We start from the raw sequence: 56,928 nt of genomic DNA, 5'->3' as shown, positions 1-56,928 counted from the left end.
TCACACATCAACGACACCTTCCCGGGCAACGGCGCCCAGGAGTGGCAGTGGACGCTCGGCCAGATCGTCACTGCCGTCTCCCGGGCCGGTCTGCAGGTCCAGGTCCTCGAGGAGTACGCCGAGCCGTTCTGGCGACCGCAGGACGACACCAGTGCCGCCGCCTGGTCCGGCCGACTCCCCAACTCCTACGCGCTCCTGGCCCGCAGACCCATATAGATAAGGCCCTTAGAGATAAGGCAGGAGCGCGGCCTCCTCGCGGTCCAGGTGGGCGTTGAGTTGGGCGATCAGTTCGTCGATCTGGTCGACGACTTCGGGAGCGCCGACGAGGCGCTCCAGTTCACCGAGCAGTACGGCGATCTTGTCGTGCTCCACCTGGAGCTCGTCGACCACGTCGGTCAGCTCCGGGTGTTGCTGGACGAGCGCCGGAAACAGCCCGGTCGACTCGCCGGTGTGGTGGAAGTGCAAACCCTGACAGACCGTCAGGCAGTTGATGCGCAGCTGCGCGCCGAGCGTCCCCGAGTTCGCAACCTCCTTGCGGATCAGGGAAAGCTCGCGCCGGAACGCAGCGTGGATGATCTTCAGCGCCTCGCCGAACCCACGCTCGGCTCCCGGCGGCGGGCCGGGGCGCTGCTCGAGCGCGACGACCGGAATCGTCCGGGTGGTCTTCTTCTGGTACTCGCCCCACCCCGAGTCGGCCTCGACGAGTCGCGCGAAGACCTCGTCGCGTTCCGAGCCGCGGAGTACGACGGCTGTTGCCGGGTAGCTGAAGAGACCTAGGTCCACTGTGACCTCGGGCTGGGCGAGCAGGTTGTGGTACCAGGCGGGGTGTTTCGGGCTGCCAGCGGCCGAGCCGACGACCAGGACCCGGGCGCCGTCGGGGTAATACGCGAGGATCGCGGTCCGCGATTGGCCGGTCCGCGCGCCGGTGGTTGTTAGGAGCAACAACCGTGAGTTCTCGAAGGGCCCGCCGACCTGGCCGGCGTTGGCCCGGAAATCGTCGATGAGTTGTGCGGTGAAATCGTTCAGGATTCGCTTCTCTCTGGGTCGTGGAAGAACGTACAGACGGGGAGAGAAGCGGCGGGCGGGGCCCGCGGGGCGCTCAGAGCGCAGCCGGGAACCCGACTCGTGAATGGCTGGAAGCCGACCCGGCAGTCACGTCGAAGATCGTACCCAAACCACCGGGCCAATCCAAGAACGGCAACAATGTCACCGTGCCCGATGTGCCGGAGGTGTCGCAGGTGCCGCAGTCCGATGCGGCGCTGCCCGATGCGGCGCTGCCCGAGCGGCTCGTGCAGGCCGGGGTCGAGCTTCTCGAGCAGGAGGGCCTCGGCAATCTGACCCTGCGCGCGATCGCCCGCCGTACCGGCGTCTCACACGGCGCGCCCCGGCGGTACTTCCCGACCCACAACGCGCTCCTCGCCGCGATCGCCGCCACCGGCCTCACCGACCTAGCCGCCCGACTGACGCCGTACCCCGACGGCTCGCCCGAGGACCAACTGGTGCAGGCAGCCCGCCGCTACCTGGAATTCGCCGCCGAACGCCCCGGAATGTTCGACCTGATCTTCCGCCACGACCTACTGTCCGGCGCCGGCGGCAACCTTCGCGTGACCTCGCTCCCGCTGTTCCAGACGTTCGTGGACCTGGTCGCCCGCCAACACCCCACCGACGCCGACCTCCGCGCCACCGCCCTGTGGACAAACATCCACGGCCTAGCCACCCTCCGAGCCACCAACGCCCTAACCCTCCTCGGCACCACAGACCTCGACCCCACCATCAGGTACGTCGTCCACGCCCACCTCACGTAGCCCGCAAAGCGTCGTACACGCCTAAGCCCTGCGGAATTCGGGTACCCGCTGTTGTCACGCGTCTGCGGTACGTCGTGGTTTGTGGGGTGTTGTGGAAAACGGGGTGGAACTAGCGAAAAAACCTCACGAACGCTGTAACGACCTGCACACTGGACCGATAAACGGGTGAGTGACCCAGCGGGGGGCCGAGTGGGGAGCTCCGGTGTTTCTTCGGGACCACCGCGCGTGTGGAGGGGGCCTCGCAGGTGCTCACCCGGGGCGGGGTGAGCACCTGCTCGAGGATCTAACCCTTGATGCCGACGTTCGCCATTCCTTCGACGAACCGCTTCTGGGCGAACACGAACAGCACGATCATCGGCAGCGTCGCGAGCGCCGTACCGGCCATCAGGTACGGCCACTGGATCTCGGCCGGGTTCTGGGAGAAGATCGCCAGCCCCAGCTGCAGCGGCCGCATCTCGTCCGACGTGGTGATCATCAGCGGCCAGAGGAACCCGTTCCAGGCGGCCTCGATCTGGAACACCGCGATCGTGATCAGGGCCGGCTTGATCAGCGGCGTCATGATCCGCCAGAAGATGCCGAACTCACCGAGCCCGTCGACCCGAGCCGCCTGCGCCAGCTGATCCGGCAGCGAGACGTAGAACTGCCGGGCCAAGAAGGTGAACAAAGGCGCTGCGCCGAGCGGGATGATCAGGCCCCACCACGAGTTCAGCCAGCCGATCCCGCCCTGGCCGAGGATGTTGTTGCCGCCGAACAGCGGGATCGACTTCACGATCAGGAACAGCGGCACCAGGATGATCTGGAACGGCACCATCAGCAGCACGATGAAGTAGCTGAGCAGTGCCTTGCCGCCGCGGATCGGCAGTTTCGCGAGCGCGTAGCCGGCCGTCGTACAGACCGCCAGCGTGAACGCCGTCTCGCCGACCGCGATGAACAGGCTGTTCCGGAAGTACCGCAGGAACGGCGCGGTCTGCATCGCCTCGACGAAGTTGTGCCAGCGCAGCTCCTGCGGCAGCCAGCCGAACTTCGCGATCTCCAGGTTGGACTTGAACGCGGTCAGCAGCATCCAGACGAATGGAACGATCATCAGGAGACCGCCGACCGTGAGGACGACGTACAACAGGATCCGGCCCGGCCGGACGGCCGGCCGCTTGGTACCGGCGACGGCCGGCAGCGTTGCGCTAGTCATTGGCATCCGCCTTCTGGAGCACGCGCCCGGCGCCGATGAAGAGCGCGATCACGATCATCATGATCACGGTCTCGGCGGAGGCGTAGCCGAGTTTCAGGTTCTGGAACGCGTTCTGGTAGATGTCCATCACCAGCACCCGCGTCGACGAGCCGGGGCCGCCCTGCGTCATCACGTACACCAGGTCGAACACCTGGAAGGTGCCGACGATCGACGTGATCAGTACGAAGAACTGGACCGGCCCGATCGCCGGCCAGGTGACGTTGACGAACCGCTGCCAGCGGCCGGCACCGTCCAACTCCGACGACTCGATCAGGTCGCGGGAGACGCCCTGCAACGCGGCGAGGTAGATGATGATCTTGGTGCCGAGCCCCTGCCAGATCCCGACCACCATCAGCGATCCCAGCGCGGTGCCCGGGTCGGCCAGCCAGCGGTTCGGCGCGAACCCGAACAGGCTGAGGAACCCGTTCGCCAGGCCGGAGCCCGGGTTGTAGATCCACAGCCAGATGGTGGCCACGGCAACGGTCGCGGTGACGGTCGGGATGTAGAACGCCGTCCGGAAGAAGCCGAGGCCGCGGATCTTCTGGTTCAGCCCCATCGCGACCGCGAGCGAGACCGCCATCGAGATCGGGATCACGATGATCGCGTACAGCACGGTGTGCCACAGCGACGCCAGGAAGTTGGCGTCCCGGAACAGGTCCGCGTAGTTGCCGAACCCGACCCAGGAGAAGGAGTCACCGAAGCTGTAGTCGGTCAGGCTGAGCACGAGGACGGCGATCACCGGAAGCACGATGAAGATGCCGGAGTGCAGCAGCGCGGGAGTGAGCAGTGTCCAGCCGGCCCGGACCTGGCTGCGGATCAGCGTTCGATCGGCCTTCGGCGGCGTCACCTTGCGAGGCGTGGAGACCGCCGGACGTTCAAGAGTTGTACTCATCGCGACTGTCCTGCCAGGTTGTGCAGCACCTTGGCGGGATCCTTCTGTCCGAGGACCGCCTGGGTGAGCTGGATGTCGAAGTTGCCGCGCATCTCGAGCCAGTTGGCCGGTACTTCGTTCTCGTTGACGGCGTACGGCAGGCCGTCGGCGACGAACTGGCTCAACGGGTTCGACTTCGCGGCCGGGGAGTTGCTGGAGTCCTTGTAGGCCGGGATCTTCTTGTTCAGCTTGGCGAGCGCGTCCAGAGTGGTCGGCTTTGTCAGCGTCTGGATGAACGACCAGGCCGCGTCCTTGTGCCGGCTGCGCGATCCGATCGAGGCCAGGTCGCCGCCGACGTACTCGATCTCCTTGCCGCTGTCGAAGCGGAAGAACTCCAGGTCGTCGCAGTTCTTCTGCCCGATCCCGTCCGCGGAGCAGTCCACGCCGCCGTTGACGATGCCCATCGCGGCCTCACCAGTGAGCACGAGTGGTTGCTGGGCGGCGTTGGTCTGGCCGTACGGCTGGACGTTGTTGATCATCGACTTGATCCACAGCAGGGTGTCGAGCCCCTCCTTGTTGTCGAAGTTCGGCTCACCCCCGATGTAGAGCGGCGTACCGGTCGAGGCCAGGAAGGTCACGAACGACTGCCGGAAACCACTCGCCGAGGCGAGGTCGAAACCGCTGCGGGTGATGTTGCCGTCCTTGTCCCGCTTGGTCAGCTTCTCGGCCGCGACCTTGAGCTCGGCGAGCGACTTCGGCGGCTTGGACGGGTCCAGGCCGGCCTCCACGAACGCGCTCTTGCGCAGCGCCACCGCGCGCGCGTCGGCGATCAGCGGGTACGCGTACAACTTCTTGTCGTACGTCACCGCCGGGATCAGCGCCGGCGTGCTCTTCTCCTTGATCACGTCCGGCGTCACGCCGTAGTTGCCGAGATCCTCGAAGATCCGCTTCGACGCGAACGGCTGGACCCATCCGACGCCGGTCACCATCACGTCGTACGGGATGCCGGCCGCGATCGACGTCGACATCTTCTCGTTCAGGTTCTTGTACGTCGCGAAGTCCGGCTCGACCTTCATCTTCGGATAGGTCTTGTGGAAGTCGTCGACGACCTTCTGGAACTCGGCCTTGCCCTTGGCACTCGGCGGGAAGGACGGCAGCAGTACCCGCAACGTCCCGGTCGCCTCGGCCGGCGGCACGCCGTCGGTGCTCTTGTCGATCACCCCGTTGCCACAACTACTGACCACCACGCTGAGCGCAGCGGCCAGCAGGGTCAGTCCCACTCCACGTCTCACAGGGGAACTCCTTCGCTGACTTGTTCAGCCGGGGCCCAAGACCCCACCCAAGTGCAGCGAAAGTATGGGAAAGGGCTTTCCTCGTCAATACCCAATCGCTCGAACGATCACATTCGATCACGATCGAGATCTGCCGAGCGGGGTCAGCCGATGGTGATGGCCTGGCGGTGCGTGTCCGCGCTCGCGCCGCAGGAGGTTCGGATGTTGAGGGTGGGGAGGAGGCTGAGGTGCTGGACGGGGGTGGTGGGGGTCTGGATCTTGCGGAGCAGGAGGTCGCACGCGGTTTCGCCGAGGGCCTGGCGGGGTGGGCAGACGGCGGTCAGGGGTACGACGGCGAGCGCGGCGGTCACGTCGTTGTACGCGATCACCGACAGGTCCTCGGGGACTCGGAGACCGCGCTCCATGGCGCGCTCGACCAGGCGGGCGCCATGCTCGTCGGAGTGCACGAGTACGGCGCGGCTCCCGAAGGACTCGCACTCGGCCAGGAACGCGTCCAGCTGTGCGACCGCGTTGCGGTCGTCGCCGCGCATCGGGAGGTCGACGGGCGACAGGAAGACCTCGACCCCGAGCGCCTTCGCGGCGGTCTCGAGCCCGAGACGCAGCCAGTACGCCGTCACCGTCGCCTGCAGGTTCACCGCGATCCGGCGGTGGCCGAGCGCCACGAAATGCCGGAGCGCGAGCATCGCGCCGTACGCGTGGTCGGTGCGAACGTGGTCGTACTCGCGGGCCACGTGCGGGAACCCGAACGCCCGCTCCATCAGCACCACGGGTACGTCGAGCTCGTCCAGGCGGGCGTCGAGCCGGTCGGCCGCGCCGTCACCGAGCGCGGTGCTGATCAGCAGTCCGGCGATCCCGATCCCGAGCACCTTGTCGATCCGCTCGCGCTCCGTCGCCGCGTCGTACCCGGAGACGCCGAGCACGAGACGGGCGCCGTACCGGTCGGCCATCGCCTCGGCGCCGCGGATCACGTCCGAGTAGTACGGCGCCGCGGCCGGGACAACGATGCCGATGGTGAGCTGACTGCCGCGGGCCGGCAGTTCGGCGGTGCCGGTGCCGATCGCGCCACCGTGTACGCGGCGGAGCAGGCCGGCCTTGTCCAGTTCGGCCAGGTCCCGGCGTACTGTGATCGCGGACACGCCCAGCTCGGCCACCAGGTCCGCCACCCGGAGCCGGCCGTGTCTGCGCAGGCTGCGCAGGATCAGCTCGTGGCGCTCCTGTGCAAGCATGCTGTCCCCTGGCGGTCCCGGTGAGGTGGCTGCGTGATTGTTCGTGATCATACGATCAAGACACGCTCGGACGGAACGAGGAGGCGATCGGTGGAGAAGGCCGGCCGGACGAACACCGTGTTGGCGAAGCTGTCGGTCGTCGGCGACCTGTTGATGCTGCAGCTGGTGTTCCTGGTGATCAGCCTGCCCATCCTGACGTTCTTCCCGGCGGCGTTCGCGCTCCAGCGGGTGCTGCCGGAGGCGATCAGTCAGGACAAGCCGAAGCTGCTGCGCCAGTTCTTCCGCGAGTTCCGCTGGGCGATGAAGAACTTCTGGATGTCGGGGCTCGCGCTGTACGTCGGTGGGCTGATGCTGGCGTTCGGCATCTCGTTCTGGGCGTACGCCAACGGGCCGGCCCGGATCTTCGCGCTGGCGATCCTGATCCCGCTCACCGGGATGATCCTCGGGCTCTACCTGAGCGGACTGGCGATTCTGCCCGAGGCTCCGGTCACGGCGACCATGAAGTCGCTGTTCCGGTCCGCCAACCTGTTCCTGCTCCGTCGACCGCTCCCGGTGGCCGGTGGGGTCGTCGTACTGCTCACCTGGTTCGCTCTGGCCACGCAGGTACCCACGCTGTTGGTCGTGGGGTCCGGACTAGTCCCGGCACTCACCGCGTACGCGATGTCACGCACCCGTCGCGAAAAAACTTCTGAAGACGTGTCAATCTGAGTCCTCCCCGTCCGACGTAGAGGTGAAAGGCCAAAACGACGGACGAAGGAGACCGGAATGTACGCGACGACCGACACCCTGGCGACTGCGCCGGCCGCGCAGGGCGGCCGCTCGCGCTGGCTGGCCCTCTACACGCTGTGCGCGGGCATGTTGATGATCGTGCTCGACGTCACCGTGGTGAACGTGGCCCTACCGGCCATCCAGGACGACCTCGGCTTCACCAGCTCCTCCCTCGCGTGGGTGGTGAACGCCTACCTGATCGCCTTCGGCGGTCTGCTCCTGCTGGCCGGCCGGCTCGGCGACCTCCTCGGCCGCCGGAACGTCTTCACCGCCGGACTGGTCGTTTTCACCGCCGCGTCCGTGCTGTGTGGTCTGGCCAGGTCGCAGGAGGTGCTGGTGATCGCCCGGTTCATCCAGGGCGTCGGCGGCGCGCTGACCTCCGCTGTCATCCTCGGCATGATCGTGACGCTGTTCCCCGAGCCGCGGGAGCAGGCCAAGGCGATCGGCATGTACGCGTTCGTCGCGTCGGCCGGTGGGTCGATCGGTCTGCTGGCCGGCGGTGTACTGACGCAGGCGATCAGCTGGCACTGGATCTTCTTCGTGAACCTGCCGATCGGCGTGCTGACGACCGCACTGGCCGTCAAACTCATCGAGAAGGACAAGGGCCTCGGTCTGGGCCGCGGAACCGACGTACCGGGTGCTGTGCTGATCACCGCGGCGCTGATGGTCGGTGTGTTCACCATCGTGAAGCCGGCGGCTGAGCTCGGCTGGACCGCTCCGCGGACGCTGGTGCTGGGTGCGGTGACGCTGGTGCTGCTGGGCGGGTTCATCGCTCGTGAGGCGACTGCCGCCAACCCACTGGTGCCGCTGCGGATCTTCCGCTCCCGCACGCTGACCGGCGCCAACCTGATCCAGGCGCTGTCCAGCTCCGGGATGTTCGGCATCTTCTTCCTCGGCTCGCTCTACCTGCAGCGAGTGCTCGGGTACGACGCTCTGGAGATCGGACTGTCCTTCCTGCCGACCACTCTGGTGATGGGGCTGCTGTCGGTGAAGTACTCCGAGAAGCTGGTGATGCGGTTCGGCCCGCGGCGCCCGCTGATCGCCGGACTGTCGCTCATCGTCGTCGGACTGGTCCTCTTCACGCAGGCTCCGGTCGGTGGCAACTACTTCGTCCACGTCCTGCCCGTACTAGCCCTGCTGGGCCTGGGCGGCGGCATCTGCTTCCCCGCACTGATGGGCCTGTCGATGTCAGACGTCAAGCCCGAAGACGCGGGCCTCGCCTCCGGTCTGATCGGCACCATGGGCGAGGTCGGCGCCGCCCTGGGCCTCGCGATCCTGGCCACCCTCTCCGCGACGCGCACCGCCGCGAGCTCCAAGCCGGCCCTGGAGGCCCTGACCGACGGCTACCGCTTCTCCTTCGCCATCGCCGCCGTCATCGTCGCCGCCTCGGTCGCCATCGCCATCACCGTGATGCGCCCCGCGAAGCAGCCGGCCGAAACCACCCCGGAGCCCGAAGAACTCCTCTGCGAAGCCGCCTGATCCAAGTACGCCGAACTCCCCGCGACCACGCCGGTCACGGGGAGTTCGCCGTACCCGCGGAGTACCACTCCCACCACGAAAGCCCCCGCCGCCTCGCACCAATGGTGAGCAGCACCATCGCGACCAGTACGACGACCGCTCCACCGGCGACGAGACCCCGACCAATCCGCGGTGTCCGCTTGTCATCGACCCATTGACGCACGTCGACATAGGCCAGGGCTGTCGACGGTTCTGAGGGTTGGTAGAGGATGCGAAGGGGCGGCGCGTAGCGGGTGCCGGGGGCCGGGGTCTGCAGTCCTTCCGGCATCCCCTGGCGATCGTCCTCGAAGTTGTCGAGTGCGGTGTGAACCTGCCGGCCATCAGCGGTGAAGACGATGCGCACCTCACCGATCAGGGGGCTGCCCTTCCCGGGATAGACGTCGACCTTCACGTCGCTCGCGACGGTGTCGACCCCGCCGGCCAGCAGCTCACGACTGAGATCGACTCGACCGGCCAACTCGAACAGCATCAACAAACCCGCCAACACAGCGACAAGCGCAGGAACCCCGAGCCACGTCGGCCCGCGCCCGGGCCAATCGACGTTTCCGCTCACCCGGCGGCGCGCTTTCGGCGGAGGAGGACGGACACAACGACCAGCACTACCGCGGTTGGGACGGCGATCTCGGCGCTGGGTGTACGGGAGAGGAACGGCCTCAGCAACAGGAACAGACCGCCACCGAACACGATGAGCATGACGAATGTGTCCGCGACCGGGTGGGCCCGCTCCCAGGAGCTGACGCGCTGAAGCGCCGCAGGGCCGATGAGCCCCGGCAGCATCACCGCAGTCATGAGAACAGCCGCGGCCACGGTCTCGAACGTGGGATTGTGCACGGCCCGGCCCGTAAAACTCACCACCATGACGGCGGCGAACACACGCGCCGCCGCGGGCGGCGGACCGAAATCGCGGTCGATGAATCTGTCGAACTGCCCCATGTGGTTCCTCCCCAGGAGGGGATGATCGCATGGGTTGTCCACAGCTGGCGATGGGACGGGTTTCGGGGTGGGGGGTGGGATGCGGAAGGATATGGGACCTGCCCAAGGCAGAATGCTTCGCGGTGTGTTGGTCGTAGAGGGGAACGGACAGTGGCAGTGCAGTCGGTCGAGCAGCGGATCGCCGAGGAACTCGAGGTCGGCGAGAACCAGGTGCGAGCAGCGGTGGCGCTGCTGGACGAGGGCTCGACGGTCCCGTTCATCGCGCGGTACCGCAAAGAGGTCACCGGGATGCTGGACGATGCCCAGCTACGGACGCTCGAGGAGCGGCTGCGGTACCTCCGGGAGCTGGAGGAACGCCGGCAGACGGTGCTCGAGTCGATCGAGAGCCAGGGCAAGCTGGACGACGCGCTGAAGGCGTCGATCCTGGCGGCGGACACGAAGTCCCGGCTGGAGGACATCTACCTCCCGTACAAGCCGAAGCGCCGGACCAAGGCGATGATCGCCCGGGAGAACGGCCTGGAGCCGCTCGCCGACGGCCTGATGGCCGACCCGGACGTCGAGCCGGTCGCCGCTGCGGCGGTGTTCGTGAACGCCGAAGTACCGGACCCGCAGGCCGCGCTGGACGGCGCCCGGGCGATCCTGGTCGAGCGGTTCGCCGAGGACGCCGACCTGATCGGTGGGCTGCGCGAGCGGCTCTGGGAGCAGGGCCGGCTGGCGTCCGCGGTGCGCGAGGGCAAGGAGACCGAGGGCGCGAAGTTCTCGGACTACTTCGAGTTCGACGAGCCGTTCACGAAGATGCCGTCGCACCGGATCCTCGCGCTGTTCCGCGGCGAGAAGGAGGACGTGCTGACGATCTCCGTCGAGCCGCTGCCGGCCGGCGTCGAGGTCGACGGACCGACGGAGTACGAGACGACCATCGCGCGCAAGGTCGGCATCGAGAACCAGGGCCGCGCGGCCGACAAGTGGCTGGTCGAGACGGTCCGCTGGGCGTGGCGGACGAAGATCCTGGTGCACCTCGGCATCGACCTGCGGATGCGCCTGCGGCAGGTCGCCGAGGACGAGGCGATCCGGGTGTTCGCGGCCAACCTGCGCGATCTGCTGCTGGCCGCCCCGGCCGGCACCCGCGCGACGATGGGCCTGGACCCGGGCTTCCGCACCGGCGTGAAGGTCGCCGTCGTGGACGCGACCGGCAAGGTCGTCAACACCGGCGTCATCTACCCGCACGTCCCGCAGAACCAGTGGGACAAGTCGATCGCCACCCTGGCCGCGCTGGCCGCCGCGCACGACGTCGACCTGATTGCCATCGGCAACGGTACGGCGTCCCGCGAGACCGACAAGCTCGCCGCGGAACTGATCGCCAAGCACCCCGAGCTCAAGCTCACCAAGGCGGTCGTCTCGGAGGCCGGCGCATCGGTGTACTCCGCGTCCGCGTTCGCCTCCCAGGAGCTGCCCGGGATGGACGTGTCGCTGCGCGGCGCGGTCTCGATCGCGCGCCGCCTGCAGGACCCGCTGGCCGAGCTGGTGAAGATCGACCCGAAGTCGATCGGCGTCGGCCAGTACCAGCACGACCTCGCGGAGAACTCGCTGTCCCGCTCGCTCGACGCGGTCGTCGAGGACTGTGTGAACGCGGTCGGCGTCGACCTGAACACCGCGTCCGCGCCGCTGCTGACCCGGGTCTCCGGGATCACGCCGGGCCTGGCCGACAACATCGTCCAGCACCGCGACGTGAACGGCCCGTTCACCTCCCGGACGGCGCTCAAGGACGTCGCGCGGCTCGGCCCGAAGGCGTTCGAGCAGGCGGCCGGGTTCCTCCGGATCCCCGACGGCGACGACCCGCTCGACGCGTCCAGCGTGCACCCCGAGGCGTACCCCGTCGTACGGCGGATCCTGGACGCGACCGGGTCGGACGTGAAGGCGCTGATCGGCTCGGCGGAGCTGAAGCGGCTGAAGGCGGCGGACTTCGTCGACGACATGTTCGGTCTGCCGACCGTCACCGACATCCTGGCCGAGCTGGAGAAACCGGGCCGAGACCCGCGGCCGGCGTTCAAGACCGCGGTGTTCGCCGAGGGTGTGGACAAGATCGCGGACCTGAAGCCGGGGATGCGGCTGGAGGGCCAGGTCACGAACGTGGCCGCGTTCGGGGCGTTCATCGACATCGGCGTCCACCAGGACGGGCTCGCGCACGTGTCGGCACTGTCGAAGAACTTCGTGAAGGACCCGAGCGAGGTCGTCAAGGTCGGCGACATCGTCACGGTCAAGGTCCTCGAGGTCGACATCCCGCGGCAGCGGATCTCGCTCACGCTGCGGCTGGACGACGAGGTCGGCTCCGGCGGACAGGGCGGTCAAGGCGGTCGCGGGCAGGGCCGTGGTCAAGGCGGCGGACAGGGCGGTCAGGGCCGCGGACCGGGCGGATCCGGCGGCGGTCAGGGTCGTGGACCCGGTGGCGGTCAGGGACGTGGGCCGGGTGGTTCCGGCGGACGCGGTGGCTCCGGCGGCCAGGGCGGTCGCGGCGGCAACCGTGGCCCGGGCGGCGGCCGCGGCAACCAGCAGGAGACGCCGATGGACGAGACCTCACTCGCCGACGCCTTCCGCAAGGCCGGCTTCACCGTCCGCTGACCCCGAGTCTTCCGGAGCGCACGCTTCACCGGCCGCTGGTCACTCGCCAGCGGCCGGTCTCATCCCTCGACCTGGTACCCGGCGGCCTCGACGGCCGTGCGGATCGCCGCCGGGTCGAGGGGCCGATCGCTGACCAGGGAAACCGTCCCGGTCGGCAGATCCACCGAGACCGATGCGACGCCAGGCAGCGTCTCGAGCTCCTCGGTCACGAACCCGACGCAGTGTCCGCAGGTCATCCCCAATACCCGGAACGTGGTCATGACGCGCTCACGTCGCGCGTGGCCTGCGTCGTACGGCGCATGCGTCCGTCCGGCGCCAGCTCGCCGAACAGGTACACCTCGGTGGAGATCGTCCGCCCACGCCGCGTCTCCGCGTGAATCGTGAACCGCGCCGCCACCCGATCGTCGGTGCGGATCGCCTCGTGGACGTCGTACCTGTAGGAGATCACGTTCTTCCGCACCGGGCGGATGTGGTCGAGCAGTCGCTGCCGGTCGATGGTGATGCCGTCGGCGATTTGCTCGATGTCGGGCGTGTAGTACCGGTCCACGACCGTGGCGGGGTCGTCGCTCTCGACGACCTCCCGGGTGAACGACTCGTAGAAGTCCGCGACGAACTCCCGTGCGCTTAAATCTGACATGCCGTCAAAGATAAGCACATCCGATAACCTTGACAAGGTGTCAGAGGACAATCCGGTACGGCGTCGGCGCCGCGCGGACGCGGACCGCAGCCGGACAGCGATCCTTGCCGCCGCGATCACGGTGCTGGACGAGCGCCCCGACGCGAGCCTGGAGCAGGTGGCCGAGGCAGCGCGGGTTACCCGGCAGACCGTGTACGCGCACTTCAAGTCCCGCGACGTACTGCTGAACGCGGTCGTCGACGAGCTCACCGCGGGAACCCTCGAGGAAATCGACAAACTCGACCTGGATCACGGGCCGGCCCTGGAGGGCGTGCTGCGTCTGGTCCAGGTGGCGTGGCGCATGTTCGAACTGCACCCGCTCCTGCTGCACCTACCGCAGACCGGCACCCAGGACGAACGCCACGACCCCGTAACAGCCCGCTTCGACCGCCTGATCCGCCGCGGCCAACGCGCCGGCGACATCACCCGCGACCTCCCCGCCCCCTGGCTCGTCACCACCCTCATAGCCCTAGGCCACGCCGCCGGCGAATCAGTCGCCAACAACACCCTCACCCCCCGAACAGCCACCAAAACCCTCCAAAAAACCCTCACCCGCCTCCTCCAACCCACCTAACCCCCGGCTCCCCCCACCCGGCGTCCAATCAGTGCAGGCAGGCACGCCAGCCCGCCGTTTGAGTCAGCACAGGCCGCGACACTCTCTGGGTTGGATCAGCACAGGTCGGCGCGCCAGCTCGGCGCGGGAGAGCTCAGGTCGGCCATCCGACCCGCCTGGATCAGCGTCGGCCGCCAACCCAGCCTGCCGTTGGATCGGCGCAGGTCGGCGCCCGGCCCGCGATTGGGTTGGGCAGGTCGCGACCTCGGCCTGGTGTTGGGGTTAGCGGAGGTCGGCGAGGTGGCCGCCGGGTTCGCCGACGTGTACTGCGGTGGCTTTGGGGGTGTAGGCGAGGCGGCGGTAGACGCGGTCTGCGCCGTCGTCGCCTGGGGTCAGCCAGGCGAGCGTGGCGCCGCCGAGTTCGAAGGACTTGAGGGTCGCGTACGCCGTTGCGATGCCACCGAGGCCGCGGCGTCGATGACTGTGGATGGTGCCGACTCCGGCGATCTCCGACACCTCGTCGGCGACCGCGGTCCACGCGGCGGTCGCCACCGGTACGTCGTCGGCGTACACCAGGACCGCACCGCCGTCGACCGGGTCCGATTTGTAGGCGAAGTCCGCGCCGTCCATCTCGTAGGCCTCGGCCGAGACGGCGTTCGCCACCTGCTGGTCGGCGTCCGACGCGACGACCTTCACCGTCACGCCGTCGGGGAGCTCGGGTACGACGAGGTCAGCGGGCTCGACGACGAGCAGCGGGAGATGGGAGACGATCGTCATCCCATTGGCCTCGAGGGCTTTGGCGAGGCCGGGGCTGGCTTCTTCGACGAGTTCGGCGCTCAACCAGCGGTCCTCGGCGGCGAACGCCTGACGGATGATCGCAAGGTTCGGCTGAACCTCCTCCGGGTCGAACGGTTGCCCAGGCTCCGACGCGACCATCGTCGAGAGGTACCACTCGTCCTGGTCGTGCAGCATCCCCGTCAACGGTCCCGCGACGATCTGCCGCCGCGACCTCGCCATCCCCACCACCTGCGCCCGCGCGATCCGCGCCCCGATCTCCATGCCGCGGACCCTACGACGCCCACCCCCACCCCGCGAGCACATAAACACCCCCGAGCCCATCTCGCGCCCGCCAAGGCGGGCCGTCAAGCGCGCCCGGCGGGCGCCCGGTCAGCGCCCGGTCAGCGCGTGGTGGGCGCGTGGTGGGCGCGTGGTGGGCGCGTGGTGGGCGCGTGGTGGGCGCGTGGTGGGCGCGTGGTGGGCGCGCGGCGAGCGCGTGGTGGGCGCGTGGTGGGCACCCGGTGGGGTGTGTAGCGGGTGGTGGGCGCACGTGGCGGGCACAGCGCGGCGGGTTAGCGCGGGGCAGCCCTCCGAGCAGCCGGCCCGGGCGCGTCGGTCGGTTGTCCGCTCACGTTCACTCACGCGCCCACATCGGCAGAGGAACGGATAACCCCTCGAAGTGGGGGTTCTTCCCTCTCACACCAGCAGAGAACCCCCAACACCAACGGTTATCCCCGCCTGCGCGGCGTGCGGTTCGGTGCCCGCCGCGCCGTTCAGGTGAGAGCGGCGGGCACGCGGCGAACGCGTGCGGAGTGCGCGCGGCGGGTGCGCGTGTTGCTCGGGTGCGTGTGCTGGGGCCCGCGGTGGTCGGCGTAGCGGGCGGTGGGCGGGAGTGATGGGCGGTGAGCGCGCGGTGGTGGACGCACCCGGTGGACGCGCGGCGGGTGCGAGTGGCGGGCGCACGTGGCGCGTACGTGTGGCGGTGCGTGCGTGTGGCGGTGCGTGCGCTGGGTGCGTCCGCTGGGCGCGCGGCGAGCGCGCGTGGTGGGTGAGGGTGGTGGGTGCGCGTTGAACGCGTGGTGGACGTGGTGGGTAAGGCGTGCTGGGCGCACGGTGGGGGCGGCCGGCGCGTAACGGGCGGTGGGCGAACGTGGTGGGCACATGCGGCGGGGCAGGCACACGCGGCGGGCGCGGGCGACAGGCACGTGTGGTGGACGGTGGGTGCTGGGCGTGCGTAGCGGGTGCGCGTGGTGGGTGCGCTGGTTGCAGCTGCGGGGGTGGGTGGTTAGGCGAGTTGTAGGAGGTCTAGGAGGCGGTTTAGGTCTGTGGGGGTTGGGGGGTGGCCTAGGAGGGTGGTTAGGGCGTCGAGGGTTGCGATGAGGTCGCGGCGGGTGGCGGCGCGGGATCTGCCGGCGGCGATGGTGGCGAGGACCTTGTCTGCGCGGTCGGAGCCGGCCACGAGCTCGGCTCCGGCTGACGGAGGTGGCATGGGTTCCTCGTCGCCGATTCGGACCTCCAGTCGGGCGCCTAGCGCCGTCGCCAGTCGGTCGAGGGCGGCGACGGTGGGGTTGCCGCGTCCGTTTTCCAGGTTTGCGATGTACGGGACGGAGAGTCCCGCATCGACCGCCACCGACGCGATTGTTCGTCCAGTCGCCTTGCGGCGTTCCCGCAGTACGTCGCCCAACTCCATGTGACCTATCTTCACAGAACACTCTTGCTCATGTCTATCCCGACAGGATAGATTCCGTCGCCGTGAGGAACCGAGACTTCCAGCGACTCTGGCTCAGCGGTGCGGTATCCGGCATCGGATCCTGGCTGCTCGTGGTCGCGATCCCGTTCCACGTCTACGCGCTGACCGGCTCCACCGTCACCACCGGCCTGACGCTCGCCCTCGAGGCACTCCCGGCGTTGCTTCTCGGCCCGTGGGCCGGCGTACTGCTCGATCGCTGGAACCTGGCCCGCGCGATGTGGATCGCCGACCTTGCCTCCGCGGCTGCCGTCAGCCTGATCCTGTTCGCCGACCGCGACCGCATCTGGCTGATCTACCTAGCGATCCTGCTCGAGAGCAGCGCGACCATCGTCTTCCGGCCGGCCTCCCGGGCCTTGCTGCCCGCAGTGGTCGGCACCGGCCCCGAACTCGCCAAGGCCAACGCGATCAACGCCACCACCGGCAGCGCCATCCGCCTCGCCGCCCCACCTCTCGGCGCCGTGCTGCTCGCCGGCCCCGGGATCGAGTTCGTCCTCGCGGTCGACATCATCAGCTATTTGTTGTCCGCAGCAACCATCGCGACGATCCGCACCCGTCGGCCGATCACCCACGACAGTACGACGGACCACCCGCTCGCCGGACTGCGCTACATCGCAAGGCATCGCGTACTGCGCGGCGTCCTCCTCGGTCAGACGATCTTCCTGACTGCGAACGCCGGCCTGACCGCACTCCTCGTCCCGTTCACCGTCCAGCGTCTGCACGCACCCGGGTACGTCGTCGGTTACCTGATCTCAGGCCTCGGCGCCGGTTACCTCATCGGCGCGGCATTGAGCACGAAAGCCCTAACCTGGTTGGGAATCCGCGATCTCCTGGCCGTCACCCAACTCGCCACCGCCGCCGCCTTCTTCGCCCTCTTCAACGCTCCGAACGTCCCGGTCGCGATCGGCGCCGCGGTCCTGATCGGCTTGCCCGGCAGCATCCTGCTGATCACCGCGCAGACCACGATCCAGCGGACCACACCGCAAGCCGTGCTCGGTCGCGTCGGCGCGCTCTTCTTCGCCGGCGACTCCCTGGCGCTGCTCCTCGGAGCGCTCACGGCACCCGCCATCACACACGTCCTCGACCTACCGCTGACACTCAACCTCGTGGCTGCTTCCGCCGTTCTCTCAGCAGTCGTGACGTTCGTCGCCGTACCGTCTCATCCGGCCGAGTTCACGAAGACACCGAGCCCAAGGTAGCCGCGTCGTACCGCGCACGGGCCGCGGCGATCTCGGTCTGGTGACTCTCGGTCCACGTGACGAGGGACTGGATGGTGGCGTGCAACGTCACCCCGAGCGGGGTGAGTTCGTAGTCGACCCGCGGCGGCACGACCGGGTACACGGTCCGGTTCACCAGACCGTCGCGCTCGAGCTGGCGCAAGGTGACGGTGAGCATCCGTTGGCTGATCCCGTCGATCGTCTTCTTCAGCTCGGTGAAGCGCATCGACCGGTTGTCGAGCAGCGCGACCACCAGCAGGGACCACTTGTCGCCGATCCGGTCGAGGATCTGCCGGACGTCGCAGTCCTCCCGGGTGTCCCACTGGAACGCGTCCTCGGTGCAGCAGGAGTGACTCGGTTCCTTTGAAGTGCCTTCTTCCACAGCTCCCGATAGTTCCTGATGATGGGGTCAGTTACAAGAGGTAACCATGGACGAAGGAGTTGTTCCGTGTCATCAACCGTCACCCCGGATCGGCTGACCGGCCGGGCCTGGGCCGTGCTGTTCGTGCTCTGCGGCGCGATCTTCCTGGAGGGCATCGACGTCTCGATGATGGGCGTCGCGCTGCCGTCCATCCGGGCCGAGCTGGGCCTCGCCACCGGCGAACTGCAGTGGATCGTCAGCGCCTACGCCCTCAGCTACGGCGGATTCGTACTGCTCGGCGGCCGGGCCGCGGACCTGCTCGGCCGGCGCCGGATGTTCGTCGGCTGGCTGACCGTGTTCCTGCTGTTCAGTGGCCTGGGCGGATTCGCGACCGAGGGCTGGGTACTGATCCTGGCCCGGTTCGCCACCGGCGTGGCGGCCGCCTTCATGACCCCGGCCGGCTTGTCGATCATCACCACGACGTACCCGGAAGGACCGCAACGCAACAAGGCACTTCTCGTGTACGCCGGGACCGCGGCCGGCGGATTCTCGCTGGGCATGGTCACTGGCGGACTGCTGACGTCCATCGACTGGCGCTGGGTCTTCTTCGCGCCAGTGATCGTGGCGGCCCTGATCCTCGCCTGCGCGCTGACCCTGATTCCGCGGGACGACCCAACGACCACTCAGCGACCCAGCTTCGACTTGGCCGGCGCACTGACGCTCACCGGCGCAATGCTGCTGCTCGTAGCAGCGGCCGGCCTGCTCCTGCTGGCGATCTTCGTCGTGATCGAACTCCGCGCTTCAGCCCCACTGATCCGGCTCGGTCTGCTCCGCAACACCGCCCTCATCCGCGCGAACCTCGGCGCGATCCTCTTGGTCGGGTCGTTCGTCGGATTCCAATTCGTCGCCGTCCTCTACCTGCAGGAACTACGCCACTGGACCGAACTCGAGACGGGTCTCGCCCTGATGGTGATCGGCATCGACGCGGTGCTGGCGCCGACGCTGACGCCGTGGCTGGTCAAGCGTTTCGGCAACGGGCGAGTGGTGTTCGGAGGATTCGTCCTGGCCGCGCTCGCCTACGCAGCATTCCTGCCGCTGGACACCGATTGGACGTACGCCGCCATGCTGCCGGCGTTCCTGCTGCTCGGACTGGCGTTCGCGCTGACCTACGGCCCGTTGACGATCGCGGCGACCGAACGCGTGGCCGAGGACGAGCAAGGGCTGGCCGGCGGCATCCTCACGACATCGTTCCAGTTCGGGTCGGCGCTCGGTCTCGCGATCGTGGCCGCCGTACTGAGCGCGGCGGACGAATTGACCCTCGACGCGTTCCGCACTGGCCTGTTGGTGCCACTCGCCGCCGCGGTGCTCGGGTTGCTGATAGCGGTCGGCGGTGTGCGTACACCAATGCGTGAGCGGCTGCGCGCAAAGGGTTAGCAGGACGTCATAGATTTCTCCGCGGATCGAATAACCTTCGCGTCTCCGAATCGTTATCTGCAAATAACTGCAAACATTCTTGACAGGGTTTCCAGGCCCGCCGGTGACTCGCCGGAGACGGCGTTGACCTGCGGGTTCGTGGGCCGCACCTACTCTGCGTTAGGCCTCTGTAAAGGTCCCTATCAAACTGTTCCGAAGGTGGCTGCAGGTGCGGTGTTCTTTATCTCAAGGCCGGACAAAGCCGTCCGGCCCTCGACCGAGACTGCCGAAGGAACCGCGATGACCGAGACGCTCGAAACCCCCGTAACGCACCGTCGGGTGCGGGTCTGGTTCGGCGCTCATCCGATCGCGGACCACACCGCCGCCGCGGAGCTGGCGGGGCAGTACGAGGAAGCCATGCGGCGCCGGTTCGCGTCCCTCCGGGTGACCAGCGAGCCGGTGCAGGACAGCGCGGCAGGACGATGACCACCCGGCCGACGTTGCTCGGGTACGTACGGGCCGACGCGCTGAGCTGCGCGGAGGAGCTGGCTGCGGCGACCGATTCACTGGTCGCTTTCGCCAGCGCCGAGGGGTTCACCCTCGGCACCGTCTACACCGAACGCGACGCGGCCGAGTCGGCAGCGTTCCACGCACTGCTCGACGAAGTGAAGCGGTCCGATGTCCGAGCGGTCGTCGTACCGACGATGAACCACCTCGGGATGGGGCGGCCGGGTGACACCCCGACGGCCCTGCGGCAGCACCTCGAGTTCCACCAGGCGCAGGTCTGGGCAGTGAGCTCACGCACAACTCCATAGACAAGCGGAGCCGACGTCTTGACCCCTGCATCGGCGTCGGTTCCGCTCTCCACCTCCACAGCTGCACCGGGGATGCCCGGGCGGTAGTGGACCAAACAAGACCCCACCGGCTGCTACCGGTGGGGCCTTGTCGTTGTTGAGGGATGTCAGGCGACGATCGTGTAGCCGTACCGCTTCATCTCGGTCGCCACCGCCGAGTTGAAGATCCCGGTGACCTCCAACTTGAAGTGCAGCTGCACCTTCCGGATCACCCGCTGGAAGTGCAGGTGCCACGGCACGCCGGCCGCCGGGACCGTCTCGGCCTTCGTGATCGCCCCCACCCGCGGGTGCGCCGCCCAGGCGATCACCCGGGCCCGGTCCGCGCCCCAGACACCGGTCATCGCGTCGTGCGTGCGCGCGTACGCCATCGCGGCCAGCGAGATCGTCGAGTCCGGCACCGGCTCCTTCGGCGGGTGTGCCTTCAGGTACAGCTCCCAGGTCATCCCGTAGTACCCGGGCGGGCCGTCGTCCTTGCCGCGGTTGGCCAGGCCGTTGCGTTTGCGGTGGTACTCCGCGACCTGGTGCGCGGCGCCGCGGGACAGGTCCTTGTCGCCGACCGCGATCGCGTGCACGTGGTACGGCCAGTTGCCCTGCGCGGGCGTCCGCAGCCAGGCGGCGAACCCGACCTGCCGGAGCGCCTTCACCACCGCGACCCGCTGCGCGGCGCTCTTCGTCCGGACGTCCACGTCGACCGCGCCACCGCCGTCGTGGGTGCCGGCCGAGGCGTCGACGCCACCGGCGTTGTACGAGCCCTGCAGGATCGCGAACTTTGAGTGGTACAGCTGCTCGGCGGCCTCGACCATCGCCACGGTGCGCCGGTTCATCGTGAAGCCGCGCCAGGCAATCCTTGCCTCAGGCATCTTTCTCCCCCGCGCCGGCACCGAGGATCCGCTCCGCGTCCTCGGCGGCGCCGAGCGCCTCCAGCTGGTCCAGCTCGTCCTCGGACAACTCGTCGTCGAACACTTCCGGCATCGCGTTCCTCCCCCTGAGGTCCCGCGCCCGGCGCGCGAAACCGGAACCACGGTAAGCGGGTGTCAGGTCACGTTCGGCGAGCGTTACACCGAAAAGTGTTCGAGGAACGTCAAGTTTTCCGTTCCCGATGCGTGCCGGGGTGTGTACAGAGGCGTGTCATGGGGTACCTCTAGGTGGTCCCGCGGTTCGGTCAGTGCCATTCGGGCATGGGTGGTGTTCACCGAGCCGCGAGTTCTCCCACTGAGGGGCGGGAGAACGACCGGCCCGGCGGGTGCGTCTCTCCCAGGATGCACCCGCCGAGGTACGGAACCGCACCGAACCGGACTCGTCCAGTACGGCGGCGGCGTCGCTGAGAAAAACCGGAAGCCGCGCCGGACGAGGCCGGTTACCGTGGCGCGGGTGATCGAGCTGCCCGAAGAGTTCCTGCGGATGCCGCGGTGGTGGACCGAGGGCGCCGACTGGCTGCGCGACCTGCCGATGGCGGTCGACCGGCAGTGCGCCCGGTGGGACCTGGAGATCGTGGGAGCGGTCGCGCACGGCTCGAACGCCCTCGTCGTACCGGTCGCTCGCGCCGGCGAGGAGTTCGTACTGCGGATGTCGCCACCGGGAGACGAGGTGGCGCACCAGGCCTGGGCGCTGCGCTGGTGGGACGGCCGTGGCATGGCCCAGCTGTACGACGCGGAGGTCGACGCCGGCGCGATGTTGCTGGAGCGGTTGTCCACACCGTTGACATCACGGCCTGTGGACGAGGCAGTCGCCGTACTCGGGCAGTTGATGCGCAGGCTCGCCGTACCCGCTCCCGCGGAGGCTAAGTCGACAGCGGACATCGTGACCAGGCGATCCGCTCAGTTGGAGTCGGAATGGGAGCGATTCGGCCGGCCGTTCGACGTCGGTGTCCTGCGGGAGGCACTCCGCGTCGCGCCGTACGAGACCAGCTCCACGCTCGCGGTGAACGGCGACCTCCACTCCGACCAGGTGCTCGCCGGAACGCGCGAACGCTGGCTCACCGTCGACCCCGTGCTGCTCCAGGGCGACATCGAGTACGACCTCGGCCGCGTCCTGTGGACCCGCCTCGACGAGATGACCGACATCGTCCGGTACTTCGACCTCGCGGTGGCCGCAGCGGGCCTGAACCGGGACCACGCCCGCGACTGGGTGATCTGGCGAACCGTCGACTACTGGCTCTGGGGACTGTCGGTCGGCCTCACCGAGGATCCGGTGCGGTGCGCCCGGCTGGTCAGCTCGCTCGCCGGATGAACCGGCTGCGCATCATCCGCGGCGCCTCAGCGGCGTTCGGCGCGATCGAGTGCAGGATCCACGGATGGGTCAGGTACACGTCGCCTGCCTGACCGGTGAGCTCGACGACGCGGACCGGCAGGCCGTCGAGGTCGGCGGGCGCCATCGGGTCCACTGAGCGCTGCTCCGCGGTCAGGTTGCGGAACCACGGGTCCGAGCGCAGTACCTGGTCGCGGACGGCCTTGAACTCGCGCTCGTCGGTCGTGGTCAGGAACCGCTCGATCACCTTGTGGGAGCCCGCGACCTGTGGAGTTCCGCCGCCACCTGGCTCGAGATCGCCGAGCAGCGCCCAGATCTTGACCGAGTCCGGAGCGGTCTCGAACCCGACATCGGTGTGCCACTGCCGATGCGGCACCGCCCACGGCACACCCTCCGGCATCGTGACGAGAACCTGCCCCTGGTTCTTCGGCTCCTCCCAGGCGCCGAGCAGCCCGTCGAGCGCGGAGCGCACCGTCGGACTGAGAATCGCGTGGGCGCGGCGATCGGACTTGGTGGTCTTCAGACCGGTCGGCCGCAGCGTCGTCCAGGTCGACCGGTCGCCAGGATCCATTCCGTGCCGCGCGGACAGCTCGCGCCAGAGCGCGTCCCGCATCCGCGCGGCATCGTCAGTGGCGAACGCGGACGGGAGCTTGACGATCCCGTCCCGCTCGAAGACATCCAGCTCGTCAGCGGTGAGCATGCTCCATCCTGCGCAGGCCCCTCAGCGATCCTCCACCGAATTAACAGCCGCTCACCGGCATCGTCCCCTTCAGCAGGTAGTCGGTGATCCGGTCGCGCGCGCAGGCCGAGTTGAAGTACGCCGTGTGTCCGTAGACGTCGGCGGTCAGCAGCCGGCTGTGGTCGATCTGGCGGGTCAGGCTGCGCGCGTTCGCGACCGGGGTCGACGGGTCGTGCAGCGTCGACGTGATCAGGATCGGCGCCGCGCCGTGCACCGGCGTCGGGCCCCACGCATTGCTCGGCGGGATCGGCCAGCCGGAGCACGCGGCCGTGATCGCCCAGCCCTCGACCGCCGCGCCGACACGGGGCGCGACCGCCTTGGCGAGTGCGAGTCGGGCGCGCGCATCGGCGTACCCGTGGAGTTCGCCGGGTAGGTCCATGCAGGACACGGCGGCGTACGCGGTCTCGGGATCGCCGAGGTAGCTGATGTTCGCGAAGTCGGTGCCGTCACCCTTCGCTGCCTTGGCGAGTGCGCTCGCCAGGGCGGTCCAGTTGTCCGACACCATCGATGTCAACGGCAACAAAGACGGCAGCGCCATCCGGAATACGTCGCCGGTCACCGGGCCGTACGGTCCCTTGAGCGGGGTCTTGTCGGCCTTGCTCACGGTCCTGTCCCAGACCTTGCCGACGTCCTGTCCGTGCAGAGCGCAGGACGTGTCCGTCGAGCACCACGTGGCGAACCGGTTGAACCCGTCCTCCATCGCCCGCGCCTCGTCGAGCATGAACTTCAACGAGCCCTGCTTGTGATCCACGATCCCGTCGAGCACAACCCGCCCGACCCGCTGCGGGAACTCCTGCGCGTAGATGGTCCCCAGATACGACCCGTAGGACAGCCCGAGGTAGTTGAACTTCTGCTCCCCGAGCGCGCCGCGGATCGCGTCCATGTCGTGCGCGACCGTGCGGGTGTCCAGGTTCCGCATCAAATCCCCGTGCTGCTTGAGGCATTGCTCCCCGGTCGCGCGACTCGACGCCACCATCGCGTCGTACTGCGCCTTGGACTTGGGGAACACCGGTACGCCGCGGCGCAGCACCGGACCGCAGTCCAGTTGGCTGCTGCTGCCCGTCCCTCGGGGGTCGAAGCTGACCAGGTCGTACTTGTCCCGGAACTGCGGGAGGATCGCGTCCGCGAGACCCGCCGCGAAGATCGACCCGCCGGCGCCGCCCGGGCCGCCGGGGTTGAAGAACAGGGCGCCGAGCTTGTGTGCCTGGTCCTTCGCCGGGACCTTCGCGACGAACACCTTCGTGGTCGGGCCGGACGGTTTCGACCAGTCCAGCGGCACGGTCAGCGTCGCGCACTGCTCCACGGCGCCTTCCTTGCAGGCCTTCCAGTCCAGCGTGTCCGCGGCGGCCGCCGTACCCAGGGGGACGGTGGCCGCCAGGACGGCTCCCGCTATCGATGCCGCTGTCAACGATTTCCACATGCCGCCAACCTAGGCGGCGGTCGGCGGCCAGCACATCCGCCGATCGGCGATGTCGGAATCAGCCGGAAGTCGTACGGATCAGTGTTCCGGGGCGAAGTCGTGGAAGCCGATCAGCTGCTGGATCTTGCCGTCGGCGTCCAGGACGACGATGTCGGTACCGCCGGCGACCGGCTCCTGCCCGTCGGCCTTCAGGTGCCAGGTCCAGCGCAGGTAGCGGTGGTGCTCGTCGATGGTGCCGACGCGGACGAACGACAGCCCCGGGAACATCTGCTGCGCCGCGCCGACCAATTTGTTCAGCTCGTCGTGGCCGGTGGTCTCGAAGCTCGGGTCCTGGAAGGTGGCGTCCGCGGTCCAGTTGGCCGCGATCAGCTCGGCCCGGCGGTCCGCGTCGGCGGCGTTCCACAGGGCGAAGTACTGGTCGGCGAGAGCGGTGGCGTTCATGGTGTTCCTCCTCGATCGGTTGCGATGGGCAGAACACTGCCGCCACGCCCGGCGGACGGTCGATGACGTCGCAGGTAATGGCGCTGTCTATGCCAGCCGCTACGGTCGGAGGATGGCAGCGACGATCGAGGAGACGTTCCAGCGCCCGGTGGGCGAGCTTCTGCGCGGCTGGCGGGAGCGCCGGCGGCTCAGTCAGCTGGAGCTGGCGAACCGGGTCGAGGTGTCCACGCGGCACGTCAGCTTCGTCGAGACCGGGCGGTCGAAGCCCAGCCGGGACATGGTGCTGCGGTTGGCCGAGCATCTCGACGTACCGCTGCGGGACCGGAACCAGCTGCTGCTGGCCGGTGGTTTCGCGCCGATCTTCAGTGAGGCGTCGCTGCACTCGCCGGCGATGCTCGCGGTGCGGACGACGCTGCGCCGGCTGCTGAAGGCGCACGAGCCGTATCCGGCGCTGGTCGTCGACCGCTGGTGGAACATCGTCGAGGCGAACTCCGGGATCGGGATCTTCACCGCCGGCGTCGACGAGAAGTTGCTCCAGGCACCGATCAACGCGCTCCGGCTGACCCTGCACCCGGACGGTCTGGCCCGGCGGATCGACAACATCGGCGACGTCCGCGCGGCCGCGCTCGCCAGCCTGCAACGGCACGTCGCAAGCACCGCCGATCCCGAACTCCAGGACCTGTACGACGAACTTCGCGGGTACGCCGTCGACGACAAGCCGGCGCCACCCGGTCCGGCGGACGTCGTCGTACCGTTCAAGCTGACCCACGACGGACGGGAGTTGTCGTTGCTCACCATGATCGCGACCTTCGGGACGCCGCTCGACGTCACGGTGTCGGAGCTGATGATCGAGTCGTTCTACCCGGCAGACGACGAGACCGCGGAGTACCTGCGGGGGCTGTCGTGAAGCCGACGCGGGACGTCTCCGACACGATCGAGCTGCACTTGCAGTACCTCGATCGCTATCGCGGCATCATCGAGGCGAAGCTCACCGGGCTGTCCGATGCAGAGCTGCGCACCAGCCGGCTGCCGTCCGGATGGACGCCGCTGGAGCTGCTGAAGCACCTGATCTTCATGGAACGGCGATGGCTGCGCTGGGGCTTCACCGCCGAACAGGTGGAGCACCCGTGGGGTGATTCGGCGGACAACCCGGACGGTCCCTGGACGCTCGAGCCCAGCGACACCTTGGCGGGGCTGTTGACGCAACTGCACGCGGGTGGCGAGTTCACCCGGCAGGTGGTGAGCGGCGCCGATCCGGCGGCGAGCGCGGCGGCCGGTGGTCGTTTCGGGACCGACGACCGGCCGACGCTGAACTGGATCCTGTTCCACGTTCTCCAGGAGTACGCCCGGCACGCAGGCCACCTGGACGTGGCCCGCGAGCTGGCGGATGGTGCCACCGGCGAGTAGGGCTGCGTGACCTACTCGCCGGTGGCGGGAATCCCTACCGGCCGGAGGAGGGGTGGCCGGTGGGGAACGTCGTCGGGAGGCTCGGCGTCGGGATGCTCGGCTTCGAGGACGGGGTCGGGAAGGTGGGCTTGGTGGTCGGCACCGGCGGCTTGTTCGGCAGCGTCGGCTTCTTGCCCGGGTCCACCGTGACCTCGGCGCCGGCGGAAACCGATGCGGTCGGCAGCGACGGCACGTTCGGCTTCGTGGTCGGGAGCGACGGCTTGCCCGGCAGTGACGGGGTCGGCGGCTTCGGGGCCGTCGGCTTCGTCGTCGGTACGCCGTGCACGCAGTCCGGCAGCGACAGGGTCGGCACCGGCTTGCCCGACGGAACCGTGGCCGGCACCGAAGGCGTCGGGAGCGACGGCTTGCTGGTCGGCACGGTCGGCAGGGTCGGCTTGGACGGCATGGTCGGCTTGGCCGGCAGCGTCGGGAGGCTCGGCTTGGTGGTCGGGATCGACGGCTTCCCCGGAAGTGAGGGCTTGCCAGACGGCACGGTCGGCTTACCGGGACGGGACGGCTTGGTGGTCGGCAGCGACGGCTTGCCGGACGGCCAGGTCGGCTTCGTGGTCGGGACCGTCGGCTCGCCCGGCAGCGAAGGCGTCGGGATCGACGGCTTCCCCGGGAGCGTCGGCTTCGTCGTCGGCAACGACGGCTTGCCCGGCAGCGACGGCTTGCCGGCCGGCACCGTCGGCAGGGTCGGCTTCGCCGGCGGCTGGTTCGGGTCGATGGTCTTGTTGACCGAGACCACGACCTTCGGCAGCCGCGGCTTCTGCGGCAGGCAGGTCGGGTCCACCGACGGCACCTTCGGGGTGTCGGTCGGGACGACCGCCGGCACCGGCGGCTTCCCGCCACCGGCCAGCATGTTCTTCACCGGCAGGGTCGGCCCGCCGACCGCCGCGGACACCGTCGCGACGGTTCCGGCCAGCGCCGTGACACCTGCCGCCGCCAGTCCGCGACGCAGCCAGGTCAGCCGCTTGCCGCGCCGCATCAGGTCACCGGCGTTCGGCTGCCACGGGTCCATGTCGTACGTGAGCGCGTTCCGTACCCGCTGCTCGTCACTCATCAGTTTCCTCCAACTCCGCTGTCGATCAGGTCGGGTGCCAGACGCAACTTGGCCAGCGCCCGGGAAGCCGTGCTCTTCACGGTCCCGGCCGCCATACCGAGCAGCTCGGCGGTCTCGGCCTCGGAGAGATCCTGCGAGTAGCGCAGCGCGACCACGGCTCTCTCCCGGACGGTCAGACCACCGAGGGCCGAGAGCACGGCCTCCCTGGTCTGAACCGCCCCGGCGAAGTCCGCCACCGCTCGCTGGTCCCAATCGTTCTGCACCGGATCACTGGGTACTTCGTTGTTCCAGCGCCGGCGGGCCTGGGAGAGGAATCGGTTGACCAGCACCCGCCGGACGTACCGCAACGGGTCGCCGTCCAGTCGGTGCCACTTCGGGTAGGACCGCATCAACGCTTGCTGCACCAGGTCCTCGGCGGTGTGCCGATCGCCGCACAACATCTCCGCGAAGCGGAGCAAAGGGGTCGACTGCGCCACGACGAAGCGCTCGAAGTCGGCGTCCGCGGTCCGGGTCATCGATTCTCCTCAACCTCTGTCACACCGGTCCAAACCCGGTGAGCGACCGATCGGGTTCTGTTTCGTCACCAACTCCTTCGAAGAAATTTATTGACGGGCTAGTCAGAGGAGATGTTCATGAGTCACATTGGGTGAACACACCTTCACCGCCCCGGAGGTTCCGCCCATGCGTATCACTCGTTCTGTCGCGCTCGCCGCCTGTCTGGCCGCGACCGCGGCGATCTTTACCGCAACCTTGCCGACCAATGCCGCCGTACCGGATCCGACGTCGGTGGCCGCGCGGCCGGTCGCCGGATCCAGCAACGTCACCGTCGAGGGCAGCCGGATCGTCCTCGGTAACGCCGCGGCCGCGCTCGGCGCCAGCGAGATCAAGCAACGAACCGGTCTGGCCGAGCTCGCGCCGGTCCGGTTCCCCGAATCCACGTCGGCCGTTGTCGTCGGCTACAAATCCGCTGCACCGGACGGTTCCTCGACCGAGGTCGACGTACGGTCGTGGAACGGCAACCGGTGGTCGGAGTGGACGGCCGCCTCATCCGGTACGCCGACTGCGCTGCCGGCGGCCAGCGACCAGGTCCAGCTCCGGATCATCGTGCTGGCGCCACCGACCGGCGCGAAGCCGTGGGTCAGTGATGTCACGGTCGCACCCACCGACAAGGTGGCCGCGCCGCGGATGGCTATCCAGGCCGCGCCGCTCAAGTCACACGTGTTCGCGACCCGCGAGGGCCTGGTCGGCGGTACGACGGCCAACGGGCACGTCATCGTCAGCCGCGACCACTTCGTTGCCTTGCCCTCCCGACGTGGACTGTCCGGCAACGGTTCGGGCACGTATTCGGTGAAGGTCTGCACTGCCTCACGATGCGCGTTCGAGCCGGTGTGGGACGTCGGTCCGTGGAACACCAAGGACGACTACTGGAACCCGAGCGCGACCCGCGAGATGTGGAAGGACCTGCCGCAGGGCAAGCCCGAGGCGCAGGCGGCGTACCAGGACGGGTACAACGGGAAGAAGGACCAGTTCGGCCGCACCGTCGCCAACCCGGCCGGGATCGACCTCGCGGACGGCGTGTTCTGGGATGCGCTGAAACTCGCCGACAACTCGTGGGTGGACGTCACGTACCTGTGGACCGGCGACGGCGGCCGCGGGACGGTGTCGATCTCGTCCGGGTACCTGAACGTGCGGAACGCACCGAACTCCACCGGCGCCGTCGTCGGGATGGCCGGGAAGTCGGCGCAGGTCACCGTCGAGTGCCAGACGACCGGTGAGAGCGTCACGGGTTCGCAGGGGACGAGCAACGTGTGGCTGCGGGTCAACGCCGGGATGTACGTAGCCAAGGCGTGGATCTCGGCCGGCACCTTCGGCGCCTGCTGAACCTGCAGCACTCACCAACCTCCCCCACAACCACGGCCGCACGCCTGCTGACCTCGTCAGCAGGCGTGCGGTCGGCGTTTGGTGAGTGCTGGACGTCCGCTACTTCCCGCAAGAACACGGCCGCATGACTCGGTCAGCAGGCGTGCGGGGCCGGCCCGCTACTTCCCGCGCGGTGCGACCGTCGGGGGCTCCGACGGCGTCGCCCGCGGCGGCGGGGTGGGGGTCGCCCAGCGGGTCGGCGTCGCTCGCGGCGAGCGGGTCGGGTAAGCCGACGGGGTCGCCCGCGGCGGAGCGGTCGGGCTCGTCCAGCGCGTCGGGGTCGCGCGCGGTTCTGGCGTGCGCGTCGGCGGGACCGACGATGACGCGGTCGGCGTCCGGCGAGCGCGCAGCGTCGGCGTTTCGGTCGCCGGCACCGGGCGCAGAGTCTGCGCGCGAGTCGGCGATTGGGTCGCCGGGACCGGACGTGGGGCCCGAGTCGGGGTCGCGACGGGACGTGGGGTGTCGACTGTCGGGGTCGCGACGGCTGGGCCGCCTTGGGCTGCCGTGTCCGCCGACGAGTTGCTGCTGCGTGCCATCGCCGTGCCCGCGACTGCGACGCCGACCACTGCCGCGGCGGCGAGTCCGCCCAGCACCATGCGGGTCACGCGTCGCTTCCGGCCTGCCTCATTCATTCGTTGCCCTCCGCACCTTTGTGATGTTCGGTCGGGCTCAAGGACGCAAGCAGGCAATGAAAAGGTTCTGCCGGCGCGTCAGTTCGGCGAACGCGTCGGCGGCGTCGAAGGAGTAGCGAACCGCGACGGCCGGCCCTGTGGCGTCGGCGTCGCCCGCGGCGGAATCGTCCGCGGCACGTTCGTAGGAGTCACATTCGTCCGCGGCACATTCGTCGGCGGCACATTCGTCGGCGTCTCGTTTGTCGGTGTCGTGGGCGCGGAGCTCGGCGGCCGCTGCGGCGCGGTACCGGTCGGCGTCACCGGGCCGGCCGGCGGAGTCGGTATCGCGGACGGCCGGCTCGTCGGGCTCGGCGGAATACGAGATGGCTGGGTCGAAGTCACCACTGGCGCCGTCGGCCCGGGCCCCGCAGGCTGAGGCCCGTCACTCACCAGATTCCCCCCAACCACCGCCGCCAACCCGACCACCGCCGCGACCGCGATCGAAGCCGCCGCGGCGGTTGTGAGCCGGCCACGCACCCGACGACGCTGCGCCCCCGCGATCACCCGGGCCGGGTCCAGCGGCGCGACCGAGTCGTCCGGCGCCAGGGCGGCGCGGAGTTCCTCCTCCGCCACGGTTCCGCGCTCGTCGTTCATGCTCTCTCCCCCACACCGCTCAGCTCCGGCGCGGTCCGCAACTTGTCCAGCGCCCGCGCGTTCGCGCTCTTCACCGTGCCCACCGCTACTCCGAGGACCGCCGCGGTCTCCCGCTCGGTCAGGTCCTCGACATACCGCAGTACGACGACCGCGCGCTCCCGTCGGCTCAGCGCGGCCAGCGCCGCTCCGATCGCGACCCGTCGATGGATCGCGCCGGTGTGGTCCGACTCCACCGGTTCGAGGAACAGGTCGAGCTCGGCCGCGTCACCGCTCGGGCGTTCGCGCCACGGACGACGCCGTACCCACGACAGGTGCTGGTTGACCACCGACTGCCGGACGTACGCGAACGGGTCGGCCATCTCGATCCGGTCCCAGCGCAGGTACGCCTTCTCCAGCGCGGTCTGCACCAGGTCCTCGGCCAGACCGCTGTCACCGCAGAGCATCCGCGCGAAGTGCACCAACCGCGCGGATCTGGCCAGCACGAACGCCGTGAAGTCGTCGTCACGACTCCCCGTTGCCGCCATGTGTGCTCCGTCCTGCCGTCCTCACCTCACAGGACGCTGAGCTTGCGCCAAAGGTTCTGTCGGTTCCGAGAATTGGGTGATTTGGGGCAGCGTGACCATGTCGGCGGCCAGCCGGACCCGGTTGCGGCCGGCGGCCTTCGCGGCGTACATCGCGCGGTCGGCGCGGAGCAGCAGGTCGTCCACGCTCGCACCGTCGCTCGGGTAGACCGCGACGCCGATGCTGACGGTCAGGTGGAAGGTGTCCGGATCCAGATCCGGGTCGTCGAGGACACCGGCGCACATCGCGGCCAGCGGACTGTTGGCGACCGCGTTGCGCAGCCGGTCCGCGGTCACCGTCGCGTCGTCGATCCCGGTGTCCGGGAGCGCGATCACGAACTCCTCGCCGCCGAACCGGCCGATCACGTCCTTCGCCCGGATCGCGCTCCGCAGGATCGTCGCGACCGCGCGCAGCGCCTCGTCGCCGACCAGGTGCCCGTGCCGGTCGTTGACCTGCTTGAAGTGGTCGATGTCGATCAGCAGCACCGCCATCGGTTCGCGCTGGCTCCGCGACGTACCCAGCATCTGCTCGGTCCGTCGGCGCCACCAGTCGACCCGGGTCAGGCTGGTCTTCGGGTCGGTCTGGGCCTCGGTCTCGAGCTGGCCGAGCAGCAGGGCGCGTTGCGCGGTCAGCGTGATCGGGATCGCGACGAACGCGAACCACGGGCTGACCAGGCAGGCGGCCGCCAGCAGACAGCCCAGGGTCGCGGCGGTCACGTCCGTGCACACGTCGTCAAGGCTGCCGACGGTCTCTCGCCGGCTGCTGCCCGGGATGATCAGCGAGATCGCGAGCCCGCACAGCAGGGTGTCGGTGACGACGTACGCCACTGAGCCGCCGACCATCGAGACGACCAGGCCGAGGCCGCCGTCGCCGGTCAGATGGCGGGCCGAGACGAAGACCGAGTGTGCCGCGCCGACCGCGAGGACGTGCACGGCGGTCGAGAAGGCCCAGCGGTACGGAATGCATTTGCCGGCCCGGATCCGCCACCAGATCCGCAGCAGGACCGCGACCAGGATCGCCAGCGCCGGGTGCAGGATGACGGCCGCGGCGATCATCCAGGCCGGGGCGAGGTCCTTGTGCAGCGCGCCGCCGCGCCGCCGCCGGCTCTCCACCCGGCGGGCGCCTTCGACCGAGATCAGCGCGGACACGGTCAGGGCGAACACCACGTTCAGATCGCGCCAGCTCGGACTGTCGGTGACCGCGTGCGCGGCGTACCCGATGGCGGCCAGGTCGACGAACACGACGAGGGCGAACGCCGGGACCGTCAGGGTCCAGAGCGCCCAGGAACGCACCGCTCGCCTACTCTGCGCAACCATCACCTCACACGGTACGACGAGTGCGCGTCAGGTCCCAATCCGCGACGGCGCGGCTGTGGATGACGACTTGGAAACGATCGACAACGCCTTCTGTTTCAGTCGTTTGATCAACAATCCGATGCGCATTTTCCCTGGCAGGGAAGGAAAACCGGACCTCGCCGGTTCCGGAATCAGCGCTTCCGCGCCGCGCCGAACAGCCCCCGGACGATCTCCTTGCCGGCCGAGCGCGCGAACTGCTTGAACACCGTCGACCCGATGACCTGCTCGACCATCGACTTCTCCTGCTTCTGCGCCCGCTGCCGCGGCTCCTGGTGCTGTTCCTGCTTGGCCTGCTCCTGCTGCTGCTTCTCGGCCTCGGCCTGCGCCGCCCCGGCCTGCACCTTCGCGGCCAGGATCTCGTACGCCGACTCGCGGTCGACCGCCTGCGAGTACTTCGCGTTGTTCGCCGAGGCCTGCACCGCGGCCGACATCTGCTCCGCGGTGGCCGGCGCCATCAGCGACTGCGGCGCCCGCAACCGGGTCCAGGCGACCGGGGTCGGGGCGCCTTTCTCGTTCATCACGGTCACGATCGCCTCGCCGATCCCGAGCTGGGTCAGCACCTCACCGAGGTCGTACGACGAGCTCGGGAACGTCGACACCGTCGCCTTCAGCGCCTTCGCGTCGTTCGGCGTGTGCGCCCGCAGCTGGTGCTGCACGCGGGAACCGAGCTGCGCGAGGACGGCGTCCGGGACGTCCTTCGGGGTCTGGGTCACGAAGAAGACGCCGACGCCCTTCGAGCGAATCAGCCGCACGGTCTGCGCGATCGAGTCCAGGAACGCCTTCGATGCGTCGTTGAAGAGCAGGTGTGCCTCGTCGAAGAAGAACACCAGCTTCGGCTTGTCCACGTCGCCGACCTCGGGCAGGTCGTGGAACAGGTCCGCCAGCAGCCACATCAGGAACGTCGAGAACAGCGCCGGCCGGTCCTGCAGGTTCGGCAGCTCGAGCAGCGAGATGACACCCTTCCCGTCACGCTGCTGCAGCAGGTCGGCGGTCTCGAACTCGGGCTCACCGAAGAACTCCTCCGCGCCCTGGTCGGCGAACCCGATCAGCGCGCGCAGGATGACGCCCGCCGTCGCCGCGGACAGGCCGCCGAGCTCCTTGAGGTCTTCCTTGCCCTCGTCCGAGGTGAGGTGCTGGATGACCGAGCGCAGGTCCTTCAGGTCGAGCAGCGTCAGCCCGGCCTTGTCGGCGTAGTGGAAGATCAGCCCGAGCGACGACTCCTGGACGTCGTTCAGCCCCAGCACCTTGGACAGCAGCACCGGGCCGAACGAGGTGATCGTGGCGCGGATCGGGACGCCCGTCCCCTGGCCGCCGAGCGCGTAGAACTCGGTCGGGAAACCGGTCGCGGTCCAGTCCTGGCCGATCGCCTTGGTCCGGGCCAGCAGCTTGTCGCTGCTCGCGCCCGGCTGCGAGATGCCGGACAGGTCGCCCTTGATGTCGGCGGCGAACACCGCGACACCGGCCGCGGACAACTGCTCGGCCATCAACTGCAGGGTCTTCGTCTTACCGGTACCCGTGGCGCCCGCGACCAGACCGTGCCGGTTCATCATCCCGAGCGGGATCCGGACCGCCGCCTCCGGTTTCGGCTCGCCGTCGACCAGCAGCGCGCCCAGCTCGAGGGCAGCCCCTTCGAACGCGTACCCCTGCGTGACGGTCTCGACGACGTCGGCTTTCTCGGCCATCAGCGTGCCTTTCCCCGGTTGACGGAACTACCCGTCGGGAATGCTAGTCCTCTTGGGTCAGCGCAGGACGACTACACGCGTCGGGGTGGCGGCGAAGGTCCAGATCGTTGCCGACATCGCGGCGGAGACCCGGATACAACCGTGCGAGACCTTGTCATTCGTGCCGAGCAGCCAGTCGGGGTGAATCTGTTGCCCGTTCGTCTTGTACGTCGGGATCTGGTGGAACCCGACTCCACACGGCGCGAACCGGACGAAATGGTTCAGATACAACCGGGCGCCGTCGGTGTTCCGCAGTACCCGCGCCGGCCGGCCGCACTTCGCCCCACTCGTATAAGTACCAGCCTTCAGGTACGTCGGGTTGTCAACGATCCCGCCTTGCCGAACGACCTTGCCGCGGGCATCGATCAACCACACCCAGTTCTGCGTCTGGCTGATGACGATCCGGCGCCCGCTCCCCGAACTCCGCGGTACCGCACGGACGTCACACCGCTTCGCCGTCGAAGCCATCAGCCGGGTGTACGTCGTACCGCTCAGCGAACCGGTCTGGCTCAGGGCGTTGGCGGACTGGAACCGCACGGTGGCGGCCTGGGTCATCGCGCCAGCCTGGCCGTCGACCGGGCCGGACGTACAGCCGAGCCCGTTCAGGCGGGTCTGGGCGGCCTTCACCTGAGACACCGTGACCGCGTCCGCCGGCAGCGTCGTACCGAGTGCCACGACGGCGAGTGCCACGGTCACCAGGCCGAGTTTCGGAAGAATTCGCATCGTGTTTACCCCCTCGCGGGTGAGCTCCCTACCGCGCTCACTGCTCTGTGTCCGGGTCTGACGCCGGACTCCGCCAAAAGGTTGAAATCCGGTCGCGGACTGTTCCGGTGACCTTCATGACCTCCTCGCACGACCTGGAATCCCGCTAGACTCCGGGAGGTGATCTTCAAGCGCGTCGGGGACGATCGGCCGTACCCGGACCACGGGCTGCGGCCCAAGGACTGGTCTTCACTGCCGCCACGGCAGGTGCGGCTGGACGAACTCGTCACGACGAAGGGCACTCTGGACCTGACGGCTCTCCTCGACGAGGATTCGACCTTTTACGGCGACCTGTTCGCGCATGTCGTCGAGTGGCGGGGCGACATGTATCTCGAGGACGGCCTGCATCGCGCCTTGCGGGCCGCGCTGCAGCAGCGTCAAGTTCTGCATGCACGGGTACTGGTCGTGGACTGACCATGGCTGCCGCTCACGGGGGGTAGAGCAAATGACAGCGATCCATCCGCAACCGAGGCCGCACTCGCGGCTCCGGTGGCGTACACCGATCACGATGGTGATCCTGCTCGGAATTCTCGCCGGCGGTGGCTGGTGGGGCTGGAAGTCGCTGGTGAACAGCAGTGCCGAGCCGACCTGTACCGAGCAGAACCTCGCGAACAACCGCCTGGTGCCGAAACAGGTCGTCCTGAACATCTACAACGGTGGCGCCCGCGCGGGCTCGGCCGGCCGGGTCGCGGACGTGCTGAAGAAGCGCGGCTTCAACGTCAGCAAGATCGCCAACGAGCCCAAGGGCGACAAGACCGACGTGGTGTCGCTGCGCGGCGCCTCCGAGACCGCCCCCGAGATGCTCCTGGTCGCCGGTCAGTTGAACCAGAAGGCCGTGCTGATCGCCGACGGCCGCACCGACCACACGGTCGACCTGGTGATCGGCGCCAGCTTCGGCTCCGTGAAGCTGAAGGGCATCCCCTCGGTCCAGGTCCCGGCCGGCAGCACCGTCTGCCTCCCGGTCGTCCGCACCCCGCAGCCGATCCCCTCCGGCCAGAACCCGAACTGACCCTGCACTGACCTCTACCGGCCGCGGACAGCTACTGCTGTTCGCGGCCGCGTTCGCCGAACCAGCCGGCCAAGCGGCCGGCCCGGGACACGGCCCGGAGGCGGCGGACGGTCTGTTCGCGGACCGGGCTGGGCGCGACGACCAGCATCGAGTCGGCGGCCCGCAGCACGGTACGGCGGTCCGGGACGAACGCCCGTTCGCCGCGGATGACCAGGGAGACCGAAACGCCCGGCGGCAGCCGGAGCTCGCCGATCTCGACACCGGCCAGCCGGGACTCGCTCGGGATCTGGACCTGGATCATGTCCGCGCCGAGCGACTCCAGCGGCGCCACGTCGATGTCCACCTCGTGCGCCGCGTTCTCGTCGAGCACGTTCAGCCGCTTCGCGAGCCACGGCAGTGACGGCCCCTGCAGCAACGTGAACAGCAGCACGAGCACGAACACCACGTCGAAGATCCGGTCCGCGTGCGGCACTCCCTCGGAGAGTGGGATGGTCGCCAGCACGATCGGTACGGCGCCGCGCAGCCCGGCCCACGAGATGAACGTCCGCTCCGCCCACGGCAACCGGAACGGCGCCGCCGAGATCGCCACCGACGCGAACCGCCCGACCACCGTGACCGAGAACCCGATCACCAGCGCGAGCACGACGTCGTTCAACCGGAACCGGCCGGGCGACGCCAGCAGCCCGAGCATCACGAACAACCCGATCTGCGCCAACCAGGCGATGCCGTCCACGAACGACCGGGTCGCCATCCGGTGCGGCAGCTCCGCCCGCCCGAGCACCAGCGACGTCACGTACACCGACGCGAAGCCCGAGACGTGGAGCAGGACCGAGCCTCCGGCGTACGAGATGAACGCGACCGAGAGGACCGCGAGCGGATACAGACCGGCCGAGCCGAGGGCCATCCGGCGGATCAGGCCGACGCTCACCCACCCGATCACCAGGCCGAACAGGGCACCGACGATCAGCTCGTAGAGCACCAGCCCGCTGAATGCCAGCAGGCCCTTGTCGCCGACCTCGCCGGTGCTCACGAGTGTGACGAGCAACACAGTCGGGGCGTCGTTCAGACCGGATTCCGCCTCCAGCGCTCCACGCAGGCGTGGACGGACCGGCACCCGTCTCAGTACTGAGAACACCGCCGCCGCGTCCGTCGGCGACGTCACGGCCCCCAGGAGCACGGACAGCTGCCAACTCAGCCCCAGCACGAAGTGCGCCACACCCGCGACCACGCCGACACTCACCGCGACCCCGACGGTCGCCAACACAAGCCCCAGCGGCATCACCGGTCGTACTTCGTTCCAGCGGGTCGTCAGACCGCCCTCGGTGAGGATCACCACCAGCGCGGCGAACCCGAGCGCGTGCGCCAGCTTGGCGTCCTCGAAGTGGATGTGTCCCGGTCCGGCCTCGCCGAGCGCCAGGCCCATCCCGAGATAGATGAGCAGTGACGGGAGCCCGATCTTGCCGGACAACCGGACCGCCACGACCGCGACGAGCAGGACCGCGGCCCCGCCGAGCAGGATCCGGTCGAGCTCCTCAACATCCATAGGGGCCCTCTCGTCGAGCGTCCCGAGTCAGGTCCAGAGAGACGAAAACCCTGACGCATCACACAGCATCAGGGTCTCCGGCTCTGTCCCACCCCGAGGGGCGGTTTGGCGGTGGCGGAGGGAACCGTCGCAGGCTCCTCCCAAATCCCACAGCACTTGATATGCAGTTGGATGGTTCCACACTCCGTGCGGAACCATCCAACTCCATGGCGGTGGCGGAGGGATTTGAACCCTCGGACGGGGGTTGCCCGTCACGCGCTTTCGAGGCGCGCTCCTTCGGCCGCTCGGACACGCCACCGCCGAGGACACTATCAAGGTCGGTGACGAATGAAGAAATCGCGCAGCCGAGCACCGGCCACATCGGCCATCACACCGCCCACCACCTCGGGCCGATGGTTCAGCCGCCGGTCCCGGACGACGTCCCACAGCGAGCCCACGGCGCCGGCTTTCTCGTCGTACGCCGCGAAGATCAGCCGGTCCAGCCGGGACAGCACGATCGCCCCGGCGCACATCGTGCACGGCTCCAGCGTGACCACCAGCGTGCAGCCGGTCAGCCGCCACTCGCCGACATGCCGCGCCGCCTCCCGGATCGCCACGACCTCGGCATGCGCGGTCGGATCACCGGTCGTCTCCCGCTCGTTGTGACCGCGCCCGATGATCTCGCCACCCTCGTCCACGACCAGGGCCCCGATCGGTACGTCGGGCAGCGCGAGCTCGCCCTCCTCCAGGGCGAGCGCCATCAACCTCGACCACTCCCGCCGCAGGAGCGGGCTAGCCAAGGGCTTCGATCGCGTCGTGGAACTGGTTGCCGAACCCGAGCGTCTCGGCGATCTCCTCGAGCATCTCCTCCGGGTAGAGGTCGACGTCGTCGCACAGCGCACCGAGGTCCATCGCGGTCATCCCCAGGTCGGCGATGATCGTCAGGTCACCGGCCGGGACCTGCTCGTCGTCGTCATCGGCCAGCGGGATGTCGAGTTCGTCGACGACCTGCCGGGCCAGCGGCCACTCGGTGGCGGCGGTGACGTCGGAGATCAGCAGCCGCGCGCGACCACCGAGCACCCGGACGAGCACGAAGAAGTCCTCGTCCACCGAGACCATCCCGAGCACGCCGGCCTCACCGGGGTACCGGCGGAGCGCGGACACCACCGTGGACAGGTCCGGCTCACCACGCAGTACCAGCGGGGTGACCGTCCAGTTCCCGTCCTCGGTGTAGGCGGCGACCGCGAAATCGAGGTCGGTGGTCATCTGCCCTGCTGTGACATCGGACACCGGGTCATCGTCCCAGACTCCGGCGGCGCACGCGATCTCGGAGCGGTATCAGATCCACCAACACCCGTCAACAGTCAGTGATGGTACGTCGCTCTGCGCATCAGTTCCCGCAACTGCCGGACCCGCGCCCGCCGCGGCGCGATCCGGTCCCGCAGTGCGCGGGCCTCGTCCCGCTCGCGCAGAAAGGCTGCGCGACGACGGAGGCGGTCCAACTGCTCGGGCGTCTTCTCAGTCATCGGCGTACTCCCTGGGGGGCGAATTCAGGGCAGATTCCAATGCGGTTCCCAGTCTGACAGCGCGCACGCTTTCGCGCCGCGAATCGCCGACGGTACCGTTCCGGCTTATGCAGATCCTCGTCGTGGACCACCCGCTCGTCGCTCACAAGCTCACCGCGCTGCGGGACGAGCGCACGGACTCACCCACGTTCCGGCGGCTGACCGAGGAGCTCGTCACGTTGCTCGCCTACGAGGCGACGCGGGACGTGCGGACCGGTCCGGTCACGGTGCAGACACCGGTCGCGGAGGCGCAGGGCGTGAAGCTCGCCTCGCCGAAGCCGCTGGTCGTCCCGATCCTGCGGGCCGGCCTCGGCATGCTCGAGGGCATGTCCCGGCTGCTCCCGACCGCCGAGGTGGGGTTCCTCGGCATGGTGCGCAACGAGGAGACGCTGACTGCGTCGACGTACGCCGAACGGCTTCCGGAGGACCTGTCCGGGCGGCAGTGCTACGTGCTCGACCCGATGCTGGCCACCGGCGGGACGCTGGCGGCCGCGATCCAGTTCCTGGTGGACCGCGGCGCCGACCACATCACCGCGATCTGCTTGCTCGCGGCCCCTGAAGGCGTGCAGCGCGTCGAACGCGAACTCACCGACCTCGATGTCCCCTGCAACTTGGTGATCGCCGGCATGGATTCGCACCTGAACGAGAAGGGTTACATCGTCCCGGGCCTGGGCGACGCCGGTGATCGTCTGTACGGCGTCGCCCAGTAACGCCTTTAGACCAAGGTGTTGCGGTAGAAGAGGTTGGCCCGGCGGTCGCCGGTGACGCCTGACGCGAAGCCGAAGTACAGGCGTGCCGTCGCGTCCGTCGAGCCGTAGACCGCCATTCCTTCGGGCTCACGGTAGGTCAGGCTCTTCCCGGCCAGCGTCAGGAACGAGTCGACGAGCTGACCGGCGTTGATGTCGTAGCACCACAGCTTCGACGTCGCCTTGGTCTCGTCGGGCGCACCCGGATACGCCTCGCCTTCCCAGAAGTACGCGTACGATCCGTACAACGTCCACCCCTGGAAGTCGATCCCGGACGTCAACGCCGGCTGCTTGAAGGACGCCAGTACCGTCGAGAAATCGCCTGTCCGTGCGGCCGCGAGTGAGTACACGTTGATGTGCATGCCATCCGACAACGAGTGCCGCACACCGAGCTGGTTGAAGCGCTGATCGACGGCTGGTGTGAACACGGTCCCGTTCGACACCGGCTTCCACTTCGTCACCGATGCCGATGTCAGCGTCTTCCCGTTCTGCCACGGGAACCGGCAGATCTGCCGGCCGCGCCCGTTCGCGGTGTCCACGTCGGTCTCGGTCCAGAGGTACGTCGTACTCCCGGAACCCTCGGCGCCGATCGAGACCGCGTGGCCGAAGCCGGTGAGGTACATGTACCCGAGTTCGTTGCCGGCGAAGTCGAGCTGGGTCAGCGCGAGATCACCGCTGTTCGCCCCGCTGCCGCCCCGCAACTGCGCGGCGAACAGCCGGTCGTTCGGGGTGTCGAACGCGAACGACTGCATCACCGTCGCGTCGTGCAGCGGCTGGCTGCGGAAGAACTCGTTGGTGGTCGCGCTCATCTTGAAGCGCTTGGAGGCGGGCAGGGACAGGGTCCGGGCGGTGGCGGCGGGAAGACCGACCGTGCCGGCGGCGATCAGCGCGCCGGCCCCGGTCAGCAACCCACGGCGGGAGAGGTTGTCCATACCGTTCGACGGTAAGTCTCTTACCGAGAAGTGTCATTAGTTCGAACAAAAACTTCTGAGAACTTCTCGGCGACGGGTGTTAGACGAACGAGTCGCGGTAGAAGAGGTTGGCGCGGCGATCCCCGCCGACACCGGACGCGAAGCCGAAGCAGAGCCGGGGACAACCGAAGCGGTCGAGATGCACGCCGACGCCCTCGGCCTCGCGGTAGACGAGGTCGCCGCCGTCGAGGATGCGAACCGACTCGACGATCTCGCCGGTGGTGATGTCGTAGGTCCACAGCTTCGACGTGAACTGTGCGGGGTCAGGCGTGCCGGAGTACGCCTCGCCCTCCCAGAGGTAGACGTACGAGCCGTACAGCGCCCAGCCCTGGAAGTCGATGCCGGCAGTCATCGCGGGCTGCTTGAACGACGCGAGCACGTTCGAGAAGTTGCCGGCCCGCGCCGCGGACAGCGAGTACACGTTGATGTGAAAGCCGTCCGCTTGGGTATGCCGAATGGCGATCCGGCCGTGCTGCTGATCGACCGACGGCGTGAACAGTGCGCCGTCCGCGACCGGCTTCCAACTCCGCAGCCCCGGCGAATCCTTCGTCAACGTCGCACCGTCCCGCCAGCGGAACCGAGCAACCTGACGACCACGCCCATTCACCGTATCCACGTCGGTCTCGGTCCAGAGGTACGTCGTACGCCCGACTGCCTCCGCACCGATCGAGACCGCATGGCCGAAACCGCTCAGGTACATGTGCCCGACGACGTCGCCGGCCGTGGTGAGCTGCGTCAGCGTGAGATCACCGCTGTTGGCCGGCGACCCCGCGCGCAACTGGCCGGCGAACAGCCGCTGGTTCGCGTTGTCGAAGGCGATCGACTGCATCACGGTCACATCCGCCAACGGCTTGCTCCGAAACAGCTCACCACCCGACCCATCGAGCGCGAACCGCCGCGTCGGCGGCAACCCACCCGGCGCCGCCCACGCCGGCACCCCCACCATCCCGCCGGCCAAAACCGCCCCAGCGCCCACCAGCAACCCACGTCGCGTCATCGTCATGCGGCCAAACCGTAAGCGACTTACCGCGAACTGTCACTACTCAAAACAACTCTCCTTGAGAAAATCCCACCTTCTACTGTTACAACCGCCCTGGAGTGCCGCTCGACAGCACCCGCTCACGATCCGCCGAGTCGTGAGAAATGGCTGCCGATCCGGAACCACAACCCACGACTCGGCAAACGCACCACCGACCAACCGCCACGACTCGACCGGCCGAGGGACGCATCGGGCACGCGCGCGAGGGACGCCCGTACGGCGTGCTCGTCACTCGAAGTGCTCGCCGCCTGATCCGCTCGCCCGCGCACCCACCCGACAACCACACCCGCGATCCGTCGACTCGTGAGGACTGGCTGGTGATCCGGGACCACACTCCACGACTGGGCAAACGCGTCAGCGACCAAACGGCACGACTCGGTGGCTTCGGAGCGATATGTGGGGGTTGCGGGTGGGTTCAGGCGGTTTCGGGGAGGTCGGCTGATTCGAGGGCTACGAGTTGTTCGGGGGTGGGGGCAGTGAGTTCGGAGAGGCGGTGGGCCTGGCGTTCGGTCATGGCCTGGAAGATCTGGCGGGCGGAGCGGCCGTTGCCGAAGCCTTCGCCGCGGGGCATGCGTTCGAAGAGGTCGGAGAGCGCCGTACGGGCGTCTGTGGTGACCTCGTACTGGTGACCGCCGGCCTGGTGTTCGACGATCGCCACGAGCTCGGCGGCCGTGTAGTCCTCGAACATCAACGTCCGGGTGAAGCGTGACGACAGACCGGGGTTGGACCCGATGAAGCGCGACATGTCGTTCACATACCCGGCAACGATCACCACGAGGTCGTCCCGGTGGTCCTCCATCAGTTTCACCAACGTGGCAATGGCTTCGGCGCCGAAGTCGTTGCCGATGCCAACGGGTGCCAGGGAGTACGCCTCGTCGATGAACAGCACGCCACCGAGCGCCTGATTCACCGCCGCAGTCGTCTTCGGACCGGTGTGCCCGACGTACTCGCCGACGAGCCCCGTCCGATCAACCTCGACCAAGTGCCCCTTGCGGAGCAGACCGAGCGCCTTCAGCACCCGCCCGTACAGCCGCGCCACCGTCGTCTTACCGGTACCGGGATTGCCCGCGAACACCAAGTGCCGCGAGAGCGGCGGCGCGGGCAGACCCGCCTCCTGCCGCATCCGCACCGTCTGCATGAGCTTCACGATCGACTGGACGTCACGCTTGACGCGGTCCAACCCAACCTGCTCGTCGAGCTCGGCGAGCACGTCCTCAAGCGTCTCGTCGTCCGGCGGCATGCTCTCGTCCAGCCCGGCCGTCGGCGTCGGCGCAACCCCCGGCACGCTCGCGGCCGCCGCGAGCGCCGGTGTCGGCGCGTTCATCGGTACGCCGTCCACGGTGCAGTCCTCGAATTTCGGGTTCGCCCCGTCCTCCTGCCCGACCGCCTCGACGCAGTCGCGGATCCGGAGATGCTGGAACACCGGCGCGGACGTCTTGCTCAAGTGCAGCGCCGGGTACTTCGTCCCCGTCACATCGCAGTCGGAATACGTCCCAGCCGCCTTCTCCGCCAGGTAGATCCCGTTCTTCGCCACACTCGCGACCCGCAACGCCCGTACGGCGGGCCTCGCCCCCGACCACACGACGAGCCCGGACCCGCCGCACTCCTCGATCGTGCTGCTCGTCACCTCGGCCGCGGCGCCGGTCCCGACCACGATCCCGGCGGCCTTGGACGCACTGACGCGTACGGCGTCCAGCGTGGCCAGCCCAGCGCCCGCCAGCTCGATCCCGGTCCCGACCGTACCGCTGACCGACGTACCGCGGAACCCGGTCGCCACCGAAGACTCCAGGTGTACGCCGGTCCCGCCGCCGCTGACCCGGCAGTCCACCGCTTCGGCCGCCGCGCCGTCGACGATCGAAACTCCCGTCAACCCAACGTCGGCGATCCCGCATCTGGTGAGCTCAACCCGCGACGACGCGGTCGCGTGGACGCCGTGCTCCGCGCCCTCGCGAACCAGACAGTCCGTCAACCGCACCACCGACGTACCGGTGAGGTGGACGGCGCTGTAGACCGAGCGGTCGAAGCGGCTGTCGGTCAACGTCGCCGTGGCGGAATCCGAAGCCAGCAAGGCATTCGCGCCCGCGTCGGCGACGATGCAGTCGGACGCTGTCAGGTCGGCCTGGTCCTGCACCACGAGCCCGCTGGCCCGCGAGTTCCGCACGCGGCAGTCGGTCAGCGTCGCCTTCGCCGTACCGGCCGCGTGGATCCCGGGCCCGCCGGGCCGGTCGATCCGTACGTCGGTCAGCGTCGCGCTCGACGAGTCCTCCAGGAGTACGCCGGCCATTCCCGTCTGGCGGATCACGCCGTCCGTCGCCTCGAGCCGGCTGGAGCCGCGCAGCCGGAAGCCGTACCCGGACGTGGTGTTCAGCCGCAGCCGCGACGCCTCCAGGAACGCGTTGCCCGAGAGCACCACGCCGATCCCGTCGATCGTGTCGATGACGGAGTCCTCGACCTTCGCCCGGACCCGCCCGGACAGGTGCAGCGCGGCCAGCCGGCCCTTCTCGATCCGCGTCCCGCGCAGCATCAGCGTGGTCACGCCGTACCCGGTCAGGTCCGTGCCCTGCCCGCCACCTTCGTTGCCGCGGGCATGGATCCGGCCGCCGACGACCGTGCAGTCGTCCAGCATCAGCCCGGCCCCGGGCGCGACGCCCACGGCCGGCGTACTGCCGTCGTCACCCGCGGCCCGGATCACCAGCCCGCGCAGCGAGCACTCCAGCCCTTCCGCCACCACCGCGGGCTCACCCGGTACGCCGACCAGCGCGACGGCACCGCCCTGGCCCGGCTCGGCGACGATTGCGACCGAGCGGTCCAGCCGGAGCTGCTCGGCGTACTCGCCCGCGCTCACGACGATCACGTCACCGGGCGCGGCGGCCCGCAGCGCCTCGGTGATCCGGCGGTAGGTCCCGCGCCCCTTCGGCGCCACGTAGCGGTTCGTCACTGTGCTCCTTCGACAGGAGGAAGTACCGGCGGAACTTGATACCACGACGGGTTGATCGACGCGCGGATCGCGGGGGTCAGGAACGCGCCGCCGATGCCCTTCTCGAACAGCCGCAGCGGCATCGTCAGCACGATCTCGGCCAGGCCGCCCTTCTGCCACAGCCGGCCGATCGCCAGGTTCCCGCCGACCAGTTTCGCCAGGCCGAGGCTGTTGGCGATCGCGTAGCCGCTCAGCACCGCGATCCCGCCCTCACCGACGGCCTCCCAGCCGGACAGCTTGACGGTCTTCCCGTTCGCGTCCGGGACGCCGAAGATCGCCGCGTTCATGGTGCCGTTCACGAAGCCGGTGAGCGGCAGCAGCAACATGTTCAGGCTGTAGTCGAAGGTGCCTCCACGCCAGCGCAGCGGGCTGGTGTTGCCAGCCCACTCCACGCCCCACGTCGCGTCGTTGTTGTTCGGCCGCTTGGTGATGAATTTGCCGCCGTCCAGGTTGCCCATGTCCTGTTTCAGCGTCCGCAGCGAGCCGCCAAGCTTGGTCTCGGTGAGCGCCGCGCCGGCCACCGACTTCAGCGTCGCTCCGACGGCTGCGTTCATCAGCGCCTTCAGCGCGTCGTTGCCGGTGAACGGCTTGTTCTGCGCCTCGGCGATGATGCCCGCGATCATCAGGCTGGCCGCGTAGTCGAGGATGAACTCGGTCCCGGCCTGGATCAGCACCTTCTGGGTCAGCAGCCGCGAGAGTGGCGCGTAGTTCGCTTCGCGGAACGCGTTGCCGCCCGGTGTCAGCGTCCTGTCGGACAGCGTCCAGTCGGACTGCATCAGCCACGGCTGCCGCTGGGTGTCACCGATCCGCGTGTTCCAGCCGCGGTACTCCGTCATCGCGCCCCGGAAGTCGAACTCGTTGCCGGTCAGCGTGAGCTTGCCGTCCCGCATCTCGAAGACCAGACCGTTGTCCGAGCGCTCGCCGATCACCGCACCGTGCTCGTCGTACAGCTTCCACTGGCCGTGCACCTTGTCGGTCTCGAGGAAGTTGTCCCCCGACTTCACCCGCTCGCGGACGACCTTGTCGAAGTCGAACTCCTTCCATTGCGCGAGATCGCTCTGCCCGTTCTCGACCTTGTACTCGCGGACCCGGATCGGCCGCCCGTCGCCGACGTGCGGCGGCGTCTCGCGGACGACCTGCGGCCCGACCTGGCCGTTCTGCGGCAGGCTGTCGCGGAAGTGCTGCGCGCCGGGGGTCCAGTTCTGCTGCAAGGTCCCGTCCGCGGCGCGCCACTGCCGGTCCAGCCGGGTGCTGCCGGCCACCTCGGCGCCGGTCTTGTCGAACTCCGCAACCCGCCATTGGTTCCCGTCCTGCCAGGACTCGATGAATCGCCGCTCGTCCAGCAGGTGCCGGTCGCGGATCAGGTTGCCCGCGGCATCGAAGTCGCGGAACGAGTTGTCCCAGCTGATCCCTTCGTCCCTGGACCCCTTGAAGTGGAACCGATCCCCTTCGCGGCCGGCGATCTGTACGCCGTTGTGGTCGAGCTCCTGCCAGCGCCAGCGCGAGGAGTCGGCGTCGCCGGTAGCCACGACGTACCGATGGTTGCCGCCGACCGGGGCCGGGGTCTGGTGCGAGCTGCCGACCAGGTTGCCGTGCGCGTCCCGCTGGACCCAGATGTTGCGGTCGGCCGGTTGCGTGTACTCGCGGACGATGCCGCCCGGGTGGCTCTCCCGGACCACGGTCCAGCCCTGGAGCCCGTCGACCTCCGCGACGTCCCGCCAGCCGTTGTTGTTGTCGAACACCCGCCAGCCGTTCAGGTCACCGGCCGTCCACGGTGTCGTCGACGTCGGGTGCGCCGTACCCGGGGCGGTGGCCTGGTCGCCGACCTTCAGCTCGGTGCCGTCGTGCAGCTTGCCCTTGAAGCGGACGAAGTCGCCGTTCATGGTCACGTCGACGATCGACTCGTCCGTGCCGACGTACCGGACCCCCTGGCCCGCGTCGATGCCGTCGCCGCTGGTCTGCCAACGGAAGACCTGGAACCGGTTGTCGCCGGCGATGTGCGCGACGCTGCCGGTGGTCGGCGGGTTGTCGAGGAAGTTCTGCCGGACCCAGATCGGCGGCCGCTGGTCACCCTGCCGGACGGTCGTCAGCAGCGCGCCGCTGTCCAGCAGTTCGCCCTTGCCGACCGACTTCAGTTGCGGCGACTGGACCTCGAACTCGCCCGAGCGGGTCGGGTGGTTCGCGCCAGGTTCGAGCTTGAACTCCTGATACTGCCGCGCCTTGTCCGGGCCGTGCCACATACCCCACTTCTGCTGCGCGACCTTGGAGACCTCGTTGCCGTTCTCCATGACCCGGACGGTGTCGGTCCAGCCGTCGCCGATCGTCTCCAGGGTGCGGCCGCCCTGCGCGACGTGCAGGCCATGCGCGTCGTACCGGTGCCAGGTCCAGTTCCGGCCGTCCTTGATCGCCAGCACGTGACCGGTGATCTCCTTGTCGGCCTTCCCCAGCGGTGTCGGCTGCTCGGCGATCGGGTTCGCGTACTTCTGCAGACCCTGCTGGTAGTCGCGCACCGTGTTCCCGTGGTGGTCGTAGTCGCGCCACGCCGACCCGCCGGTGTCCATCTGCCGCTTGCCCCAGTTGGTCAGCGCGCCATTGGCGTCGTACGTCGCCCAGGTCGTGCGCCGGTCGAACCAGCCGTACCCGAGGGTGTCGGTCTTGCGGAAGCTGTCCAGGACCGTGCCGTCCGGCAGCCACCGGCGTTCGAAGACCTCGACCTCCTTGGCGGTCGAGCTCTGCAGCCGGATCCGCCCGTTGTCCAGGCCGGCGATGTCGACCTCGCCGTGCTGGAAGCCGCCGGTCCCGTCGACGTTCGCGCCGTCCACCCGGCGCCACGTGTTGTCGGTCCGGTTGACGACGTACGTGAACTCGGTGGCCTGGCCGTTGCGGACCACCGGGAAGCCCTGCTCGGTGAGGTTCCCCTCGCGGGAGAACACGTGGAACTCCCCGTTCCGCGGGCCGCCCGGCACGTCGATCTCCAGCCGTACGCCGCCCTGCGCGTCGACCGTAACCCGGTGCGGTGTCGGGACCGGCACTCCGTTCCGGTCGGTCCAGGTGACCGCGCCGTTCTGGTCGCGGGTGACCCGCGTGAGCCCGGCGCCGAGCCCGTGACCGTCGAGGTCCGTGACCTCCCGAACCACGCCGCCGTTCAGGTCGAAGACGTCGTGCCCACCGGTGCGCGTCACGGTGATCTCGCCGGCGGCCGCGTCGAACGTGACGTTGCGGCCCGGGATCGGCTGGTAGGCGACGTCGAGTCGCTGCACGCCGGTCCCCGTGATCTCCAGGAAGCCTGTCTGGCCCGGCAGGTTCACCGTGTGACCGTGCGCCTGGAACGCGCCGTCGGCGTCGTACACGTGGTAGTTGCCGCCGTCAACGACTCGGTAGCCGCCGCCCTGGACGTGTTCGACCGTCCGGCCGGGGCCGGTCGGGTTGTGCAGGGTGAGGTGGTTGTTGGCGTCGTGGACGACAACCTCATGCCCGATGGGAATTCGCCGGTCCAGATAGATTCCCGCGTCGTCGAAGGTCCGGGCGATCCCGTTCGCCTCGGTGACCCGGAAGCCGCCGCCCTCGAGCGTCGTGACGGTGCCGGGCAGGTGCGCGCCGGCGTTGTCGAGCAGCTCCGGATCGCGACCGAGACCGTGGTACAGGAAGACCTGGCCCTGGTGCGCCGGGTCGGCGACGCGGATGCCGGAGCCGCGGTACAGGCCGTCCTGGCCGTACCAGCGCACGTCGCCGAGCGCGTTGTCCGCGACGCGGAACTGACCGTTCGGCAGGTGGTCCACGGTGGTGTGCGGGAGCGGCGTACCGTGCAGGTCGACCGCTCGGAGTCCGCCGGCGCCGTCGAGTTCGGTGAAGAACGAGCCGCGGACGTGGAACGGGTCGTTCAGCATCGTCCCGTCGACGAGATGGCCGCCGTCCGCGCCGTACCGCGCCATTTGGCCGCGCGGGCCGATCAGGCGGAAACCACCGTCCGGCAGGTCGACCACGCGGTACAGCCCTTGGTTGTCACCGGCAACGTGCGGACGGCCCTCGAGCGGGTGCACCACCCACTGGTCGCCGAATCGGCCGCCGACCTGTACCCGTACGTCGAGCTGCTTGCCGTCGGCACCGAAACCGAGCCCGTTCCGGCCGTCCGTGACCACGAACCGTCCGTCCGGCAACCGCTCGAGCTGCGTGTTCGGGATCTGTACGCCGTGCTCGTCGACCAGGCGGGTACCGCCGCCAGGGATGTCTTCGGTGAAGTGGTTGCCCTGCGGGTGCTGCAGACGGATCCCGTCCCCGAGCAGTACGCCGTTCCCGTCGTACCGCTGGGTCCGTCCGTCGGGGCCGACCATGCGGAAGCCGTCGTCGCCGAAGTCGTTGAGCGTGAGGTGCTGTGCATTCGGGCCGGTGACGTGCGGCGTACCGCCTTCCGGCCGGACGACCACGTGGTTGTCGAACGCCCCGCCGAGCGGGTGCTGCTGGATCTGCGGCATCTGCACGGTCCGCACGATCACCGGCTCCTGCCCGGCCAGGACCTGGTCCCAGGCCTGCGGCTGGTGCGTCATCATCCACTCGGCCTTCTGCTGGACCGTGGAGATGGTGATCACGCGCTGGTCGGTCTTCGTCGCGTGGTTCGGGAACTTGTCCCGGAACCAGCCTGCGAAGTCGCCGCTGTTGTCCGCGTTGCCGATGAACCCGTTGATGTTGCGGACCGCGGCGGGCCGACCGCCGCCGAGATCGGCCAGCAGGTCGGTGATCGACGTGGTCGGCAGCTTGTGCGTCGGGACCAGGTGCTTCAGGCCGTCCGGGACCTCACGGAACTCGAACAGCAGCGCCTTCTGGCCGCCGATCACCGCGTCGTTGATGCCGTGTCCGGCGACCTCGCCACCGCCCAGGATGTACGACTTGGACTCGCGCCAGATCGTCCCGTCGCCGATCTCCGGCATCTCCCGGAGCAGCTTCAGCGTCGCGGCCTTGTCGACGTCCGACAGGCCCTCCAGGACGATGTTCGGCCGGGTCCGCGGCAGCACCGACCAGCCGTTCTTCACCACCGGGTCGGTCAGGCTGTGGAACGGCGCGGCGCCCGGGTAGACCCCGATCGGGATGCTGTGCTTGTCCACCTGCTTCGCGGTGAAGCTGATGATCGACTTCAGATAGGTGTACGCCGACTCGACCGCCTCGGGATTGTCGAGCGTGCCGCGATCCAGGTTCCGTACGGCGTCGTCGGTGCGGAACTCGGCGTTGTACCAGGGGTTGTCGCGGAGCAGCCGCAGCTCGGTGGTCAGGTCGCTGCCGAAGTCCGTCGCCTTCACGCCGACCGTGATCTGCTGGCCGCCGAGCGGCATCTTCACCGAGCCGACGTCGTCCAGGTTCATCCCGTTGCCGCCGGCGATCACGTGGCGGCCGTTCGTGATCTCCAGCTTGAAGCGGCCGTCGGGGCTGACCACCGACTCCAGCGGGTGGTGGTTCGCGCCGGAGAGGCGGCTCTTGAACGTGTCCAGCAAGAACTGGGTGGCGTCGTCGCGGAGCGCGATACCGGTCTGGTCGGCGACGCGGGACGGGTAGTTGACCAGCTCGACGGTGTGCGTCGTCCAGTTGCCGGCGCGGGCACCGGGCAGGTCGCCCGGGTTCCGGTAGACGCCGTTGTTCATGTCCTTGGTCACCATCACCAGCGACTCGTTGGTGTCGACCTTCTTCACGAACGCGAACACCCGGTGCGTGCCCTCCGGCATCGCGACCACGAACCCACCGAGCTCGCTCTCGGTCCCGAACGAAGCGCTGTCGAACTCCTTCCGAAACTCCGGCGCCACCACCCGCTGCGGGCGAGGCGGCGGTGCTCCGTGCCCAGAACCCCCGCTGTGCACTACAGGCGGCGGAGGAGGCGGCGGCGCAAGGTGCGCCGCCAGAGGCGGAGCAGGCGGCGGAGGCGCACCGGGAGCCGCAGGATCCGGCACAGCCCCATGCGTGTTGGGCTGCGGCGCACCACCGTGCGTCGTGAGGGGCGTGGGTGTGGTGTGGGTGGTGGGCGGGGGCGTGTGGACGGTGGTGTCGGTGAGGTCCGGCGTACTGCGGCCGTCCATGCCGCCGACGAGGCGGGGGCGGTCCTTCAGGGACTGGTCGAGGAGTTTGCCGAGTTGGAGTTGGAGGTCGTCCGCCTTCAGCCGGTACTTGGCGTCGAACGTCGCCTTCGCCTGGGTGAGCTGGTCCTGCGCCTTCCACAGGTTGACGAACATCTTCGCCCCGACCGGCGGCCCGTCCGAGGGACCGTCGGCGCGGTGACCGTACGTCCGCACGTCCTGCAGTGCGGCATCCACCTTCGCCTGCGCCTTCTGGACGTTCACGAAGTCGTCCATCTTCGCGCCGACCATCGCGCCGGTGTCGCCCGGCGACCGGAACACCTCGAACCGGGCCGCGAAGTCGTCGTCCCAGGCCTTGGCGATCCCCTTGCCCTTGCCCGGCACCTGGTCCCAGGCCGCCGGCTTCGGCATCCCGACGAACTGGTCGTTGTTGTGCAGTACGCCGCCCCGCAGGTCGGTGGCCAGGTTCGAGAACTGCTGCCCGCTCCAGGTCTTGTCGAACTTGTTCGCCCCGTCGACGGTCCAGATCACCCGGACCGAGTCGGTCTGCGGATCCCGCAGTACCGAGATCGTCAGTTCGTCCACGGAACCCGGCTTGCCGACGTGGACGGTGTGCGACAGCCCGTCGACGCTGGTGGTGGCCCGGGTGGTGATGTCCTCGAGCCCTTCGAAGCCCCGCAGGTTCGGCGCGTCGAAGGCCTTCACGAAGTCGCCGAACGCGGTCTCCGAGGACAGCCCCGGCCACTTCTCGGTGATCACCTCGTCGAACCGGCCGGCCGGGATCGGCTCGGCCTTGACCGGGATGATCCGGTGCCCGTTCTCGAAGAAGTCCGGGCCGGTACGGGTGAACTTGGCGGGCCCGAGGGTGATCTCCCACTGGTCCTGGTTCCACGCCTTCGCCTCGGTGCCACCCGGGTGGTAGCCCTCCGGGTACGACATCGAGAGCTTGCTGTGGTTCGGCGGGGAGTCGATCTTGAACACGACCCGGTTCGAGTCCACGCCGTTCTTCGCCCAGTCGTCCTGGAACTTCAGCGTGCTCGAGGTCGAGATCGGCAGCCGTTCGAGGAACTCGTCCGCTTGGGCGCTGGCCGGGTCCATCGACACCCCGCGGTACACGGTGATGTTGTCGGTCGCGCCCTTGAACTGCAGGTCCTTGGCGATGGTGTCGAAGGTCTTCACCTTCGCGACCAGGGTGCCGTCGGCCAGCGCGGTCGGGTTCACGTACCCGCCGAAGCCGCGCTTGGACGTGAAGGAACCACCCATCACGTCCTTCATCAGGGTCTCGACACCCTTGTTGCCCGCGGCCTCGGTGAGGTGCGTCCGGGACAGGTCGACCTGCGCGTTCCACCGGGCCAGGTCGGCGCCCTTGAGGTGCGGCGGCGGGACCGGGCGCGTCATGTCGCCGGTCGCCGTCGACCCGATGCTGTGGAACTCGCCGTCGCGGGTGTAGTTCATCGGGCCGTGCGGTGACGCGACCACGAGCCCGTCGTCGGTCACCTTGACCGGGAACTTGCCGTCCACGACTCCGCTATGGAACTCGCCGAGCTTGCCCTCCAGCGACACCGGCTTGCCGTTGAACTGACCGCCGTGCAGTGAGAACGACTCGCCCACATGGTTGGCGCGACCACCGAATCCGAGGCTGTACGTCCAGCTGTTTCCCGTCGAGGTATTGGTGATGGTCAGCGCCTTGCCCGCGACCGACGAGGTGAACTCCTCCGAGCCGGGACCGTGAACCGTGACCTGACCACCGCTGATGTCGAACTTCACACCGGCGTTGCCAGGTACGTCGTACGTCATCGTCCGGCCCGAACCGAGCAACCGGGGGCGCAGGTTCAGCGACTCCGTCGTCAGGTCGTCCAGCTGCTTCTGCAGACCGTCGACGCTCAGGCCGTGCTTGTCCTGGAACGCGTTCTTCGCCAGGTCCAGATCGTGTTGCGCGCCGTGCAGATCGATGTGCACCTGGTCGCCGACCGAGGGCGCGTTCGACGGACCGTCCACCCGGTCACCGTGGATCGCCACGTTCTCGTGGGCGATGTCGAGGTTCTTCTGCGCCTGCTGGACGCCGGTGAAATCGTCCATCTTGGCGTTCACGGCGGCGTCGGTGTCGCCCGTTTTGCGGAAGACTCCGGCCTTGGCCGCGAGGTCACTGTTCCAGGACGCGTTCACCGACTGGCTCTCGAGCTTGCCGTTGGCGTTGTAGTGCCAGGACATGCCGTCCTTGCCGAGCACGTTGACGCCGCCGGTGTCGAGCGCCTTGATGGTCAGCTGGTCCGGTACGGCGCTGCCGTCCAGGCTCGTGATCCGGAACCCACCGTCGGGTTGCTTGATCAGCACCCGGTCGTCGATCCGCGCCAGGCCGTCGGCCTTGGTCAGCCGCACCCCGTGGTCGACGACGATCCCGTTGCTGTCGAACCGGGTGGTGACACCGGTCGAGGTGTCGGTGAACCGCAACCCGCCGCCGTTCAGCGGGTCCAGGCGCCCGTTCGGCCCGCCGCCGTGCAGGTTGAACTGGGTCACCCCACCCTCGAACCGCTCCACCTTCACCGCGAGGCCCGGGTGGTCCGGCAGCCCGTTCAGCGGGATCTCGGTCTTGCCGGTGGCGAACGAGTGCCCCGGCTGCATCTGCGTCTGGATCGGTACGTCGGTCTTCGGCAGCGTCACCGGCTGGACATGGGCCGTCGGCGGCGTCGCGACGTTCTGCACCCCGTTGAACGTCGGTACGTCGGCCCGCAGGTTGCCCGGGGCACCGATCTTCAGGTCCGCGGGCCCACCGGTGACCAGGTCCAGCGCAGCGTTCACCCGGTCGACGGTCGGCGGACTCACGGTGTGGCCGCCGGTGGTCGCGGACGGCGTCGGCGGGCGGGTCAGCTCGTCCAGCGAGAGCCGGAGGTGGTTGGCCTGGAAGCCGTGCGAGACACCCTCGTTGATCGAGGTCGCGAAGTGCGTCGAGATGGTCGGGGTGTTGTTCCGCAGTCCGGAGCTGACCAGGTCACTGACACTCGTGGACTGCGGCGTCGAGACGTGGAGCGAGCCGACGTTGGTGGCCGGCGGATTCACGTGTACGCCGCCGTTCAGGTGCGCGGTCGAGATCGCCGTACCCGGGATTGAGACGTTGGTCGCGCCGGGGACGCCGACGTGACCGGCCGGGAGGTTCTCGACCAGCCCGTGGATCCCCTGGACGCCGCTGACGCCTTGCACCCCGTTGAGGCCGTTGACCCCGTTGACCGACGGCTGGCCGATGTGCGGCGACGGGATGTTGGTGGCGAAGCCGTTCGTCCCGGCGGTCGCGGGCAGGTGTACGCCGCCCGGTGTGACCACGGTCGGCGGGTTCACGCTCTGCCCGATGATGTTGCCGTTGAACTCGTTCATCGGCGGCATGTGCAGGTCCTGGAACGCCTTGCCGGCGGTGAACCCGGACTCGATGGACAGCCCGAAGCCGTTGACGTGCACCGCCGGCTCGAGGGGCGGCGGCTTCATCATGCCGTCGAAGAACGACTTCACGTTCCCCATGAAGCTGAGCTTCGGGGTGTTGATCGGGATCGCGCTGACCGTGTGGCCGAGCGCGCTCACCATCGGCAGGCCGAACACGTGCTGACCGGCGATCCCGCGGCCGAACACGCCGACCTTCAGAGCCTGGGTGAAGGCCTGGAAGTCCGTCATACCGAGCGCTTTGAAGGCCCGGATCTCGTCTGCCGCGACCGGCAGGATCAGCCGGGTCCACTGCAGGCCGCCGAAGTGCGCCGAGATGAACTGCTTGCTGCCGTTCCAGACCGTGGCGATGCCCTTGCCGAGGGCGCTGAAGCCGCTGACGATCGTGGCCGGCAGCTGCGTGAACGCCGTACCGAACTTGCCGAGGGCGCCGAGTGAGATCTTGCCGAAGTTGGCGCCGAAGTTCCCCACCGAGATGCCGAAGTTCCGGATGTTCGAGACCACGAACAGCCCGGTCTCCTTGATCGACAGCGTGGCGATGAACGGCAGGCCCTTCAGCCCGGTCATCGCCTTGAACAGGAAGTCCTTGCTGAAGATGTTCCGGAAGGCGTTCGCGACGCCCTTGACGCCGGCGCCGATCCCGCTCGCGATGCCCTTGATGATGCTGAAGATCGGCAGTGCCTTGGTGGTCGGCGCGATCAGGCCGAGGCCGGCCAGGAACAGGTCGAGGAAGCTGGCGTCACCGTTCGCGACGTCGACGATGGTCTTGATGAACAGCGCCAGGTTCACGCCGAGGGCGAGCAGCGCGATCGGGCCGCCGAAGATCAGCGCCGGGATGATCAGGATGATCGCCAGCCACTTGAACGCTTCCCAGAACGCCTCGCAGGACGAGATCGGCAGCTGGATGTCGGAGACCCCGTTGATCCGTCCGGAGTACGTCGAGGCCTGGTCGGACTGGTCCTTACCGGCCTGCTCCGCAATGCCCTTCTGGGTGTCCCGCTCCGGGTCGTCCTCCTTGAGGCCACGCCCGGCGGCGAGCGCGGCGTCGGCCTTGCGCTGCTGCTCCTCGACCACACCGCGCCAGTCCCGCAGCGCCTGCGCCGAGGTCTCGAACGCGTTCGCCACGTCCTCGACATGCCCGCGCAACCGGTCGTCCACCTTGCCGCGCAACGCGTCCGCGGCCTGACCGACGAACACGCTGTCGTTGTTGGTGTTCATCACCGACTGGATGGCGTTGAAGATGTCCCGCGCCTTGCCGCCGAGTTTCTGCAGCACCTCGGCGAGCTGCCCGATCGTCTCGGGCTCTCCCGGGGTCGGGTCGCTGCCGAGTCCGATCGCGTCCCAGTCGGTCGGCCGAGGCATGCACCCTCCCTGGTGATCCGTTCTCCCACCCTGACCACGCCGCAGCGGGCCGTCAGGTTCATTCGAATGATCGGAATGAACCCCGGGCGGGGCTGGAGCGTGGTCAGGGTGGAGCCGTCGCGTTCGAGGAGGCAACGCCGTGCCGGACAAACTGAAGATGAACTACAACCTGCTGAACGACGCCAAGCGGAACCTGGAAGAACTGGCGAACAACATCGAGCCGACCCTGAACGACAGCCTGTTCAGCACGCTGGCGGGGCAGGACAGTTCGAGCATTCTCGGCAGCAGCGAGATCGACACCGCGATCACCAGCCTGCACACGAACGCGCAAGGCACGATGACCAAGGCCGAGAAGGGCCTGAAGGAGCTGGCCACCTCGTTCGGGTCGGTCGGCGAGGCGTTCCTGCAGTTCGACGCCGAGATCGCCCAGGGCATGAACGTCACGAACACCAACCTGGCGCTGTCGAACTGGCAGCACCAGAAGGACCAGTGGGACTACTACCAGTCCCACAAGAGCGAGTGCGAGAACATCCCGGCCGGCCAGAAGGCGCCGGACTTCTGCAGCGCCAAGGACCCCGGGCAGCAGCCGCTCGACCAGACCATCACGACGGACCGCGGCAACATCCACACCCACCTGACCCTGGACGACAAGGGCAACGTGGTGAAGGAGGAGACCACGGTCACGTACGACGGGAAGACGTACACGTCGGTGACCACGCACGACGGCAAGAACCACATGATCACCGACAGCACGTATCCGGACGGCAGCACCGTGCACGACGACACGCACCTGAAGGACGACGGCAGCAGTACGACGACCACGACCAGCACCGACTCCGACGGCAAGAAGGACACCGCCGACATCGCCCTGAAGTCCGACGGCAGCGGAACGAAGCACTCGACCGACAGCGACGGCACCACACACGACTACACCCGTGGGCCGGACAACTCCGACGGAACCTCGGCCGACTGGGTCGAGACGCAGGAGAGCATCGACAAGAACACCCCGGACGACACCTACATCCCGGTTACCTACTGAAAGGCAGCGCAGTCATGGCGTACGACGGCATCAACCTCGAGTACGGCAAGATCACCGAGGTCGCCAACCTCCTGCACAACGCCCACGAGCAAATCGTTCCGCTGATCGTCAACCTGCGCAACAAGGTGAACCACCTGGTCGAGGACGGCTTGGTCTTCAAGCAGTCCAGCGAGGTCATCCGGAACACCTACAACCAGTTCGACACCAGCCTGAACCTCGCCGTGAAGGGCATCGAGGACTTCAAGGAGATGTTCAACAGCATCATGAAGAACGCCGAGGAGTTCGACAAGGGCATCAGCGACAGCCTGAACCAGAAGAAGTAGCCGCAGTCGCCCCACGCGGTGGGGGGGGGGGGGGGGGGTGGGAGTCAGGCCACGGAGGTGGCTAGTGGTCGGGCTGTGGTGGGGGTGAGGGGTGGGGT

51 protein-coding genes and 1 tRNA gene (1 of these 52 running past the window's edge) are annotated in these 56,928 nt (G+C 68.5%); 19 read left to right on the top strand and 33 right to left on the bottom strand.

Features of this window, described 5'->3' with window-relative positions:
- A protein-coding gene (locus ACWGID_RS17895) for a class I SAM-dependent methyltransferase (RefSeq protein ID WP_452197791.1) crosses the window boundary here: on the top strand, positions 1-216 show its end. The gene continues 540 nt to the left of window position 1, outside the view; only the last 216 of its 756 coding nucleotides appear in the window; its start codon lies off the left edge, out of view; it ends in the stop codon at positions 214-216.
- 9 nt (positions 217-225) lie between these two features.
- On the opposite strand, the gene ACWGID_RS17890 is transcribed toward ACWGID_RS17895, so the two are convergent.
- A complete protein-coding gene (locus tag ACWGID_RS17890) occupies positions 226-1,002 on the bottom strand; it encodes a nitroreductase/quinone reductase family protein (RefSeq protein ID WP_452197837.1) in 777 nt (258 codons plus the stop codon).
- A 209-nt stretch (positions 1,003-1,211) separates the two neighbouring features.
- Between ACWGID_RS17890 and ACWGID_RS17885 the strand changes: the two genes are divergently transcribed.
- A complete protein-coding gene (locus ACWGID_RS17885) occupies positions 1,212-1,805 on the top strand; it encodes a TetR/AcrR family transcriptional regulator (RefSeq protein ID WP_452197789.1) in 594 nt (197 codons plus the stop codon).
- Between the two features lie 283 nt (positions 1,806-2,088).
- On the opposite strand, the gene ACWGID_RS17880 is transcribed toward ACWGID_RS17885, so the two are convergent.
- The 4 genes from ACWGID_RS17880 to ACWGID_RS17865 all read right to left on the bottom strand — a co-directional run bounded on the left by ACWGID_RS17880 (position 2,089) and on the right by ACWGID_RS17865 (position 6,419).
- A complete protein-coding gene (locus ACWGID_RS17880) occupies positions 2,089-2,991 on the bottom strand; it encodes a carbohydrate ABC transporter permease (RefSeq protein ID WP_452197788.1) in 903 nt (300 codons plus the stop codon).
- Entirely contained in the window at positions 2,984-3,922 is a 939-nt protein-coding gene (locus tag ACWGID_RS17875; RefSeq protein ID WP_452197786.1) for a carbohydrate ABC transporter permease, read from the bottom strand. Before ACWGID_RS17875 ends, ACWGID_RS17880 begins: the two co-directional genes overlap by 8 nt.
- Positions 3,919-5,193 carry an extracellular solute-binding protein gene (locus ACWGID_RS17870; protein WP_452197784.1) on the bottom strand — a complete coding sequence of 425 codons (1,275 nt, stop codon included), beginning with the start codon at positions 5,191-5,193 and terminating at the stop codon, positions 3,919-3,921. Before ACWGID_RS17870 ends, ACWGID_RS17875 begins: the two co-directional genes overlap by 4 nt.
- A 143-nt stretch (positions 5,194-5,336) precedes the next feature.
- On the bottom strand, positions 5,337-6,419 hold the full coding sequence (locus ACWGID_RS17865) for a substrate-binding domain-containing protein (protein ID WP_452197782.1): 1,083 nt from the start codon (positions 6,417-6,419) through the stop codon (positions 5,337-5,339).
- 90 nt (positions 6,420-6,509) lie between these two features.
- Here ACWGID_RS17865 and ACWGID_RS17860 point away from each other — a divergent pair, with 90 nt between their 5' ends.
- Together ACWGID_RS17860 and ACWGID_RS17855 are read left to right on the top strand one after the other, a co-directional pair.
- Complete coding sequence (locus ACWGID_RS17860; RefSeq protein WP_452197780.1) at positions 6,510-7,127, top strand: DUF624 domain-containing protein; 618 nt, start codon at positions 6,510-6,512, stop codon at positions 7,125-7,127.
- Between the two features lie 57 nt (positions 7,128-7,184).
- Positions 7,185-8,666, top strand: coding sequence for a DHA2 family efflux MFS transporter permease subunit (locus tag ACWGID_RS17855; protein WP_452197778.1), 1,482 nt, complete (start codon positions 7,185-7,187; stop codon positions 8,664-8,666).
- A 34-nt stretch (positions 8,667-8,700) separates the two neighbouring features.
- Here ACWGID_RS17855 and ACWGID_RS17850 read toward each other — a convergent pair whose 3' ends face one another.
- Both ACWGID_RS17850 and ACWGID_RS17845 read right to left on the bottom strand, forming a co-directional pair.
- Positions 8,701-9,174, bottom strand: a complete 474-nt coding sequence (locus ACWGID_RS17850; protein ID WP_452197776.1) for a hypothetical protein — start codon at positions 9,172-9,174, stop codon at positions 8,701-8,703.
- Positions 9,175-9,254: 80 nt separating this feature from the next.
- Positions 9,255-9,638, bottom strand: a complete 384-nt coding sequence (locus tag ACWGID_RS17845; protein ID WP_452197774.1) for a hypothetical protein — start codon at positions 9,636-9,638, stop codon at positions 9,255-9,257.
- Positions 9,639-9,788: 150 nt separating this feature from the next.
- Here ACWGID_RS17845 and ACWGID_RS17840 point away from each other — a divergent pair, with 150 nt between their 5' ends.
- The gene (locus tag ACWGID_RS17840; protein WP_452197772.1) at positions 9,789-12,254 is read left to right on the top strand and encodes a Tex family protein; all 2,466 of its coding nucleotides are present in this window, start codon (positions 9,789-9,791) and stop codon (positions 12,252-12,254) included.
- Positions 12,255-12,313: 59 nt separating this feature from the next.
- On the opposite strand, the gene ACWGID_RS17835 is transcribed toward ACWGID_RS17840, so the two are convergent.
- Positions 12,314-12,514, bottom strand: coding sequence for a heavy-metal-associated domain-containing protein (locus ACWGID_RS17835; protein WP_452197770.1), 201 nt, complete (start codon positions 12,512-12,514; stop codon positions 12,314-12,316).
- The gene (locus ACWGID_RS17830) at positions 12,511-12,891 is read right to left on the bottom strand and encodes a nuclear transport factor 2 family protein (protein WP_452197768.1); all 381 of its coding nucleotides are present in this window, start codon (positions 12,889-12,891) and stop codon (positions 12,511-12,513) included. The genes ACWGID_RS17835 and ACWGID_RS17830 overlap by 4 nt, the downstream gene beginning before the upstream one ends.
- A 37-nt stretch (positions 12,892-12,928) precedes the next feature.
- Between ACWGID_RS17830 and ACWGID_RS17825 the strand changes: the two genes are divergently transcribed.
- Entirely contained in the window at positions 12,929-13,504 is a 576-nt protein-coding gene (locus ACWGID_RS17825) for a TetR/AcrR family transcriptional regulator (RefSeq protein WP_452197767.1), read from the top strand.
- A gap of 261 nt (positions 13,505-13,765) precedes the next feature.
- On the opposite strand, the gene ACWGID_RS17820 is transcribed toward ACWGID_RS17825, so the two are convergent.
- Together ACWGID_RS17820 and ACWGID_RS17815 are read right to left on the bottom strand one after the other, a co-directional pair.
- Positions 13,766-14,542 (bottom strand): GNAT family N-acetyltransferase, encoded by a 777-nt coding sequence (locus ACWGID_RS17820; protein WP_452197765.1) that lies wholly within the window; start codon positions 14,540-14,542, stop codon positions 13,766-13,768.
- 1,003 nt (positions 14,543-15,545) lie between these two features.
- On the bottom strand, positions 15,546-15,950 hold the full coding sequence (locus ACWGID_RS17815) for a helix-turn-helix domain-containing protein (protein WP_452197763.1): 405 nt from the start codon (positions 15,948-15,950) through the stop codon (positions 15,546-15,548).
- 62 nt (positions 15,951-16,012) lie between these two features.
- Here ACWGID_RS17815 and ACWGID_RS17810 point away from each other — a divergent pair, with 62 nt between their 5' ends.
- A complete protein-coding gene (locus ACWGID_RS17810; RefSeq protein WP_452197761.1) occupies positions 16,013-17,206 on the top strand; it encodes an MFS transporter in 1,194 nt (397 codons plus the stop codon).
- On the opposite strand, the gene ACWGID_RS17805 is transcribed toward ACWGID_RS17810, so the two are convergent.
- Positions 17,181-17,606: a winged helix-turn-helix transcriptional regulator gene (locus tag ACWGID_RS17805; protein ID WP_452197759.1), complete on the bottom strand. Its 426-nt coding sequence runs from the start codon at positions 17,604-17,606 to the stop codon at positions 17,181-17,183. The genes ACWGID_RS17810 and ACWGID_RS17805 overlap by 26 nt on opposite strands.
- 66 nt (positions 17,607-17,672) lie before the next feature.
- On the opposite strand from ACWGID_RS17805, the gene ACWGID_RS17800 reads away from it, so the two are divergent.
- The 3 genes from ACWGID_RS17800 (at position 17,673) to ACWGID_RS17790 (ending at position 19,813) form a co-directional block, all read left to right on the top strand.
- Positions 17,673-19,019 (top strand): MFS transporter, encoded by a 1,347-nt coding sequence (locus ACWGID_RS17800; protein ID WP_452197757.1) that lies wholly within the window; start codon positions 17,673-17,675, stop codon positions 19,017-19,019.
- A gap of 279 nt (positions 19,020-19,298) precedes the next feature.
- Positions 19,299-19,484, top strand: a complete 186-nt coding sequence (locus ACWGID_RS17795; RefSeq protein WP_452197755.1) for a hypothetical protein — start codon at positions 19,299-19,301, stop codon at positions 19,482-19,484.
- A complete protein-coding gene (locus ACWGID_RS17790) occupies positions 19,481-19,813 on the top strand; it encodes a hypothetical protein (RefSeq protein ID WP_452197753.1) in 333 nt (110 codons plus the stop codon). The genes ACWGID_RS17795 and ACWGID_RS17790 overlap by 4 nt, the downstream gene beginning before the upstream one ends.
- Before the next feature lie 146 nt (positions 19,814-19,959).
- Here the strand turns inward: ACWGID_RS17790 and ACWGID_RS17785 are convergent, their stop codons facing one another.
- Positions 19,960-20,712, bottom strand: a complete 753-nt coding sequence (locus ACWGID_RS17785; RefSeq protein ID WP_452197751.1) for a hypothetical protein — start codon at positions 20,710-20,712, stop codon at positions 19,960-19,962.
- 511 nt (positions 20,713-21,223) lie between these two features.
- Here ACWGID_RS17785 and ACWGID_RS17780 point away from each other — a divergent pair.
- On the top strand, positions 21,224-22,081 hold the full coding sequence (locus tag ACWGID_RS17780; protein WP_452197749.1) for an aminoglycoside phosphotransferase family protein: 858 nt from the start codon (positions 21,224-21,226) through the stop codon (positions 22,079-22,081).
- On the opposite strand, the gene ACWGID_RS17775 is transcribed toward ACWGID_RS17780, so the two are convergent.
- From ACWGID_RS17775 to ACWGID_RS17765, 3 genes are all read right to left on the bottom strand, one after another.
- Positions 22,062-22,799 carry a phytanoyl-CoA dioxygenase family protein gene (locus ACWGID_RS17775; protein WP_452197747.1) on the bottom strand — a complete coding sequence of 246 codons (738 nt, stop codon included), beginning with the start codon at positions 22,797-22,799 and terminating at the stop codon, positions 22,062-22,064. The genes ACWGID_RS17780 and ACWGID_RS17775 overlap by 20 nt on opposite strands.
- 40 nt (positions 22,800-22,839) lie before the next feature.
- Positions 22,840-24,258, bottom strand: coding sequence for an alpha/beta hydrolase (locus ACWGID_RS17770; protein ID WP_452197745.1), 1,419 nt, complete (start codon positions 24,256-24,258; stop codon positions 22,840-22,842).
- Positions 24,259-24,336: 78 nt separating this feature from the next.
- Complete coding sequence (locus tag ACWGID_RS17765; protein ID WP_452197743.1) at positions 24,337-24,699, bottom strand: nuclear transport factor 2 family protein; 363 nt, start codon at positions 24,697-24,699, stop codon at positions 24,337-24,339.
- A 112-nt stretch (positions 24,700-24,811) separates the two neighbouring features.
- On the opposite strand from ACWGID_RS17765, the gene ACWGID_RS17760 reads away from it, so the two are divergent.
- Together ACWGID_RS17760 and ACWGID_RS17755 are read left to right on the top strand one after the other, a co-directional pair.
- Positions 24,812-25,606: a helix-turn-helix domain-containing protein gene (locus ACWGID_RS17760; protein WP_452197741.1), complete on the top strand. Its 795-nt coding sequence runs from the start codon at positions 24,812-24,814 to the stop codon at positions 25,604-25,606.
- A complete protein-coding gene (locus ACWGID_RS17755) occupies positions 25,603-26,106 on the top strand; it encodes a DinB family protein (RefSeq protein ID WP_452197739.1) in 504 nt (167 codons plus the stop codon). The genes ACWGID_RS17760 and ACWGID_RS17755 overlap by 4 nt, the downstream gene beginning before the upstream one ends.
- A 34-nt stretch (positions 26,107-26,140) precedes the next feature.
- Here ACWGID_RS17755 and ACWGID_RS17750 read toward each other — a convergent pair whose 3' ends face one another.
- On the bottom strand, positions 26,141-27,208 hold the full coding sequence (locus ACWGID_RS17750) for a hypothetical protein (protein WP_452197737.1): 1,068 nt from the start codon (positions 27,206-27,208) through the stop codon (positions 26,141-26,143).
- Positions 27,208-27,723, bottom strand: coding sequence for a SigE family RNA polymerase sigma factor (locus ACWGID_RS17745; protein ID WP_387767347.1), 516 nt, complete (start codon positions 27,721-27,723; stop codon positions 27,208-27,210). The genes ACWGID_RS17750 and ACWGID_RS17745 overlap by 1 nt, the downstream gene beginning before the upstream one ends.
- Before the next feature lie 166 nt (positions 27,724-27,889).
- Between ACWGID_RS17745 and ACWGID_RS17740 the strand changes: the two genes are divergently transcribed.
- Positions 27,890-29,089 (top strand): hypothetical protein, encoded by a 1,200-nt coding sequence (locus tag ACWGID_RS17740; RefSeq protein ID WP_452197735.1) that lies wholly within the window; start codon positions 27,890-27,892, stop codon positions 29,087-29,089.
- Between the two features lie 158 nt (positions 29,090-29,247).
- Here ACWGID_RS17740 and ACWGID_RS17735 read toward each other — a convergent pair whose 3' ends face one another.
- The 6 genes from ACWGID_RS17735 to ACWGID_RS17710 all read right to left on the bottom strand — a co-directional run bounded on the left by ACWGID_RS17735 (position 29,248) and on the right by ACWGID_RS17710 (position 34,753).
- A complete protein-coding gene (locus ACWGID_RS17735) occupies positions 29,248-29,733 on the bottom strand; it encodes a hypothetical protein (RefSeq protein ID WP_452197733.1) in 486 nt (161 codons plus the stop codon).
- Positions 29,734-29,838: 105 nt separating this feature from the next.
- On the bottom strand, positions 29,839-30,393 hold the full coding sequence (locus ACWGID_RS17730; RefSeq protein WP_452197731.1) for a hypothetical protein: 555 nt from the start codon (positions 30,391-30,393) through the stop codon (positions 29,839-29,841).
- Positions 30,390-30,917, bottom strand: a complete 528-nt coding sequence (locus ACWGID_RS17725; protein ID WP_452197729.1) for a SigE family RNA polymerase sigma factor — start codon at positions 30,915-30,917, stop codon at positions 30,390-30,392. Before ACWGID_RS17725 ends, ACWGID_RS17730 begins: the two co-directional genes overlap by 4 nt.
- A gap of 21 nt (positions 30,918-30,938) precedes the next feature.
- The gene (locus ACWGID_RS17720; RefSeq protein ID WP_452197727.1) at positions 30,939-32,270 is read right to left on the bottom strand and encodes a diguanylate cyclase; all 1,332 of its coding nucleotides are present in this window, start codon (positions 32,268-32,270) and stop codon (positions 30,939-30,941) included.
- A gap of 170 nt (positions 32,271-32,440) precedes the next feature.
- A complete protein-coding gene (locus ACWGID_RS17715; RefSeq protein ID WP_452197725.1) occupies positions 32,441-33,991 on the bottom strand; it encodes a helicase HerA-like domain-containing protein in 1,551 nt (516 codons plus the stop codon).
- 57 nt (positions 33,992-34,048) lie between these two features.
- Positions 34,049-34,753, bottom strand: coding sequence for a L,D-transpeptidase family protein (locus tag ACWGID_RS17710; RefSeq protein ID WP_452197723.1), 705 nt, complete (start codon positions 34,751-34,753; stop codon positions 34,049-34,051).
- A 159-nt stretch (positions 34,754-34,912) separates the two neighbouring features.
- Here ACWGID_RS17710 and ACWGID_RS17705 point away from each other — a divergent pair, with 159 nt between their 5' ends.
- Both ACWGID_RS17705 and ACWGID_RS17700 read left to right on the top strand, forming a co-directional pair.
- Positions 34,913-35,206, top strand: a complete 294-nt coding sequence (locus ACWGID_RS17705) for a type II toxin-antitoxin system VapB family antitoxin (protein WP_452197721.1) — start codon at positions 34,913-34,915, stop codon at positions 35,204-35,206.
- A 31-nt stretch (positions 35,207-35,237) separates the two neighbouring features.
- On the top strand, positions 35,238-35,801 hold the full coding sequence (locus tag ACWGID_RS17700; RefSeq protein ID WP_452197719.1) for a LytR C-terminal domain-containing protein: 564 nt from the start codon (positions 35,238-35,240) through the stop codon (positions 35,799-35,801).
- 31 nt (positions 35,802-35,832) lie between these two features.
- Here the strand turns inward: ACWGID_RS17700 and ACWGID_RS17695 are convergent, their stop codons facing one another.
- The 5 genes from ACWGID_RS17695 to ACWGID_RS17675 all read right to left on the bottom strand — a co-directional run bounded on the left by ACWGID_RS17695 (position 35,833) and on the right by ACWGID_RS17675 (position 38,849).
- A complete protein-coding gene (locus ACWGID_RS17695; protein WP_452197717.1) occupies positions 35,833-37,344 on the bottom strand; it encodes a potassium/proton antiporter in 1,512 nt (503 codons plus the stop codon).
- A 207-nt stretch (positions 37,345-37,551) separates the two neighbouring features.
- Positions 37,552-37,642 (bottom strand) — tRNA-Ser (locus tag ACWGID_RS17690).
- A gap of 13 nt (positions 37,643-37,655) precedes the next feature.
- On the bottom strand, positions 37,656-38,084 hold the full coding sequence (locus ACWGID_RS17685) for a nucleoside deaminase (RefSeq protein ID WP_452197715.1): 429 nt from the start codon (positions 38,082-38,084) through the stop codon (positions 37,656-37,658).
- A gap of 31 nt (positions 38,085-38,115) precedes the next feature.
- Positions 38,116-38,613, bottom strand: a complete 498-nt coding sequence (locus ACWGID_RS17680) for a tRNA adenosine deaminase-associated protein (protein WP_452197713.1) — start codon at positions 38,611-38,613, stop codon at positions 38,116-38,118.
- Positions 38,614-38,687: 74 nt separating this feature from the next.
- Positions 38,688-38,849 (bottom strand): hypothetical protein, encoded by a 162-nt coding sequence (locus ACWGID_RS17675; protein ID WP_452197711.1) that lies wholly within the window; start codon positions 38,847-38,849, stop codon positions 38,688-38,690.
- Between the two features lie 107 nt (positions 38,850-38,956).
- Between ACWGID_RS17675 and upp the strand changes: the two genes are divergently transcribed.
- Entirely contained in the window at positions 38,957-39,598 is a 642-nt protein-coding gene (gene upp / locus ACWGID_RS17670) for a uracil phosphoribosyltransferase (RefSeq protein WP_452197709.1), read from the top strand.
- 5 nt (positions 39,599-39,603) lie between these two features.
- Here upp and ACWGID_RS17665 read toward each other — a convergent pair whose 3' ends face one another.
- From ACWGID_RS17665 to ACWGID_RS17650, 4 genes are all read right to left on the bottom strand, one after another.
- Positions 39,604-40,566, bottom strand: coding sequence for a phage baseplate protein (locus ACWGID_RS17665; protein WP_452197707.1), 963 nt, complete (start codon positions 40,564-40,566; stop codon positions 39,604-39,606).
- Between the two features lie 79 nt (positions 40,567-40,645).
- Positions 40,646-41,608 (bottom strand): phage baseplate protein, encoded by a 963-nt coding sequence (locus ACWGID_RS17660; RefSeq protein WP_452197705.1) that lies wholly within the window; start codon positions 41,606-41,608, stop codon positions 40,646-40,648.
- A 451-nt stretch (positions 41,609-42,059) separates the two neighbouring features.
- A complete protein-coding gene (locus tag ACWGID_RS17655) occupies positions 42,060-44,582 on the bottom strand; it encodes a right-handed parallel beta-helix repeat-containing protein (RefSeq protein ID WP_452197703.1) in 2,523 nt (840 codons plus the stop codon).
- Entirely contained in the window at positions 44,579-55,468 is a 10,890-nt protein-coding gene (locus tag ACWGID_RS17650) for an actin cross-linking domain-containing toxin (RefSeq protein ID WP_452197701.1), read from the bottom strand. Before ACWGID_RS17650 ends, ACWGID_RS17655 begins: the two co-directional genes overlap by 4 nt.
- Positions 55,469-55,607: 139 nt before the next feature.
- Between ACWGID_RS17650 and ACWGID_RS17645 the strand changes: the two genes are divergently transcribed.
- Both ACWGID_RS17645 and ACWGID_RS17640 read left to right on the top strand, forming a co-directional pair.
- Positions 55,608-56,507: a hypothetical protein gene (locus ACWGID_RS17645; RefSeq protein WP_452197699.1), complete on the top strand. Its 900-nt coding sequence runs from the start codon at positions 55,608-55,610 to the stop codon at positions 56,505-56,507.
- 14 nt (positions 56,508-56,521) lie between these two features.
- On the top strand, positions 56,522-56,830 hold the full coding sequence (locus tag ACWGID_RS17640) for a hypothetical protein (RefSeq protein WP_387767393.1): 309 nt from the start codon (positions 56,522-56,524) through the stop codon (positions 56,828-56,830).
- The last annotated feature ends 98 nt before the right edge of the window (positions 56,831-56,928 follow it).

Source organism: Kribbella sp. NPDC054772 (genome assembly GCF_053611945.1).
Note: the sequence above shows the minus strand (reverse complement) of the source record. Positions and strands in the feature narration are given on the sequence as shown.

Bases quoted from the DNA above. Each gene is read 5' to 3' on its own strand.
- ACWGID_RS17880 (WP_452197788.1), bottom strand. From the start codon at position 2,991: ATGACTAGCGCAACGCTGCCGGCCGTCGCCGGTACCAAGCGGCCGGCC.
- ACWGID_RS17875 (WP_452197786.1), bottom strand. From the start codon at position 3,922: ATGAGTACAACTCTTGAACGTCCGGCGGTCTCCACGCCTCGCAAGGTG.
- ACWGID_RS17865 (WP_452197782.1), bottom strand. From the start codon at position 6,419: ATGCTTGCACAGGAGCGCCACGAGCTGATCCTGCGCAGCCTGCGCAGA.
- ACWGID_RS17855 (WP_452197778.1), top strand. From the start codon at position 7,185: ATGTACGCGACGACCGACACCCTGGCGACTGCGCCGGCCGCGCAGGGC.
- ACWGID_RS17850 (WP_452197776.1), bottom strand. From the start codon at position 9,174: ATGCTGTTCGAGTTGGCCGGTCGAGTCGATCTCAGTCGTGAGCTGCTG.
- ACWGID_RS17845 (WP_452197774.1), bottom strand. From the start codon at position 9,638: ATGGGGCAGTTCGACAGATTCATCGACCGCGATTTCGGTCCGCCGCCC.
- ACWGID_RS17835 (WP_452197770.1), bottom strand. From the start codon at position 12,514: ATGACCACGTTCCGGGTATTGGGGATGACCTGCGGACACTGCGTCGGG.
- ACWGID_RS17830 (WP_452197768.1), bottom strand. From the start codon at position 12,891: ATGTCAGATTTAAGCGCACGGGAGTTCGTCGCGGACTTCTACGAGTCG.
- ACWGID_RS17820 (WP_452197765.1), bottom strand. From the start codon at position 14,542: ATGGAGATCGGGGCGCGGATCGCGCGGGCGCAGGTGGTGGGGATGGCG.
- ACWGID_RS17815 (WP_452197763.1), bottom strand. From the start codon at position 15,950: ATGGAGTTGGGCGACGTACTGCGGGAACGCCGCAAGGCGACTGGACGA.
- ACWGID_RS17795 (WP_452197755.1), top strand. From the start codon at position 19,299: ATGACCGAGACGCTCGAAACCCCCGTAACGCACCGTCGGGTGCGGGTC.
- ACWGID_RS17790 (WP_452197753.1), top strand. From the start codon at position 19,481: ATGACCACCCGGCCGACGTTGCTCGGGTACGTACGGGCCGACGCGCTG.
- ACWGID_RS17785 (WP_452197751.1), bottom strand. From the start codon at position 20,712: ATGCCTGAGGCAAGGATTGCCTGGCGCGGCTTCACGATGAACCGGCGC.
- ACWGID_RS17775 (WP_452197747.1), bottom strand. From the start codon at position 22,799: ATGCTCACCGCTGACGAGCTGGATGTCTTCGAGCGGGACGGGATCGTC.
- ACWGID_RS17770 (WP_452197745.1), bottom strand. From the start codon at position 24,258: ATGTGGAAATCGTTGACAGCGGCATCGATAGCGGGAGCCGTCCTGGCG.
- ACWGID_RS17765 (WP_452197743.1), bottom strand. From the start codon at position 24,699: ATGAACGCCACCGCTCTCGCCGACCAGTACTTCGCCCTGTGGAACGCC.
- ACWGID_RS17760 (WP_452197741.1), top strand. From the start codon at position 24,812: ATGGCAGCGACGATCGAGGAGACGTTCCAGCGCCCGGTGGGCGAGCTT.
- ACWGID_RS17750 (WP_452197737.1), bottom strand. From the start codon at position 27,208: ATGAGTGACGAGCAGCGGGTACGGAACGCGCTCACGTACGACATGGAC.
- ACWGID_RS17745 (WP_387767347.1), bottom strand. From the start codon at position 27,723: ATGACCCGGACCGCGGACGCCGACTTCGAGCGCTTCGTCGTGGCGCAG.
- ACWGID_RS17740 (WP_452197735.1), top strand. From the start codon at position 27,890: ATGCGTATCACTCGTTCTGTCGCGCTCGCCGCCTGTCTGGCCGCGACC.
- ACWGID_RS17730 (WP_452197731.1), bottom strand. From the start codon at position 30,393: ATGAACGACGAGCGCGGAACCGTGGCGGAGGAGGAACTCCGCGCCGCC.
- ACWGID_RS17725 (WP_452197729.1), bottom strand. From the start codon at position 30,917: ATGGCGGCAACGGGGAGTCGTGACGACGACTTCACGGCGTTCGTGCTG.
- ACWGID_RS17720 (WP_452197727.1), bottom strand. From the start codon at position 32,270: ATGGTTGCGCAGAGTAGGCGAGCGGTGCGTTCCTGGGCGCTCTGGACC.
- ACWGID_RS17715 (WP_452197725.1), bottom strand. From the start codon at position 33,991: ATGGCCGAGAAAGCCGACGTCGTCGAGACCGTCACGCAGGGGTACGCG.
- ACWGID_RS17710 (WP_452197723.1), bottom strand. From the start codon at position 34,753: ATGCGAATTCTTCCGAAACTCGGCCTGGTGACCGTGGCACTCGCCGTC.
- ACWGID_RS17700 (WP_452197719.1), top strand. From the start codon at position 35,238: ATGACAGCGATCCATCCGCAACCGAGGCCGCACTCGCGGCTCCGGTGG.
- ACWGID_RS17695 (WP_452197717.1), bottom strand. From the start codon at position 37,344: ATGGATGTTGAGGAGCTCGACCGGATCCTGCTCGGCGGGGCCGCGGTC.
- ACWGID_RS17685 (WP_452197715.1), bottom strand. From the start codon at position 38,084: ATGGCGCTCGCCCTGGAGGAGGGCGAGCTCGCGCTGCCCGACGTACCG.
- ACWGID_RS17675 (WP_452197711.1), bottom strand. From the start codon at position 38,849: ATGACTGAGAAGACGCCCGAGCAGTTGGACCGCCTCCGTCGTCGCGCA.
- upp (WP_452197709.1), top strand. From the start codon at position 38,957: ATGCAGATCCTCGTCGTGGACCACCCGCTCGTCGCTCACAAGCTCACC.
- ACWGID_RS17665 (WP_452197707.1), bottom strand. From the start codon at position 40,566: ATGGACAACCTCTCCCGCCGTGGGTTGCTGACCGGGGCCGGCGCGCTG.
- ACWGID_RS17660 (WP_452197705.1), bottom strand. From the start codon at position 41,608: ATGACGATGACGCGACGTGGGTTGCTGGTGGGCGCTGGGGCGGTTTTG.
- ACWGID_RS17650 (WP_452197701.1), bottom strand. From the start codon at position 55,468: ATGCCTCGGCCGACCGACTGGGACGCGATCGGACTCGGCAGCGACCCG.
- ACWGID_RS17640 (WP_387767393.1), top strand. From the start codon at position 56,522: ATGGCGTACGACGGCATCAACCTCGAGTACGGCAAGATCACCGAGGTC.